The 57671-nt window shown below is 65.3% G+C and carries 48 protein-coding genes and 11 tRNA genes (2 of these 59 only partly in view); 21 read left to right on the top strand and 38 right to left on the bottom strand.

Features of this window, described 5'->3' with window-relative positions:
• The 7 genes from CKW06_RS04765 to CKW06_RS23465 all read left to right on the top strand — a co-directional run.
• Positions 1–184: the 3' portion of a hypothetical protein gene (locus CKW06_RS04765; protein WP_024957632.1), read on the top strand. The gene continues 44 nt to the left of window position 1, outside the view; 184 of the gene's 228 nt are visible here — the last part of the coding sequence; its start codon lies off the left edge, out of view; the stop codon is at positions 182–184.
• Positions 177–2441, top strand: coding sequence for a hypothetical protein (locus CKW06_RS04760; protein ID WP_024957633.1), 2265 nt, complete (start codon positions 177–179; stop codon positions 2439–2441). The genes CKW06_RS04765 and CKW06_RS04760 overlap by 8 nt, the downstream gene beginning before the upstream one ends.
• Positions 2442–2446: 5 nt before the next feature.
• The gene (locus tag CKW06_RS04755; protein ID WP_024957634.1) at positions 2447–3193 is read left to right on the top strand and encodes a hypothetical protein; all 747 of its coding nucleotides are present in this window, start codon (positions 2447–2449) and stop codon (positions 3191–3193) included.
• 146 nt (positions 3194–3339) lie between these two features.
• Positions 3340–4101: a DNA adenine methylase gene (locus CKW06_RS04750; protein ID WP_024957635.1), complete on the top strand. Its 762-nt coding sequence runs from the start codon at positions 3340–3342 to the stop codon at positions 4099–4101.
• Positions 4102–4283: 182 nt separating this feature from the next.
• The gene (locus tag CKW06_RS23895) at positions 4284–6797 is read left to right on the top strand and encodes an autotransporter outer membrane beta-barrel domain-containing protein (protein WP_024957636.1); all 2514 of its coding nucleotides are present in this window, start codon (positions 4284–4286) and stop codon (positions 6795–6797) included.
• A 618-nt stretch (positions 6798–7415) separates the two neighbouring features.
• On the top strand, positions 7416–7838 hold the full coding sequence (locus CKW06_RS04740) for a hypothetical protein (protein ID WP_101363584.1): 423 nt from the start codon (positions 7416–7418) through the stop codon (positions 7836–7838).
• Between the two features lie 19 nt (positions 7839–7857).
• Positions 7858–8082 carry a hypothetical protein gene (locus CKW06_RS23465; protein ID WP_133125649.1) on the top strand — a complete coding sequence of 75 codons (225 nt, stop codon included), beginning with the start codon at positions 7858–7860 and terminating at the stop codon, positions 8080–8082.
• 71 nt (positions 8083–8153) lie between these two features.
• Here CKW06_RS23465 and CKW06_RS04735 read toward each other — a convergent pair whose 3' ends face one another.
• The 4 genes from CKW06_RS04735 to CKW06_RS04725 all read right to left on the bottom strand — a co-directional run bounded on the left by CKW06_RS04735 (position 8154) and on the right by CKW06_RS04725 (position 13121).
• Positions 8154–8648, bottom strand: a complete 495-nt coding sequence (locus CKW06_RS04735) for a hypothetical protein (protein WP_076738310.1) — start codon at positions 8646–8648, stop codon at positions 8154–8156.
• Positions 8649–8675: 27 nt separating this feature from the next.
• Complete coding sequence (locus CKW06_RS23460; protein WP_143566219.1) at positions 8676–9875, bottom strand: site-specific integrase; 1200 nt, start codon at positions 9873–9875, stop codon at positions 8676–8678.
• Between the two features lie 1623 nt (positions 9876–11498).
• Positions 11499–12950 carry a site-specific integrase gene (locus CKW06_RS04730; RefSeq protein ID WP_100451137.1) on the bottom strand — a complete coding sequence of 484 codons (1452 nt, stop codon included), beginning with the start codon at positions 12948–12950 and terminating at the stop codon, positions 11499–11501.
• 80 nt (positions 12951–13030) lie between these two features.
• Positions 13031–13121: transfer RNA gene (locus tag CKW06_RS04725), tRNA-Ser, on the bottom strand.
• 164 nt (positions 13122–13285) lie between these two features.
• Between CKW06_RS04725 and CKW06_RS04720 the strand changes: the two genes are divergently transcribed.
• Positions 13286–13990, top strand: coding sequence for a PP2C family protein-serine/threonine phosphatase (locus CKW06_RS04720; protein ID WP_005408277.1), 705 nt, complete (start codon positions 13286–13288; stop codon positions 13988–13990).
• Between the two features lie 111 nt (positions 13991–14101).
• Here the strand turns inward: CKW06_RS04720 and dnaQ are convergent, their stop codons facing one another.
• From dnaQ to CKW06_RS04705, 3 genes are read right to left on the bottom strand one after another with little or no spacing between them, the layout of a single operon-like run.
• The gene (gene dnaQ / locus CKW06_RS04715) at positions 14102–14833 is read right to left on the bottom strand and encodes a DNA polymerase III subunit epsilon (protein ID WP_005408276.1); all 732 of its coding nucleotides are present in this window, start codon (positions 14831–14833) and stop codon (positions 14102–14104) included.
• Positions 14834–14837: 4 nt separating this feature from the next.
• On the bottom strand, positions 14838–15290 hold the full coding sequence (rnhA, locus tag CKW06_RS04710; RefSeq protein WP_005408275.1) for a ribonuclease HI: 453 nt from the start codon (positions 15288–15290) through the stop codon (positions 14838–14840).
• Between the two features lie 13 nt (positions 15291–15303).
• Complete coding sequence (locus tag CKW06_RS04705) at positions 15304–15954, bottom strand: class I SAM-dependent methyltransferase (protein ID WP_024957639.1); 651 nt, start codon at positions 15952–15954, stop codon at positions 15304–15306.
• A gap of 11 nt (positions 15955–15965) precedes the next feature.
• Between CKW06_RS04705 and gloB the strand changes: the two genes are divergently transcribed.
• Complete coding sequence (gene gloB / locus CKW06_RS04700) at positions 15966–16730, top strand: hydroxyacylglutathione hydrolase (protein ID WP_005412427.1); 765 nt, start codon at positions 15966–15968, stop codon at positions 16728–16730.
• Entirely contained in the window at positions 16727–17926 is a 1200-nt protein-coding gene (locus CKW06_RS04695) for a lytic transglycosylase domain-containing protein (RefSeq protein WP_024957640.1), read from the top strand. The genes gloB and CKW06_RS04695 overlap by 4 nt, the downstream gene beginning before the upstream one ends.
• A gap of 211 nt (positions 17927–18137) precedes the next feature.
• On the opposite strand, the gene CKW06_RS04690 is transcribed toward CKW06_RS04695, so the two are convergent.
• The 17 genes from CKW06_RS04690 to CKW06_RS04610 all read right to left on the bottom strand — a co-directional run bounded on the left by CKW06_RS04690 (position 18138) and on the right by CKW06_RS04610 (position 29075).
• Positions 18138–20093 (bottom strand): peptidyl-prolyl cis-trans isomerase, encoded by a 1956-nt coding sequence (locus tag CKW06_RS04690; protein ID WP_024957641.1) that lies wholly within the window; start codon positions 20091–20093, stop codon positions 18138–18140.
• Between the two features lie 146 nt (positions 20094–20239).
• Positions 20240–20316: transfer RNA gene (locus CKW06_RS04685), tRNA-Asp, on the bottom strand.
• A gap of 106 nt (positions 20317–20422) precedes the next feature.
• Positions 20423–20499: transfer RNA gene (locus CKW06_RS04680), tRNA-Asp, on the bottom strand.
• Between the two features lie 85 nt (positions 20500–20584).
• Positions 20585–20661, bottom strand: a tRNA-Asp gene (locus CKW06_RS04675).
• Between the two features lie 26 nt (positions 20662–20687).
• Positions 20688–20762 (bottom strand) — tRNA-Val (locus CKW06_RS04670).
• Positions 20763–20773: 11 nt separating this feature from the next.
• Positions 20774–21046: an HU family DNA-binding protein gene (locus tag CKW06_RS04665; protein ID WP_005408270.1), complete on the bottom strand. Its 273-nt coding sequence runs from the start codon at positions 21044–21046 to the stop codon at positions 20774–20776.
• Positions 21047–21263: 217 nt separating this feature from the next.
• On the bottom strand, positions 21264–23711 hold the full coding sequence (gene lon, locus CKW06_RS04660) for an endopeptidase La (RefSeq protein WP_024957642.1): 2448 nt from the start codon (positions 23709–23711) through the stop codon (positions 21264–21266).
• A 143-nt stretch (positions 23712–23854) separates the two neighbouring features.
• Entirely contained in the window at positions 23855–25144 is a 1290-nt protein-coding gene (gene clpX, locus CKW06_RS04655; RefSeq protein ID WP_004154600.1) for an ATP-dependent Clp protease ATP-binding subunit ClpX, read from the bottom strand.
• A 126-nt stretch (positions 25145–25270) separates the two neighbouring features.
• A complete protein-coding gene (gene clpP, locus CKW06_RS04650; protein ID WP_024957643.1) occupies positions 25271–25897 on the bottom strand; it encodes an ATP-dependent Clp endopeptidase proteolytic subunit ClpP in 627 nt (208 codons plus the stop codon).
• Between the two features lie 77 nt (positions 25898–25974).
• A complete protein-coding gene (gene tig / locus CKW06_RS04645) occupies positions 25975–27270 on the bottom strand; it encodes a trigger factor (protein WP_024957644.1) in 1296 nt (431 codons plus the stop codon).
• Between the two features lie 191 nt (positions 27271–27461).
• A tRNA-Leu gene (locus CKW06_RS04640) sits at positions 27462–27546 on the bottom strand.
• Between the two features lie 139 nt (positions 27547–27685).
• On the bottom strand, positions 27686–27985 hold the full coding sequence (locus tag CKW06_RS04635) for a hypothetical protein (RefSeq protein WP_038645566.1): 300 nt from the start codon (positions 27983–27985) through the stop codon (positions 27686–27688).
• A gap of 220 nt (positions 27986–28205) precedes the next feature.
• A tRNA-Lys gene (locus tag CKW06_RS04630) sits at positions 28206–28281 on the bottom strand.
• 197 nt (positions 28282–28478) lie between these two features.
• A tRNA-Lys gene (locus CKW06_RS04625) sits at positions 28479–28554 on the bottom strand.
• A gap of 79 nt (positions 28555–28633) precedes the next feature.
• A tRNA-His gene (locus CKW06_RS04620) sits at positions 28634–28710 on the bottom strand.
• Positions 28711–28882: 172 nt separating this feature from the next.
• Positions 28883–28959 (bottom strand) — tRNA-Arg (locus CKW06_RS04615).
• 39 nt (positions 28960–28998) lie between these two features.
• Positions 28999–29075, bottom strand: a tRNA-Pro gene (locus CKW06_RS04610).
• A gap of 180 nt (positions 29076–29255) precedes the next feature.
• On the opposite strand from CKW06_RS04610, the gene CKW06_RS04605 reads away from it, so the two are divergent.
• Positions 29256–30014, top strand: coding sequence for a Bax inhibitor-1/YccA family protein (locus CKW06_RS04605; protein ID WP_024956061.1), 759 nt, complete (start codon positions 29256–29258; stop codon positions 30012–30014).
• Between the two features lie 60 nt (positions 30015–30074).
• Here the strand turns inward: CKW06_RS04605 and CKW06_RS04600 are convergent, their stop codons facing one another.
• The 6 genes from CKW06_RS04600 to grxC all read right to left on the bottom strand — a co-directional run bounded on the left by CKW06_RS04600 (position 30075) and on the right by grxC (position 34803).
• Entirely contained in the window at positions 30075–30824 is a 750-nt protein-coding gene (locus tag CKW06_RS04600) for a sulfite exporter TauE/SafE family protein (RefSeq protein ID WP_024956062.1), read from the bottom strand.
• A 25-nt stretch (positions 30825–30849) separates the two neighbouring features.
• A complete protein-coding gene (locus CKW06_RS04595; RefSeq protein WP_024956063.1) occupies positions 30850–31758 on the bottom strand; it encodes a LysR family transcriptional regulator in 909 nt (302 codons plus the stop codon).
• A 53-nt stretch (positions 31759–31811) separates the two neighbouring features.
• Positions 31812–32555 carry a cysteine hydrolase family protein gene (locus tag CKW06_RS04590; RefSeq protein ID WP_024956064.1) on the bottom strand — a complete coding sequence of 248 codons (744 nt, stop codon included), beginning with the start codon at positions 32553–32555 and terminating at the stop codon, positions 31812–31814.
• Between the two features lie 244 nt (positions 32556–32799).
• Positions 32800–33804: an isocitrate dehydrogenase gene (locus tag CKW06_RS04585; RefSeq protein WP_024956065.1), complete on the bottom strand. Its 1005-nt coding sequence runs from the start codon at positions 33802–33804 to the stop codon at positions 32800–32802.
• 319 nt (positions 33805–34123) lie between these two features.
• Complete coding sequence (locus CKW06_RS04580; protein ID WP_005412372.1) at positions 34124–34516, bottom strand: carboxymuconolactone decarboxylase family protein; 393 nt, start codon at positions 34514–34516, stop codon at positions 34124–34126.
• Positions 34513–34803 carry a glutaredoxin 3 gene (gene grxC, locus CKW06_RS04575; RefSeq protein ID WP_004154541.1) on the bottom strand — a complete coding sequence of 97 codons (291 nt, stop codon included), beginning with the start codon at positions 34801–34803 and terminating at the stop codon, positions 34513–34515. The genes CKW06_RS04580 and grxC overlap by 4 nt, the downstream gene beginning before the upstream one ends.
• 142 nt (positions 34804–34945) lie before the next feature.
• Here grxC and CKW06_RS04570 point away from each other — a divergent pair, with 142 nt between their 5' ends.
• The 5 genes from CKW06_RS04570 (at position 34946) to ppx (ending at position 42738) form a co-directional block, all read left to right on the top strand.
• Positions 34946–36592: a M48 family metalloprotease gene (locus CKW06_RS04570; RefSeq protein ID WP_032963068.1), complete on the top strand. Its 1647-nt coding sequence runs from the start codon at positions 34946–34948 to the stop codon at positions 36590–36592.
• A 116-nt stretch (positions 36593–36708) separates the two neighbouring features.
• Positions 36709–37398: a phosphate regulon transcriptional regulator PhoB gene (gene phoB / locus CKW06_RS04565; RefSeq protein ID WP_005408258.1), complete on the top strand. Its 690-nt coding sequence runs from the start codon at positions 36709–36711 to the stop codon at positions 37396–37398.
• Between the two features lie 106 nt (positions 37399–37504).
• Entirely contained in the window at positions 37505–38836 is a 1332-nt protein-coding gene (phoR, locus tag CKW06_RS04560) for a phosphate regulon sensor histidine kinase PhoR (RefSeq protein ID WP_005408257.1), read from the top strand.
• A gap of 4 nt (positions 38837–38840) precedes the next feature.
• Positions 38841–40928 (top strand): polyphosphate kinase 1, encoded by a 2088-nt coding sequence (gene ppk1, locus CKW06_RS04555; protein ID WP_005408256.1) that lies wholly within the window; start codon positions 38841–38843, stop codon positions 40926–40928.
• Positions 40929–41211: 283 nt separating this feature from the next.
• Positions 41212–42738 (top strand): exopolyphosphatase, encoded by a 1527-nt coding sequence (ppx, locus tag CKW06_RS04550; RefSeq protein WP_005408255.1) that lies wholly within the window; start codon positions 41212–41214, stop codon positions 42736–42738.
• A gap of 77 nt (positions 42739–42815) precedes the next feature.
• Here the strand turns inward: ppx and CKW06_RS23455 are convergent, their stop codons facing one another.
• The gene (locus CKW06_RS23455; protein ID WP_005408254.1) at positions 42816–42989 is read right to left on the bottom strand and encodes a hypothetical protein; all 174 of its coding nucleotides are present in this window, start codon (positions 42987–42989) and stop codon (positions 42816–42818) included.
• A 143-nt stretch (positions 42990–43132) separates the two neighbouring features.
• Between CKW06_RS23455 and CKW06_RS04545 the strand changes: the two genes are divergently transcribed.
• From CKW06_RS04545 to lpxH, 4 genes are all read left to right on the top strand, one after another.
• Positions 43133–46057, top strand: a complete 2925-nt coding sequence (locus tag CKW06_RS04545; RefSeq protein ID WP_005408253.1) for a TonB-dependent receptor plug domain-containing protein — start codon at positions 43133–43135, stop codon at positions 46055–46057.
• A 142-nt stretch (positions 46058–46199) separates the two neighbouring features.
• Positions 46200–47345 (top strand): glycosyltransferase family 4 protein, encoded by a 1146-nt coding sequence (locus tag CKW06_RS04540; RefSeq protein WP_024956067.1) that lies wholly within the window; start codon positions 46200–46202, stop codon positions 47343–47345.
• A complete protein-coding gene (locus CKW06_RS04535; RefSeq protein WP_005408251.1) occupies positions 47326–47865 on the top strand; it encodes a phosphatase PAP2 family protein in 540 nt (179 codons plus the stop codon). The genes CKW06_RS04540 and CKW06_RS04535 overlap by 20 nt, the downstream gene beginning before the upstream one ends.
• 93 nt (positions 47866–47958) lie before the next feature.
• Complete coding sequence (gene lpxH / locus CKW06_RS04530) at positions 47959–48705, top strand: UDP-2,3-diacylglucosamine diphosphatase (protein ID WP_012479257.1); 747 nt, start codon at positions 47959–47961, stop codon at positions 48703–48705.
• A gap of 87 nt (positions 48706–48792) precedes the next feature.
• On the opposite strand, the gene CKW06_RS04525 is transcribed toward lpxH, so the two are convergent.
• Positions 48793–50046 (bottom strand): zinc-dependent metalloprotease, encoded by a 1254-nt coding sequence (locus CKW06_RS04525; protein WP_024956068.1) that lies wholly within the window; start codon positions 50044–50046, stop codon positions 48793–48795.
• A gap of 225 nt (positions 50047–50271) precedes the next feature.
• Here CKW06_RS04525 and CKW06_RS04520 point away from each other — a divergent pair, with 225 nt between their 5' ends.
• Positions 50272–51729: a DUF2235 domain-containing protein gene (locus CKW06_RS04520; RefSeq protein WP_024956069.1), complete on the top strand. Its 1458-nt coding sequence runs from the start codon at positions 50272–50274 to the stop codon at positions 51727–51729.
• 68 nt (positions 51730–51797) lie between these two features.
• Here the strand turns inward: CKW06_RS04520 and CKW06_RS04515 are convergent, their stop codons facing one another.
• From CKW06_RS04515 to CKW06_RS04490, 6 genes are all read right to left on the bottom strand, one after another.
• On the bottom strand, positions 51798–52622 hold the full coding sequence (locus CKW06_RS04515; RefSeq protein WP_005408247.1) for a ferritin-like domain-containing protein: 825 nt from the start codon (positions 52620–52622) through the stop codon (positions 51798–51800).
• Positions 52623–52631: 9 nt separating this feature from the next.
• Positions 52632–54098 (bottom strand): amidophosphoribosyltransferase, encoded by a 1467-nt coding sequence (gene purF / locus CKW06_RS04510; RefSeq protein WP_005408246.1) that lies wholly within the window; start codon positions 54096–54098, stop codon positions 52632–52634.
• 30 nt (positions 54099–54128) lie between these two features.
• The gene (locus CKW06_RS04505) at positions 54129–54908 is read right to left on the bottom strand and encodes a CvpA family protein (RefSeq protein ID WP_012479253.1); all 780 of its coding nucleotides are present in this window, start codon (positions 54906–54908) and stop codon (positions 54129–54131) included.
• 46 nt (positions 54909–54954) lie between these two features.
• Positions 54955–55998, bottom strand: a complete 1044-nt coding sequence (locus CKW06_RS04500) for an SPOR domain-containing protein (protein ID WP_005408244.1) — start codon at positions 55996–55998, stop codon at positions 54955–54957.
• An 81-nt stretch (positions 55999–56079) separates the two neighbouring features.
• On the bottom strand, positions 56080–57351 hold the full coding sequence (gene folC, locus CKW06_RS04495; RefSeq protein ID WP_024956070.1) for a bifunctional tetrahydrofolate synthase/dihydrofolate synthase: 1272 nt from the start codon (positions 57349–57351) through the stop codon (positions 56080–56082).
• 40 nt (positions 57352–57391) lie between these two features.
• On the bottom strand, positions 57392–57671 hold the 3' end of the coding sequence (locus CKW06_RS04490) for a histidine phosphatase family protein (protein WP_005408242.1). 365 nt of this gene lie beyond the right edge of the window; only the last 280 of its 645 coding nucleotides appear in the window; its start codon lies beyond the right edge, outside the window; it ends in the stop codon at positions 57392–57394.

The raw sequence follows: 57671 nt of genomic DNA, 5'->3' as shown, positions 1-57671 counted from the left end.
AAAGCTTGGCGAGGGTAACGGCGTGCTGTGCGCTGCAGGCATCCGTACCTGGATGGACCGGCATGGACTGGATCTCCGCCAATTCCTGGACGAAGGCCTGCCGGCCGAGCAGTTCGAGGCCCTGGACGATGCCTTCGCCCAGCGGCTGGCTCTGATAGCACGCGAGGAGGCCAGCCGTGGGTAGTGGCAAGAAGCAGACCGTCGGCTACCGCTACTACATGGGCATCTACTTTGGCGAGTGCCTCGGGCCGGTCGACGCCTTGCGGGAGATCCGCGTCGGCGATCGGATGGTGTGGGACGGTAACGTGCAGACCGCCTGGACCAAAGTGTTCGGCATCAACGTGCCGCTCACGGTGCCGGCCACGGGGCCGATTACCTCCTCGCGAACCATCACGATTCTTGCCCCCGAAGTGTTTGGCGGCGACAAGGGTGAAGGCGGGATCGTCGGCAAACTGGAGGTGCGCATGGGCGAACCTACACAGATGCCCAGCGCCTACCTGCAGTCGCTGGTGCCTGGGCCGTGGCCGGCGGCTCGGGGGCTGTTCACAAGTGTGTTCAATGGCCAGGTGTCGGCCATGAACCCCTACATCAAGAACTGGACCAAGAAGGTTTCGCGCTGGCGCGCTGGCTGGAAGAAGGGCCTATGGCAGGGCGGCCTGGTGCAGATCGATGAAGGTATGAACCCGGCCCACATCATCTACCAGGTCCGCACTGAGGGTATGGGGCACCCAATCGAGGTGATTGACGAAGCCAGCTTCCTTGCCGCCGCGCAGGTGCTCAAGGATGAAGGTCTGGGCTTGTGCCTGAAGTGGTCCAGGTCGGTGCCCGCCGGTGAGTTCATGGACATGGTGTGCGACCACATCGGCGGCATGCGCATTGAAGATCCGGTGACAGGTCTGACCAAGCTGGTGCTGGTGCGGCCGGACTATGACCCGGCCACTCTGCCAGAGATCGGTCCTGGCCAGATCATCGAGATGATGGAGTGGCAGCAGCCGATGCTGGAGAACAGCGTCAACGAGATCACAGTGGTCTATCGCGATATCGCCACCAACAAGGATGCTGCGGTCACCTATCAGAATCTCGCCAGCGTGCAGGCCCAGGGCCGTGTGGTCAGCAGCCGCAAGAGCTATCCAGGCCTGTGGAATGCCACGCTCGCCGGCCGCGTCGCGGCGCGCGAGGTGGCGGCGGTGAGCAGCCTGCCCTGCAGGGTGAAGATCCGGGTGCGGCGCGATGCTGGCCCCTTCGAACGTGGTCAGGTGCGTGCGCTGTCGTGGCCACGGCGTGGCGTGGCCCGCATGCCAGTGCGCATTCTGGACGTCGACGAAGGCACGCAGACCGAAACGGCCGTGGTGCTGACCGTTGGCCAGGACGTTGCCGGCATGGCGGCTGCCAGTTACATCCAGCCCTCTGATAGCGCCTGGGTCGAGCCGGATACCAAACCCAAACCGGTCACGGTGCAACGCCTGCAGGAGGCGAGCTATCGTGACCTGGCCACCACGCTCGGTGCGCCGGATCTTGCTGCCTTGTCGCCAGACGTCGGCTACCTGACCTCGATCGGCGTGCGGCCGTCCTCGGTGGCGTTCGGCTACACCCTGCAGACCCGCCTGGGCAACGCTGCATTCGCCGAAGCCGGTACGGCCGACTTCGCCCCCACCGGCCTGCTCACGACCGCAATGCCTGCCAAGAGCGAGCCGACTGCGATCTCGCTGGCCGCTGGAGTCAGCCTGGACGCCGTTGAGGTCGGCAGCGAAGCGTTGATCGATGACGAGCTGGTCCGGGTGGTGTCGATAGATCCGGTGGCCGCGACGCTGACCGTGGCCCGTGGGTGCGTCGACACCGTGCCAGTGCAGCATGCGGTGGGCTCGCGGGTGTTGTTCACCGATGAATACGTCGGTTTCGATGGTCGCGAGTACCTGGCCAACGAGGCGCCCGAGGCCAAGCTGATCACCCGCACCAGCCAGGGTGAACTGAACCCGGACCTGGCCACGGCGATCGCATTGACGATGCGCCGGCGCCACGTCCGCCCGTACCCGCCGGGCCGTTTGCGCATCAATGGCGACGCGTACCCGGCCGAGGCCTGGGGCACTGGCGGTACCGTGGTGGCCACCTGGGCACACCGCGATCGCCTCCTGCAGGCCGACCAGCTGGTCGACTCCGAACAGTCCAGCATCGGCCCAGAGCCAGGCACTACATACACCGCCCGCTGGTACCTGCAGAACACCCTGGTGCGTGAGCAGGCTGGCATCACGACCACGACCGACAGCTATCTGCCGCCGGTCGGCAGCGGCGGCAAGACGCTGCGCGTGGAAATCGAGGCGGTCCGAGCCGGTTTCACCAGCTGGCAGCGCCTGCAACACACCTTCCTATACCGCGCACAGCTTGTGACCGAGGCGGGCGACCGCATCGTCACGGAAGCCGGCGACCCGATCATCCTGGAGTAACCCCAATGCCTGACGTCAAACTCTCCCAGCTCGCCGCCGCCAGTGCGGCCTCGGTCGCGGCCGGGGCCGCCCTATGGACGATGGCGGGCCACATCCTTGGCCTCAACATGGAGTACGTCGGTCCGAAGTCGTTCCGAGTTTCCAGCGGCAGCGCCTGGATTCCCTCGCTGCAGCAGGCTATCGAGGTTCCGACTGCGCTGACCCTCAGCGGCCTGACGCTTGCGGCCAACACGTGGTACCACGTCTATCTGTTCCTCAATGGCACGACGCCGGCGATCGAGGCTGTTACTGACGCCCCGGCTGCTCCTTACAGCGGGACCGCCCGCGCCAAGACCGGCGCCTCCTCACGCCGCTACCTTGGCAGCTTCAAAACCGACGCGTCCTCCAACATCATCCAGTTCCAGGTCGGTACGAACGACTCTTTTGAGTATCGAATTCCCGCGAACACGCAGCCCCTGCGCTGCCTGAGCAACGGCACCGCCACCACCCGAACCACGGTGTCTCTGGCAGCCGCAGTGCCTCCCACGGCCACTGCTGCCAGCCTGATCCTCACCAATACGATGTCGAGCGGCTTCGGTCTCCTCTCCGTGCCAGGCGTAGCAGCCGAGCTTTTCGGCGTGCCGACCGCAGGCGGTGTAGGTCAGTTCTTCGACCTTGTGCTGTCGCCCAGCCAGACAATGGACTACCGAATCAGTAGCGCTGATTCCAATGGGCTCTACATCGACGTCCGTGCTTTCCGTATCGCTCGTTAGTTGACTAGAACAGGGCGCCAGGCTGGCAGCTGGAACTGTCAACCTGGCGCCGCAACACACGCGTACAGCCCGCGTGCTATTGGCCGAGGCCCTGCTCCCCGCGCGGGGGAGACAAGCCTCGCCCAGACCCATCGCAGAGGCTGAGAATGAAGACGACCACGCTGTTCCCCTGGCCGGGCGGGAAGACCCGCCTGCTGCCCCACCTGCTGCCCCTGGTGGCCGATGCCCCCCACCGAACCTACGTCGAGGCCTTTGCCGGCGGAGCTGCTCTCCTGTTCGCGAGAGAGCCGGCCAAGGCAGAAGTGCTGAATGACTGCCACGGCGAGCTGGTACGCCTGTACCGAGTGGTGGCCAACCACCTTGAAGAGTTCGTCCGGCAGTTCAAATGGGCCCTGACGAGCCGGGAAATGTTCCGTTGGTGCCAGCTCCAGCATCCGGACACCCTCACCGATATCCAGCGAGCTGCACGCTTCTACTACCTTCAGCGACTGGCTTGGGGGGGCAAGGCGACCGGCCAGACCCCAGGTTTCGGACGGGGCGGCAAGGGCCTCAATCTATTGCGTATTGAGGAGGATCTGAGCGCCGCACACCTCCGGCTTCACAAGGTCACCGTCGAGCACCTGGCCTGGCAGCAGTGCATGGCCAAGTACGATGCCACCGATACCCTGTTCTTCCTCGACCCGCCGTACTGGGAGACTGAGGGGTATGGCACTCCCTTTGGGATGGAGCAGTATCAGGAGCTGGTCCGGCAGATGGTTGGGCTGCGGGGCGCGGCCATCCTGACGATCAACGACCACCCGACCATGCGGGAGGTGTTCAGCCAGTTCGGGTGCCGAGTGGTGCCGATTCGCTACACGATCGGCCGGCAGGCAGTGCAGCGGCGGGAGTTGATCTACACGACCTGGTAGTCCGGCCGGGCCACGGGGCGGTTTCCGCCCCGTGCAATTTCATTCCGCAGGGCGCAACATTGACGCCCCACCGTTTATCTCACCTGTGGCGGGCGATTTATCGCGCGCCGTTACACGAATCCGGCCCGAACGGCCCTACCCCGTACCCGGGGCAGGACAAGTACATCAAGTACTACCGGGACATGTTCGGCCCGACCGACTTCGCGGTCATCGAAGCGCGCATCGTCCAGGCGCACTATGAACTGACCCAGCAGTCGGGCTTCCTGCGCTACTTCGACCCGAACGTGGCGGCCGTGGCCACGCGCTTCTGCCCGACCCGCGACCAGAGCGCGGCAGGCAACTGCACCGCGTATCCCGGTGTCACCTTCTACAGTGATCGCGTCGTTACCGAAGCCGGTTACGTCCAGCCTGGCGACGTGCTTTCCATCGACAAGGACGTGAGCGGAGACCTCAATCCGAACCTGGCCGTGCGCGGGCGCTACACCAATGCGCTGGCCAACCTGCGCTACTTCCAGCAATCGACCCCGGACATCCGGCTGGACGACGCCTTCGGTGTGATCCGCATCGGCAAGGGCGGTGTCTGGTCACTGGATACCGCCTCCGCCGCCCAGTATGTGGTGGCCGATGGCGGCACCCTGCGCCTGCAGCAGAATGGCTGGATCCACCACGCCGAAGCCATCGGCGCCCGCAATGGCGGGCGCATCGAGCTGCAGCAGGGCGCACTGCGCAGCCTGACCGTGGTCGAACGCGGCGGCGTGCTGACCGGACACGGTTCATTGAATGCCACGATCGACATCAACGAGGGCGGAACGCTCGCGCCCTCCGGCATCGTCATGCGCCCCTACTCGCTGGAAGCACTCGCGCCGGGTGGCGACGACGTGTTCACCAGCGAACGCTTCCGGATCGGCAAGGGGCGCTACATCAACCTCAACGATGGCGCGAACCTGGCCTTCCAGGTCGACAGCCAGCGCACCGCACCGGCACTGACGCTGGAAGAAGCCCGCTACTTCCTGGTCGAAGAGGACCGGCGGTCCGGTGACTACAACCTGTACGGCAACATCAACCGCGCCGTGCTGAGCATTGCCCCCAGCGCCAGGCTGACGCTGGACATCAAGCAGGCGTTCTTCCCGGCAGGCCAGCAGAACCATCTGGTCGGAACCCAGGTGGATGCCAGCGCCCTGCAGCTGCCCGTCGCCCCCTGCGGCCCGTCGAACGGTGAGTACGCCGGCTTGTGGTGCCGCACCGCTACGCCCGATACCCTGACCCGCGCAGCACCGGTGTCGGACTTCATCGAAGGGCGCTTCCAGTACGTCGAGCGCAGTGGCGAGGCCGGCAGCGCGGTGGACCTCACCGCTCCCGGCGCCGTATTCCGCCCTCGCCACAATTCACTGCTCAGCTTCACCGTCAACCAGACCGGCAGTGGCCTGTGGCTGACCGCCAATCCCTCCTTCGACGACACACGCTTGTTCGGCAATGCCCCGTCCGGCGACGGCCTGGGCATCGCACTGCAACAGGCGGCTGCACAGCGCACTTCCTCGATGAGCGGACTGCTGGGTGCCCTGCAGTTCGCTGACCGCGATGACATCGCGCGCCAGGCGGGAGCATTGCGCGGCGACGCGCATGCCAGCCTGCGCCTGGCCGATACCGCACTGGTCGGCAGCATCGGCAACGTCGTGCAGCAGCACCAGGCAGCATCGCGCAGCGGTGGCGATGCGGACGGCCTGGCAGCACAGGCCGCGCAGACCGCCTCGGCGCAATCGGCAACGACCGGCAGTCGCCTGTTCAACCAGCTGGCGATGCACCTGGTCGCACCGGCAGATGCAGGCAGTGATGCGGGCGACGCCGGACACAACCGCAGCTTCTGGGCGCGCGGGTTCGGCAGCCATGGCCGTATCGAGGGTGGTGCGGGCGTCGCCGGCCTGAACCACACCATCGGCGGCATCGCGCTTGGTGCCGATACCCGTCTGGCAGACGACCGCGTGACACTGGGCGTGAGCCTTGCCGCGGCCGACATGTCGACCCGGTCCAGCGAAGGTGCAGGATTCAGCGGCGATGTCCGCGCGCTGGATATCGGCGGCTACGTGGACGCGCTCTATTCGCGTGGCTACCTGTCCGCCGCCGTCCGCTACACCGATCTTCGCCACGACACCCGTCGCAGCATCGAGGGGATCGAGGGCCTGCAGGCACCGCTGCGCGCGAAGTACAGCAACGACGCGATTTCCGCGCGCGTGGAGCATGCGTTCTCGTTCACCACCGGCAACGGCGTGGTGATACAGCCGCTGCTGCCGGTGATCGACTACATGCGCACCTCGGCCACGCACTTCAACGAAGGCCAGGACGCAGCCGCACTCATCGGCCGCAGTGGCAGCCTGGAAAGCATCCGCGTAGGCGCCGGCCTGCAGTTGTTCAAGACCTTCGACGGCAACAACGGCGAGCGCATCACCCCGCGGGCCCGCGTGGTCTGGCAGAAGGAGCTGGGCGATACCCAGGCCCGCTACAGCAACGGCTTCGCCGCCGCCCCGGACCTGCTGTTCAGTGCCAGCAGCCAGCCCGTCGGTGAGCAGGTCCTGGCCTGGAACCTGGGCGTGACCAGCCGTGCCAGCAAGCGCCTGTCGGTGATGGTTGATTACGTGGGCGAGCGGCGCGACGGCCAGACCCAGAACGGCATACAGCTGGGGCTGGGCTACACGTTCTGAGCACACGCCATTCGCACAGGGCATCGGTCCCCACCCTGTGCGAATGGCCTTGCCTTCCACGCCGTGCGTGGATGCACCCAGCGGCCAACGAGCGGCGCAACGTGTGGGGCGACGCGCGAAACGCGCGTCGCGTCCCGCGCCAGATAAAAGAAGAGGGCTGCCTTTCGGCAGCCCTCTTCTATTCCCGCAGAGACAAGGAAGTCATCAATGCCGCATCCACCCCCGGAACCATCTGGAGAAGCAAGCTGGAGAAGCAAGCCCCTCTGTTGAGGGGCTGCCCCGACAGGGGCGGGGAGAGGCAGGCAAAGGGAGGGGCCCACGCGTTGCCACGCAACGTGTGGGGCGGCGCGCGAAACGCGCGTCGCGTCCCGCGCCAGATAAAAGAAAAGGGCTGCCTTTCGGCAGCCCTTTTCTTTTATCTGGCGGAGAGGGGGGGAGTCTAAGCCACATCACTCCCAAAACCCTTGCAGCGCAAGACTTAGCGCCCGAGGCACCCACGCAAGGTGTCCAAGGAAGTGCCCACGATATCACCGCCATCCAGACGCCACAACGCAAGATCCGCGCATTCAGCCTGTACAATTGCATCGCGCCAAGGTAGGCGCGCCCACAGGGGGATCAATGAAGAAAATTACAGGGCTCGCCTGCGTTCTTCTGGCAGGATGTGCGACAAGTGCCGCGCCGAATTTCTTTAACGGCAACTATTACATGGCTGGGGACGCGACCTGCAAGCAGGTCCGGGCCCTCTCGCCCACCCGAGTCATGTGCATCGACAAGAAGGGCAATGACACAGGCTACCGCGACGCATTGACTGCTGAACAATTGCAGATGTACCACATGCAAATGCAGTACCAGCAGGCTCAAGCGCAACTGTATAGCCAAGAACTCCAACGCTCCAATCAAGCCCTTCAGAACAGCACCCAGCAGTTGCTACAGCAGAGTCAGCAGTACACTGCGCCTCAAGTGACCCCCATAACTCCACCCGGCGGATATCAAACGCGCTGCCTTGTAAATGGGATTTACGTTAGTTGCAGGTCCAACTAAGACGAATTCGGAGAGCGTAATGGGCGACTTTGAGCGCACCTTCGGGGCGGGGGCAAATCTCGATTCTATTATCGATGGATTTAATCGAGATCACTTCCGTGAGCAGCGATCCTCGCGCAGCAGTTCAACGCCTAGAAAAAAAACGTTCAAGACGTTTCGGGAAGCCAGTGACTGGGCGAAAAATAATCCGGGACGTTCTTTTGGGCGCGTCCCTGGTACGGATGAATTTGAGCCCAAGGGATGATCAAATTTAGTTTGAGTCCGCCCCTGTTAGGCCGACGGCTGGCGTACTAGCCAGCCGTCAAACGGTTCGCCTTATGCTTGCTCTTCCTGTTCCTCTACCCAATCTAAGACCGCGCGCATCTCTCTCTGGTCGTAGTAGGAAGGCGCAGAACGTGGCTCAAACACTCCGTTAGCAATCGCGGCATCAAAATGATGGCGCGCGGCTTCATAGTTCGGTACATGCAAGCGCTTGATCAGTTCCAGAACCTCGCTCTCTTCCGAGAAGCGCTTATCTGCTAGGAACGACAGTAGCGTAATCAGACCATCGGGACCCACGAAACTGGAAAGCGGCAGGTCAGCAACGGTGTATCTCTTGGCGGCAAACCACTGGTCCTCATCGTGGTAGCACGCGCTTTTCCGATCCGCATTTGGGGATGCGTGTCGGTGGTGGACAAGGCGAAGATGGTGGGCACTTCGCTGAATGTCATCGGGTCCGTTTCGTCCGTTGAGCCACTCTACCCAGCCATCATCAACGCTGAGGATCGGATTGCCACACTGATCGCAAGTCCACGGTGCATCGACTTCCATATTTGCCCCCTGTTGGTCGTTGAGCCTCTATTTGTAGCGTGGCCGAAGACCGGCGGCAAGTGGCGTTTGTGGTGCCCGCGCAGATGCAGGCACCTGGACGGGCGAAGCCCCCACCAAAGCCGCTTCTGCCTTTAATTTCTTCGCCTTTTTATGCTTTCTTGCTTTGGTACGTGCGGCCTTGGTTACCGCCACGTTTCTTATCGGTCCGGACACACTCGCGCGAGGCCGCTGACCACCCCGGCCGCGCCGCTTTGTACCGTAGGACATGAGGGACGCGGTTGATCGGTGGCCCATAATTTTCGCAGCCGTCTCCGGCGTAGCCTTGCCTTCTGAAATATCTGCTTTCAGATCGCTGCCGACGGCATGGCGGAAGGTGTAACAACTCATGCCTTGCACCTGAAGCGCTCGGTTGAGACTTCTATAGTCGGCGTCTGTCGTCGCAAGCGTGTAGTGCCCGCCACGCTCGGCGCACAACAGAGTAAGTCCTTGAACAGCCTTGCCGCCCCCCGACAGAGGGAAGGCCAAGCGGCGCTTTTCGTGGCCCCGTAGTGCGTCCACCTTCGCTCCAATTATTTCTATGCCGATGCCGCTGGGCTCTCCATGCTTGTCCCTCAACAATTTCACACTAACCCCGGCCATCAACTCTGCCGGGCGGCATCCCGTCAGCGCCAACAGCGCCAGACGCTCGCTGTGCCGCTCTAGGAGCCTCGTTCCACGGTGCCTGCTGTCCAGCAGCGCACAAGCAGCGGTGTCGGCTGTCGGCGCACCGCTGAGGCGCTTGGACTTGTCCACCGGCTTGCGGCCCTCCGTTTCTATTTTGAGGGCCTTCGCCGCCCAGGCTTCTCGACCGGCCGCCAAGAATTGGGCATCAAGTGCAACCGCCAATTTCCATGCTTCTGCGGTGCATTGTTGGGCATGAGCCAAGTCGCCGGATTTGCGCGCCTGTTCGGACAGTGCGCGCCATGCCCGCACATCCTCGGCCATTGCCCAGCGGCACGCCGTGCGCAACTTGTTCCAATGCTGCGCACTGTTCGCCTTCTCCCATGCCGTCACTCCCTCGCGTACCAATCTCGTGTATACGCGCCGGTACTCGTCTGACGTTTCCGCCGTTAGCGCGCGCTCCGGACACTCGGCCAGAACTTTCCGCGTGTACTTGTCGGCCTCCAATGTCCACGGCTTACCGGTGGCAATGGCCTGCCTGCGGTGCCACTGTTCATCGCGTTCCAATTTTTCTTTGTGCTTACTCGTCCACCCGTCACACAGGGGTGACGGGCGAACATCGTGCGCACGTTCGCCCGTTTCATAATCTGAAACGAGCGCGGGGGCTGTGCCCCCGTGTGGCCTTATGGGGTTACGCTCTCGCTTCACCCCGTCCACACTCCCCCCATTCTCGGACGGTATAACCGTCCGAAAATGGTTTGAAGCATGTAGGGCTGAGGGTGATTTCTGTTTCATATTTTAATTGAAACAGAAAAACGAAAGCGCGCAATGGGTGCAGGCCACCAAACTCCTGCGCGCTGGTGAAGCATCAAACGGCTCGCTAGCGCTGACTAAGCGCGAGCGTCGCCAGAGGTGCGGACGCTTGGTGCCGTGTGCAAAGGAAAGCGCAGCGATGGGGCGTGTGGGCGTTGCGACCGGAAGCGTGTCGGCGCGCGGGGTCAGATAGAAAAAGCCGCAGGGGCCGATAGATGTTGGATGTGTGTTAGTGACTGTCCTGAACGTATGCACATGTCGCACCTTCGGTGTTGTAACGCCGTGTGTCAGTTTTTCTGAAAAATCACCCCAAGACCATTGCCCCGCAAGGATTTCGGCGTGTACACGCGCGTGTGACGATCTGAGACGAAAAAATGGCTGATAGCCAAGCGCCGCAACGGTTTCATCGTGTGCCCTTCAAACACGGGAAATCACCCATTGAAAAAGGGGCCGTTTCCGGCCCCTTCTTCATACGCATCAATCATCAAGAAATTGAGTTTAATACTTTATCGGCCATTGACTCTTCTATTTCAAGCCCCACGTGTGGGGCAAATTGAGCCGACAAGGTCAAACTAGCATCACTGCGAAATATGTCAATAGCGATTGATTGACAATTAAACAATAAACCCCGCTTGACAATCAAGCGAGGTTTATTATGTTGAATACATGGCCACACGGTTGACAGACCATGTGGCGAGTAAGGCAAAAAGAGACTTTGCGCTACCCAAGCAGTTGCTCCTACCCCTTCAAGGTAGCAACGAACGCAAAAAAATCAAGCCCCTTTCTCGCCCACTTCTCTGCTCAACCGATAGGCCATCGGATATTGAAGAAACGGGGCAAGTAACCACGCCGCAAATATTCGGGACTGTCGCGCAAGGCGGGGATTATTGAACACGGCGCACTGCATAACTAGGTACGAAGGGCTGGACGATTTCCCCCCGACGCACTGGCCCTGACCAGGTTCAAGGCGGAGTTTATTCCGCGTACAGGGCTGGCAACACCGATAAACCGTGTGTTGCTTGTGGGCTACGGCAGGGTGGGTTTGAAATCACATTCCGGGTGTTCACAGACAAGTTCGTTGCCCTTGGGGGAGTTTTCCCTGTGGGAAAACGAATAACATCTGTGAACACCCTCAAGCCAAAGCTAAAAGCAACATTGTGGATAAATCCACCCCTAAGTCTAACGACCTAATACTTTAGAAAAGCTAGGTTTTTCTAGTGGTAAAGCTTTACTGCGCCATGGAAAGCCAATAAATAAAATACAAGCCCGGAGGGGCGTAATGAAATGAAGCCGGTGCGCGCGCACTCAAATGGGATTGTCGGGCTGGTATGGAATTATAAAAACAGGCGAGGACAGAGCCCCGCACGCATCCGCGCTTTAGGCAGGAGCAAACAGAGGCGTCAGCGCCGCCACTTTTACCACACCCAAATTTGCCCAGTCCAGTGCTGGAAAACACTGCGCAGCCAAGACGGTCGGGGACACCTTCTTCCCATAGACCGCCGAATGATCGTCATCAAGGTCACGGCCTCCTTCGTGTCCGACGTAGGCGACACGAAACTCCTTGCCCACCAAGCCATCTTGCATCCGCTGAATGACTGTCTTGCGGAAACTGTGCAGTCCAATACGCCCATCGCCACGAGCGGAGATTTTCAGCGTATCGCTCAGCAGATGACTGAACGCCTTTTGAGGGCCATTGGCCGGGCCGTTCTTGGCGTCGAACGTCAGATTGGGAAACAACTTGCTCTCACCATCATCTTGCAACCTTTCGACCAACTTCCACAGCCCCAGCGCGAGCAAGTCCGGGTGTATTGGGATCGTCCTTTCACTGGCCTCCGTTTTGAGACTCTTATCCGCGCCTTCGGTCGTAATATGGATGCACTTGACCCCATCCACAACCTTGAAGTCGGCCAATTCCAATTGCGCGATTTCATTGGAACGAGCGCCCGTGTACAGCGCGATCATGGCAACCCAACGGGATGACTGTCGGCGCATAGCCTTCAGTGCTGGGAAAGCGAAAATCATTTTTAGTTGGGCGACTTCAAAAGGCTGCCAACCGGTCTTTTTGGACTGGAGTCGCTTTGCTTTCTTGCTGACCTTGATATGGCCTCGGGCAATGTTGTCACCCTTGGGGTAGTAGCCTGCCGCCATGGCCCAGTCAAAGAACAGCGACAGCCAACGCGTCTTTGTTTCAATATAACTATCCGTCAACGGCTTGCCGGTCCGCGCTGCGGGAGTTTGCTTCAGACTGATGACCCATTCCGCGCAATCAGTCTTGGACAGATCGCCCATTGCCACCCGCGCCGGTGAGCGCTTACGCGTGGAGTTCTTCCACGCTACAAAAGCTTTCACGGCCTCCAACTTCTGACCTGGAGTCTTACGGGCCCCACTGGTCAAGGTCTTGGACCATTTTTCGACAGCCATCTCCAATGCGATGCGAGTGGACGCGGACAGCGGCGCACCGCCAACAGAGGCCACCCCTTGCGCGTTCAGCAACCGGACGGTTTCCAAAGCCGCAGCGTTGTCCTGCGCCGAACCGTCCGTTTTGACTGTGTAGCCGTGAGGACCGGCTACTACTTCAAAGTCAGCCTGCCCCTTCTGCGCGCTGCGGAGCAGTTCATCCACGCTCTTTGCCATATCCCCTCCTTGAAGGGCCACAGCATAGCGGGAGGCGAGCACAAGGGCTTGCAGATGCGCCACACGGGCATCACGCGTACCGAGCGAGCGCTTGACCACCTTGAGGCCCAATGGGCCTTGGAAGCGCTTAGGAACCTTCCAGCGGAAGTGATAGACCCCAGTGGGGGATAGAACAAGGTAGTTCGGCAATCGCATGAGAGTGTCCAAGCGAGTGCCCAAGAGCCTAAAAATGAAAACGCCCGCAAGTCATTGACTGGCGGGCGCTTCATCTAATCTGGCGGAGAGGGGGGGATTCGAACCCCCGAGGCGCTATAAACGCCTGCCTGATTTCGAGTCAGGTACATTCAACCACTCTGCCACCTCTCCGGGTGGTCCCCGGCGGACCGGGGACGCGCATCATACGAGGAAGTGAGGCCGACGACAAGCCATTCCGGCCAACGAACTGAAAATTTCCTGGGCACATGCCTTGCCGGATGCCTGCGGCCACCCGATGATGCCTGTCTCCCCGGCAATACCCCGCCCTGCCTACCATGATCGAATTCGGACACCTCACCCACCCCGGCATGCGCCGCGAGCTCAACGAGGACACCTACTACGGTGACAGCGAGCTGGCCCTGTGGCTGGTGGCCGACGGCATGGGCGGGCATGCCTGCGGCGAAGTGGCCAGTGCACTGGCACGCGAAACCATCGTGCGCGAGATCCGCCGCGGCGCACCGCTGGCACAGGCCATCCGCACTGCCGACGAAGAGATCATCCGCGCCTCGCGCCGGCGCAACGACACGTTGCCGATGGGCACCACCGTGGTCGCCGCGCGTGTGCAGGGCAACCGCTATGAAGTGGCCTGGGTCGGCGACAGCCGCGCCTACCTGTGGCGCGACGGCCAGCTGGCGCAGCTCAGCCAGGACCACAGCGTGGTGCAGGAACTGGTCGCACAGGGCAACCTGACCGCCGAGCAGGCCCGCGCGCATCCGCACCGCAACGTGGTCACCCAGGCACTGGGCGTGACCGATCCAGCCCACCTGAACGTGGCCACCACCAGTGGTGAGCTGCGTCCGGGCATGCAGCTGCTGCTGTGCAGTGACGGTCTCACCGAGGAAGTGGATGACCGCGGCATCGCCCGCACCCTGGCATTCGAAGATGCCAGCGCGCAGGAATGCGTGGATACGCTGGTCGCCGCCGCACTCGACGGCGGTGGCCGTGACAACATCAGCGTGATCCTGGTGCGCTGCCATTAACCGGTAGAGCCACGCCATGCGTGGAGGCGGTAGTGCCGGCCGCTGGCCGGCTTACCCGGGGAACCTCGTATCACGACGATGCCGGCCAGCGGCCGGCACTACCTCGATGTATTACGCGCTGGCGGGCTCTTCCACCTTCGGGCCATCCCACAGTGCGTGGCCGGCCTTCTTGCGCAGCCGTTCCAGCCGCGCAGCGTGCGCTTCCAGTTCCGACGGCGTAGCCACCACGCGCGGACGCGGCAGCAGCTTGCTGGTATCGAAAGCCTGCAACGCCGCGCCGGCACCGCCGCCGTCGTCATCGCCCAGGCCGAAGCCGATCTCTTCCTGACCCGAGGTCAGTGCGATATAGACATCGCCCAGGATCTGCGCATCGAGCAGGCCGCCATGCAGCGCACGGTGCGAGTTGTCCACGCCCAGCCGCTTGCACAGCGCATCCAGCGAGTTGCGCTGGCCCGGGAAGCGCTCACGCGCCATCGCCAGGGTATCGATGACCGTGCAGCGGTCGGCGATCTTTCCGTACTGCGGCCCCAGCAGCGACAACTCGTTGTCGAGGAAGCCAAGGTCGAACGCCGCGTTGTGGATGATCAGCTCGGCGCCATCGATGAACGCCAGGAACTCATCGGCGATCTGCGCGAATTCAGGCTTGTCATCGAGGAACTCCAGGGTCAGGCCGGTGACTTCCTGCGCGCCCTGTTCGAACTCGCAGTCCGGCTTGATGTACTGGTGGTAGTTGTTGCCGGTCGGGCGGCGCTTGAACAGCTCCACGCAGCCGATTTCGACGATGCGGTTGCCCTTCTTCCACTCCAGGCCGGTGGTTTCGGTATCGAGGATGATCTGACGCATGGGCTCAGTTTACCGGGCTGGCGTCGCGGATCTGGATCGCCGCGTTGCGGGCCAGGGTATCCACCCGCTCATTGTCCGGGTCGCCGGAGTGGCCCTTCACCCAACGCCAGTCGATCTGGTGCCGCAGCGTGGCCGCGTGCAGGCGCTCCCACAGCTCGCGGTTCTTCACCGGATCACCGCCAGCGGTCTTCCAGTTCTTGCGGATCCAGCCGGGCATCCACTGGGTCAGGCCCTGCCGCACGTACTGCGAGTCGGTGTAGAGCACGATGTTGCACGGCTCGGTCAGCGTCTCCAGCCCGGAAATGGCCGCCATCAGCTCCATCCGGTTGTTGGTGGTATGCGCTTCACCGCCACTGAGCTCGCGCTCGTGGCCCTTGTAGCGCAGCAACGCAGCCCAGCCGCCGGGGCCGGGATTGCCGAGGCAGGATCCGTCGGTATGGATTTCGATGGTTTTCAATACAGCTCCAGAATCAGGTAGCAACGGTGCCGTGCCAGCGCACCGGCAGCGGTTTCGGCCCGGGCAGGGCCAGCGTGCGTTTCTCCGCATGGAACAGGCAGGCCGCGCGCAATGGCGCCCAGCCCCCCGGGCGACGGCTGCCGGCACCGCGCCAGAGCGGGCCGAGGTAGCGCATATCGTCGCACTCCAGGCCATGGCGGCCGAGCAGCAGGCGGATCCGCTGCGGCGTACGCACCACCAGCCCATGCTGCCGCCAGTGCGTGCGGTAGGGGCTGAACGGATTGAGGCTGCTCAGCCACAGATGGCCGCCCGGCATCAATACGCGCTCGCACTCGTCGAGCAGCAGGTCGGCATCGCCGGTGGTGACATGCTGCAGCACGATCGCATTGACGCTCTCGTTGGCCAGGGGCAAGGGCAGCCCGCAGCGGGTATCGCCGTCATAGCCCGGCCCCGCCCCCTGCCGGTACAGGCGCAGGCCGCGCCCACCCAGCTGCGCATCCTCCAGCCAGGCCGCACTCGGCGCGATCCACAGCCAGGGCTGCGCGGGCAGCGCCGACACCTGCGGAAGCAGCAACTGCCGTTCCAGAACGCGCAGTGCCGCCGCCGGCTCACTGTCGAACCACGGGGTCTGGCTCGCTTGACGGGTGCTCTGCAGCGCGGGCATGGTCCAATTCTATGCGACTGACTGCCCTGCCCGCATTTGCGGATAACTACATCTGGACGCTGATCGCCGACGATGGCACTGCCGTGGTCGTCGACCCCGGCGATGCCGCGCCAGTGCTCGCACTGGCCGATCAGGGCCTGCGCGTGGACACGATCCTGCTCACCCACCACCACGACGACCACATCGGTGGCGTGCCCGCACTGCAGGCTCGTTTTCCCGGTGTACGGGTCATCGCGCCGGTCGAAGAGCGCATCCCCACGGCCACCGAACGCGTCGGCGAAGGTGAACGCGTTCAGGCACTGGGCCGGACGTTCCACGTACTATCCGTGCCCGGGCATACCCGCAGCCACATCGCGTTTCACACTGCTGAACATCTTTTCAGCGGAGATTCGTTGTTCAGCCTGGGCTGTGGACGTCTGTTCGAAGGTACGCCGTCCCAGCTGCTGGCATCGATGCGCAAGCTGGGTACCTTGCCCGCGCAACTGCTGCTTTGTTGCGCCCACGAGTACACCGTGTCAAATGCCGTCTTCGCGCGGCATGTCGACCCCGCCAACGCTGCCCTGTGGCAGCGCCAAGAGGAGGCTTTGGCCATGCGCCGCGATGACCGTTCCACCCTGCCGGTAACCCTGGCCAACGAATTCGACTGCAATCCCTTCCTGCGTGTGCACGCGGCGCCGATCCGTGCGTCGGTCTCGGCACACCTGGGCCGTGACGTCGTTGACGACGTCGACGTGATGGCCGGTCTCCGGCACTGGAAAGACGGCTTCCGCGCATGATGCGCCGAAGTCTGCCGCTGGCCCTGGGCCTTGCCCTGGGGCTGGCCGGAACCGCGGGCGCACAGTCGCTGGGCGCCGGCATCAGCCAGAACCTGACCGCTGCCGCGGCCCTGCCGCTGGATCCGTCCGCGCTGCCAGCGGCCTCGGTGCGTAACGGCCAGGAGATCTTCACCAGCTTCCGCGACGGCCTGGCCGAACCCAGCTGCGACGCCGAGGCCACCAGCCCACGCTGGCAGAAGCAGTTCGCCCACGCCCCCTCGCGCCTGGCCAACCAGGATGACGATGCGCTGGTGCTGTTCGGCTACGTGGTCGAAGAGCTGCGCAAGGCCGACCTGCCCACCGAGTTCGCGCTGATTCCCTTCGTGGAAAGCGGCTACCGGCCCAATGCCCGCAATGGCAGCGGCCCGACCGGCCTGTGGCAGTTCATCGCCACCACCGCGCGCAACCATCGCGTGCCGATGACCAACGGCTATGACGGCCGCCTGTCGGCGGTCGATTCGACCCAGGCCGCAGTGCGCTACCTGAAGACCCTGCACGGCATGTTCGGCGGCGACTGGCGCCTGGCCACCATGGCCTACAACGCCGGCGAGTACCGCGTGCTGCAGTCCATGCGCAAGGCTGGCATGAACGCGCAGAACGCCAAGCCTTCAGCGCTGCCCGGCCTGTCGCCGGTCACCCATGCCTACGTCGAGAAGCTGCATGCCCTGGCCTGCGTGCTGGAAGACGTGGAAGACCAGCCTGGCGTGATGGCCTCGCTGGACCGCACCGTGCCGGTGCTGAAGGACCACACCCTGCCTGCGGGCACCAGCGTGCAGCAGTGGGCCGCACAGCGCGCTCTGGACCCTGCCAGGATCGCCCGCCTCAACCCGGCCCTGGCCTCCGGTGGCCGTCCCTCGGGTACCACCCGGGTGCTGGCGCCGGTCTCGGCCGCAAATGCGACGGTAGCGGAGGCAGCGGCCGCGCTGGTCGCCACCACCGCACCGGTGGCGGCCGCTGTACCGACGCCGCAGGTCACCAGAACCGTCGCCGCGATCGCCGACCGTCCGCGCAGCCGCCGCCACACCGTGCGTGATGGCGAGTCGGCCTGGACCATCGCCCGCCGCTACGGCATGCCGGTCAAGGCCCTGCTGTCGCTGAACGGCCTGAGCGGCAGCAGCGTGCTGAAGCCTGGCGCGGTGCTGCGCGTCGAGGATTGACGCACAGGCCAAGCGCCTCCCGTATAGAGCCGAGCCCATGCTCGGCTTTTTCATGCCTGCGCCCAGCGGATGCAGTCGAGCACGGCTCGACCTTACAAAAGGCGGTCGAGCAAGCTCGACCACTACCAGAGGCCAAGCGCGCCACAAACGACGCGAAGACAAAAAAGGCCCGGCATTGCCGGGCCTTCTTCGATCCTGCACGCCGCGAGGCTTACAGGTTCGCTTCGGTGGTCTGGATCACGAACTTCTTGCGCATCGCCTCGACATAGGCCTTGGCCGCAGCCATGCCATCGATCTGGCTCAGCTGGTCCTTCAGCTGCTTCTGCTGCTCGGCGGTCACTTCCTTCACGTCGCCCGGGTTCACCTTGTTCACCGCGAACAGCAACGCATGGCCGTTGACATCGACCTTGCCGTAGCTCGGCTTGCCATCGGCCGGCACCGGCGCGCTGAAGATCGCGCGGTTGATTTCCGGGGTCGGCACCGGCTGGCTGCGCGGCAGGCCGGGCATCGGGCTCAGCTGCAGCTTCTCGCTGGCCGCCAGCGACTGCAGGGTGGCGCCCGCCTTCAGCTTGGCCAGCACGGCATCGGCCGCCTTGTCGCTGGCCTGGCGCTGACGGTCGGCACGGATCGCGGCGATCACCTGCTCGCGCGCCTTGTCCAGCGGCATGGCCTGTTCCGGGGTGTGTGCGGCCACGCGGATGACCACACTGTGGTTGGTCGCGCCGCCCAGCGCGATCGGGTCGCTGGCGGTCCCGTCCTGCACCAGCACGTCGGAGAAGGCGGCACGCAGCACGCCCGGGTCAGCGGCGATGCCACTGGCGGTGGCACGGGTGATCGGGCCCAGCGTCTGCAGCGGCAGGTTCACTTCCTTGGCCGCGGCAGCCAGATCGCTCGGGCTCTTGTTGATGGCGTCGACCAGACGGCCGGCCAGTTCGTTGAAGCCGCGCTCGCCGTCGGCCTTCAGCTGCTCGGCAGCCAGCGTGTCACGCACTTCCTCGAAGGACTTGCCCTGGCCGCCACGGACCGCAGCAACCTTGATGATGTGATAGCCGAACTCGGTCTTGACCGGACCAATCACGTCACCGGCCTTGGCAGCGAACAGCGCATCTTCGAACGGCTTGACCATCGCGCCGCGTTCGACCCAACCCAGGTCACCACCCTGGCCCTTCGAACCCGGGTCTTCCGAGTTGGCCTTGGCCAGTGCAGCGAAGTCGGCGCCGGCGGCCTTGGCTTCGGCGGCAATCTTGTTCGCCTTGGCTTCGGCACCGTCGCCGGTAATCAGGATATGCGAGGCCTGGCGCTGCTCCGGCGTGGTGAACTTCGCCTTCTCGTCTTCATAGCGCTTGCGCAGGGTGGCTTCGTCGGCGGCGGTCGGTGCCGGCAGGTTCGCACCATTGATCTCGACGTACTCGAGCGAAACGCTCTCGGCCTGGCGGAAGTCCTTGCCATGGCTGTCGTACCACTGCTTGATCTGCGAGTCGGTCACCGGCGCGGTATCGGCCGGCACTTCCGGCAGCGCGGCCAGTTCGACATCGCGGGTCTCGCCCAGCAGCTTCAGCAGGCGCTCGGTCTCGGACTGGGTAACGAAGCCCGAGTTCTGCAGGCCCGACGGAATCACCGACTGCTGCAGGCTCTCACGCACCAGTTCCTGGAACTGGGTCGGCGTGCGCGGCGGATTGCCACCGGCAAGCGCCAGGCGGTAGTTGTTCTCGTTGAACTTGCCGTTCGAATCGAGGAAGGCCGGGATGGTGGCGATGTACTCGCGCACCGCGCCATCGCCGATCACGACACCGGCCTGCTCGCCGACCAGGCGCACGACCTGTTCGTCGATCAGCTGATCGAGCACGGCCAGCTTGTTTTCGGTGCTTTCAAACGCGCGCGGGTCGAAATTCTCGCCCTGCTGCTGGCGCTCACGCATGCGCTCCTGCTCGAAGCGGGTGCGGAAATCCTGCGCGCTGATCTCATGATGCTGCCACAGCATGCGCACCGGCCACCACGACGGTGCCGAACGCCACCAGGTCGGCGGCGCGGAAACCTTGGCCACGTTCTGTGCGCCAACGCCACCGAGGTAGCTGTTGTCGATCACGAACAGGAACGGAATCATCAGCAGCCCCAGGATCACGGTGACGATCCAGCCTGAGGTCTTGTCGCGGAGTTTCTGCAGCATGGTGAGGAATCACAAGGCCTGATTGGCGAGCCCGGCAGTGTAACCCGCTTCGTCGCAGGGACCAAAAGCAACACCGGCGTGGCCTGCGCACCGCTTCCGACGGCACAAAGAAAAAGCCCCCGGCTTGCGCCGAGGGCTTTTAGAGTTGGCGGAGCGGACGGGACTCGAACCCGCGACCTCCGGCGTGACAGGCCAGCATTCTAACCAGCTGAACTACCGCTCCGCGCTGAAACTTTGCATGCGCCCAGTATATCCGAAGACTCCCTGGAAACCCAGCCCGGTGAACACTTTTTTCAAAGTTTTTTCACAGGGACTTAAGAATTCTGCAATGGCGGAGCGGACGGGACTCGAACCCGCGACCTCCGGCGTGACAGGCCAGCATTCTAACCAGCTGAACTACCGCTCCGTTCTTGCAAAACCTTTCGCCTTCTTCCCGAACCTTCCGGGGAGAAGACAAGGCCCCCGGCTTCAGGCCGGGGGCCTCGATGTAGTGGCGGAGCGGACGGGACTCGAACCCGCGACCTCCGGCGTGACAGGCCAGCATTCTAACCAGCTGAACTACCGCTCCACACTCAAACTTTTACCGCGGTGCTGTGGTGGGTGCTGAGGGTTTCGAACCCCCGACCCTCTCCGTGTAAAGGAGACGCTCTACCGCTGAGCTAAGCACCCCAGCGAGCCGCTTAGTTTACAGCATCCTTCAGGGCCTTGCCAGCCTTGAACGACGGATTCTTCGAAGCAGCGATCTTGATGGTGTCGCCGGTCTTCGGGTTGCGGCCGGTGCGTGCAGCACGGTCGCGGACCTGGAAGGTACCGAAGCCAACCAGGGTGACCGCATCGCCGTCCTTCAGCGCCTTGGTGATGGCAGCAACGACGGCATCGACAGCGCGGCTGGACTCGGCCTTGGTCAGGTCGGCAGCTTCAGCAACGGCATCGATCAATTCGGTCTTGTTCATTCTCTACAACTCCTTTGGCGGTGGGTTCCGCTTATTCGACAGGGAAGCAACCGCATGCCTTCTGCATGCGGCCACCATGTGGAAACGGTTCGCCGATTCAGTCATCGCTGACAGCGATCACTCATTCGCGAGTGCTGCTTTTATACCAGTGGCCCTACCCCCACGCAAGCTGGAAAGCCAGCAATGACGCGGGTTTCGGGCCATTGGACAGCGCGCGTCAATGCTTGACGCGCGCGCTTCCACTCGGTTTGGCCTTGCTGCGCACCGTGACACGCTGCGCACTCTTGCGCGCCTTCTTCGGTGCCAACGGACGCTCCAGCGCCAGGTCCAGGACCTCTTCGATGTACTTCACCGGGACGATCTTCAGATCGCGGGTGACGTTGGCCGGAATGTCGGCCAGGTCCTTGCGGTTCTCTTCCGGGATGATGACCGTGCGGATGCCGCCACGCAGTGCCGCCAGCAGCTTTTCCTTCAGGCCACCGATGGCGGTGACGCGACCACGCAGGGTGATCTCGCCGGTCATCGCCACATCGGCACGCACCGGCACCTTGGTCAGCATCGACACCAGCGAGGTGACCATTGCCGCACCGGCGCTCGGGCCGTCCTTCGGGGTGGCGCCATCGGGCACGTGCAGGTGCACGTCGTGCTTCTGCAGGAAGTCGCTGTCGATACCAAAGCCGACCGCACGCGAACGCACCACCGACAGCGCCGCTGAAGCCGATTCCTTCATCACGTTGCCGAGCTGGCCGGTCAGGATCAGCTGGCCCTTGCCCGGCACCAGCGTCGATTCGATCTGCAGCAGATCGCCGCCCACCTCGGTCCAGGCCAGGCCGGTGACCAGGCCGATCTCGTTTTCTTCCTCGGCACGGCCGAAGTCGAAGCGACGCACGCCCAGGTACTTGTCCAGGTTCTTGCTGGACACGCTCACCAGCGCCTTCTTCTTCGCGCCCTTCTTCGCCTTCACCGGCTGCGGGCCGGCCAGCGCGATCTCCTTCACCACCTTGCGGCAGATCTTGGCGATCTCGCGTTCCAGGTTGCGCACGCCCGATTCGCGCGTGTAGTAGCGCACGATGTCCTGGATGGCATCGCTGCCGATCTCCAGCTCTTCCGGCTGCAGGCCGTTGGCCTTGACCTGCTTGGGCACCAGGTAGCGGGTGGCGATGTTGAGCTTCTCATCCTCGGTGTAGCCGGGGATGCGGATCACTTCCATGCGGTCCAGCAGCGGGCCGGGAATGTTGAGCGAGTTCGAGGTGGCCACGAACATCACTTCGGACAGGTCCAGGTCCACTTCCAGGTAATGGTCGTTGAACGCGTTGTTCTGCTCCGGATCGAGCACTTCCAGCAGCGCCGAAGACGGATCGCCACGGAAGTCCATCGACATCTTGTCGATCTCGTCGAGCACGAACAGCGGGTTCTTGCTGCCGACCTTGTTGAGGTTCTGCACGATGCGGCCCGGCATCGAACCGACGTAGGTACGGCGGTGGCCACGGATCTCGGCCTCGTCGCGCACGCCGCCCAGCGACATGCGCACGAACTTGCGGTTGGTGGCCTTGGCGATGGACTGGCCCAGCGAAGTCTTGCCCACGCCCGGCGGCCCGACCAGGCACAGGATCGGGCCCTTCATCTGCTTCACGCGCGACTGTACCGCCAGGTATTCAAGGATGCGTTCCTTGACCTTCTCCAGACCGTAGTGATCGGCGTCGAGGGTGTCCTGCGCAGCCTTCAGGTCCTTGCGCACCTTGCTGCGCTTCTTCCACGGCACGCCCAGCAGCCACTCCAGGTAGTTGCGCACCACCGCGGCTTCGGCCGACATCGGCGACATCTGCTTGAGCTTGTTCAGTTCGTTGCGCGCCTTGGCTTCAACGGCCTTCGGCATGCCGGCTTCGGCGATCTTGCGGGCCAGTTCTTCCAGCTCGCCCGGTGCGTCGTCCAGGTCACCCAGTTCCTTCTGGATGGCCTTCATCTGTTCGTTGAGGTAGTACTCGCGCTGGCTCTTCTCCATCTGCGACTTCACGCGGCCGCGGATGCGCTTCTCCATCTGCTGCACGTCGATCTCGCCGTCGACCAGGCCGACCAGCATTTCCAGGCGGTCGCCCACGGCCAGCGTTTCCAGCAGGCGCTGCTTGTCGGCCAGGCGCACGCTGATGTGCGCGGCGATGGTGTCGGCCAGGCGCGCCGGCTCATCAATGCCCGACAACGTCTGCAACAGCTCCGGCGGCAGCTTGCGGTTGGTCTTGACGTACTGCTCGAACAGCGACATCAGCGAGCGGGCGATGGCCTCGACCTCGCGCGCTTCGCGCTCGTCAGTGGCGTCGATCTCCACCGCCTGGCCGTGCAGCGAGCCGTTGCGCTCGTCGACGTGGGTGACCTGCACGCGCGACAGTCCTTCGACCAGCACCTTGATGGTGCCGTCGGGCAGCTTCAGCAGCTGCAGCACCTGCGCCAGCGTACCGACCTGGTAGAGGTCGGCCGCATGCGGGTCGTCGGTTTCGGCCGACTTCTGCGCCAGCAGCAGGATGCGCTTGTCCGCCTCCATTGCCTGTTCGAGCGCGTGCATGGACTTGTCACGGCCGACGAACAGCGGGATGACCATGTGCGGGAACACCACTACGTCGCGCAGCGGCAGGACCGGCAGGTCGAGGGTTTCACTTGGGGAACGGGCCATGGGGGCTCCAGGGAAGGGGGAAAACCGCCTCCGGGAGGGCATCTTCCGGAGACAAAAAAAGCCGATGGCCCCGTTATGGGGCCATCGGCTTTCAGATGCAAGGCATTCCTTGAAAATCCTTTCCAATCAACAACCTGGAAGGATCACTCGGCGCCTGCGGCCTTCTGTTCAGGGGCCGCTGGGGTCTGGTAGATCAGGTACGGCTCTGACTTGTGCTCGATCACCGACTCGTCCACCACCACCTTGCTGACGTTTTCCTGCGACGGCAGGTCGTACATGGTGTCCAGCAGGACCGATTCGACGATGGTACGCAGGCCGCGGGCACCGGTCTTGCGCTTGAGCGCCTTGCGGGCAATGGCCGACAACGCGTCCGGGCGGAACTCCAGCTCGACGTTCTCCATCTCGAACAGCTTCTTGAACTGCTTGGTGATGGCGTTCTTCGGCTCGGTCAGGATCTTGATCAGGGCCGGCTCGTCCAGCTCCTCCAGGGTCGCCACCACCGGCAGGCGGCCGACGAACTCGGGAATCAAGCCGAACTTGATCAGGTCTTCCGGCTCGACTTCGGCCAGCACCTTGCCCACTTCCTGCTTGCGCTCGCTGCTCTTCACCTTGGCGCCGAAGCCGATGCTGCCGACGTCGGTGGAACGGGCCTGGATCACCTTGTCCAGCCCGGCAAAAGCGCCGCCGCAGATGAACAGGATGTTCTTGGTGTCCACCTGCAGGAATTCCTGCTGCGGGTGCTTGCGGCCGCCCTGCGGCGGAACGCTGGCCACGGTGCCTTCGATCAGCTTCAGCAGGGCCTGCTGCACGCCTTCGCCGGACACATCGCGGGTGATCGACGGGTTCTCGCTCTTGCGCGAGATCTTGTCGATTTCATCGATGTAGACGATGCCCTGCTGCGCCTTCTCGACGTCGTAGTCGCACTTCTGCAGCAGCTTCTGGATGATGTTCTCCACGTCCTCGCCCACGTAACCGGCTTCGGTCAGCGTGGTGGCGTCGGCCATGGTGAACGGCACGTTGAGCAGGCGGGCCAGGGTCTCGGCCAGCAGGGTCTTGCCCGAACCGGTCGGGCCGACCAGCAGGATGTTCGACTTCGCCAGTTCGACGTCATCGTTCTTCTGCCGGCTCTCGATGCGCTTGTAGTGGTTGTACACGGCCACGGCCAGGGTGCGCTTGGCGCGGTTCTGGCCGATCACGTACTGGTCGAGCACCTCGAGGATCTCGCGCGGCTTCGGCAGCGAACTGCGCGCCGACTGCGCCTTTTCCTCAAGCTCCTCGCGGATGATGTCGTTGCACAGCTCCACGCATTCATCACAGATGAACACGCTCGGACCCGCAATCAGCTTGCGCACTTCATGCTGGCTCTTGCCGCAGAAAGAGCAGTAGAGGATCTTGCCGGTGTCCGTGGAACGACCTTGGCGGTCTTCGCTCATGCTTCGCTTACCCAGTTACCCCACCCGCTGAACGGGGGTTCGATTCGAGAATAGCACAGGGCCGAGGGGACACCAGTCCCGCCCGACCCTGCAGGAACGAGGCCTCCATGGCCCCGTGAAGGCCGGTCAACCGGCCTGGATCGACTCATCCGGACGACGCTCCAGGACCTGGTCGACCAGACCGTAGGCCTGCGCCTCGAAGGCGCTCTTGAAGTTGTCGCGCTCGGTGTCGCGGGCGATCGTCTCCAGCGACTGGCCGGTGTGCTTGGCCAGCACCTCGTTCAGGCGCGAACGCAGGGTCAGGATCTCACGCGCGTGGATGTCGATGTCGGTGGCCTGGCCCTGGTAGCCACCCAGCGGCTGGTGGATCATCACGCGCGAGTTCGGCAGCGCATAGCGCTTGTCGGCTTCGCCCGCGGCCAGCAGCAGGGCACCCATCGAGGCAGCCTGGCCGATGCAGGTGGTGCTCACATTCGGCTTGATGTACTGCATGGTGTCGTAGATCGCCATGCCGGCGGTGACCACGCCACCCGGCGAGTTGATGTAGATGTTGATGTCCTTTTCCGGGTTTTCCGATTCCAGGAACAGCAACTGCGCCACCACCACGTTGGCCATGTGATCGTCGATCGGGCCCACGAGGAAGATCAGGCGCTCCTTCAACAGGCGCGAATAGATGTCGTAGGCACGCTCGCCGCGGCTGGTCTGCTCGACCACCATCGGAACCAGGTTCAGGGCTTTGGTTCGGTTGTCCATTACGTGAGGTACCTATCTTGGGGGGGCAACAACCCCGCGCCGGCAAAGGCGCGGGGCATCCGGTGATCCGCCCGGGCTTACTGGCGGATCGCGTCCTGGAACGACAGCTTCTCTTCGGTGTGCTGGGCACGCTCGGCGATCCAGTCGATCACCTGCTCTTCCATCACACGGTTCTGCAGGCCAGACATCAGCTGGGGGTCGTTGCGGTACATCTCAATGACCTGCTCCGGCTCTTCGTAGGTCGAAGCGATCAGACGCATCGTTTCGTTCAGGCGCTTGGCTTCCAGGCGCAGGTCGTTGATGCGGGCCACTTCACCGACCAGCAGGCCGACCAGCACGCGCTTGGCGGCCGCTTCCTTGAAGCCTTCGTGGGCATCGGCCGGGATCTCGCCGACGTTCTGGCCGTTGCGGCGGATCTGCTCGACCTGCTGGGCCAGCATGGCACGGGCTTCGTTCTCGACCAGGCGCGGCGGCATTTCCACCGAGGAATAGGCGGCGATCAGCTGCTCGCCCACTTCGCGGCGCAGGCGGTTCATCAGCGCGCCCTTCAGCTCGCGCTCCAGGTTGGCGCGGATGTCGCTGCGGAACTGCTCCACGTCGCCGCCCTTCACGCCAAAGCTCTTGATGAAGGCTTCGTCGACCGCCGGCACGACCGGCTCGGACACTTCGGCGACCTTGACGGTGACCTGCACGGTCTTGCCGGCCAGCACCGGCACGCGCCAGTCAGCCGGGAACTCGACGTCCAGGGTCTTCTCTTCGCCCTTGGCCAGGCCGACCAGGCCCTTTTCAATGGTCTCGAACATCATGCCCTGGCCGAGCACGATCGAACCCTTCTCGGTGCCTTCGGCCGACAGGCGCTCTTCACCGGCCTGCGACCAGGTTTCCACCGCGACCAGGTCACCGTCCTGCGCGCCACGGCTGACCGGGGCCCAGGTACGACGCTGGTTCTGCAGGTTCTCGATCATCTGGTCGATGTCGGCGTCGGTGATCTCGGCGGTGTGGCGCACGACAGTCAGCTTGCTGACGTCGATGTCGCCGAAGTCCGGCACCACTTCCACGGTGGCCACGAAGGAGAATTCACCCTCGTCGCCCTTGTCGATGCGCGGGCTGCCGACGATGCGCAGATCGTGCTCGCGCACGGCCGCGTCGAAGGTTTCGCGCAGCAGGCCGTCCAGCGCCTCGCCACGGACCTGCGCGCCGAAGCGCTGCTCGATCACCTTGGCCGGCACCTTGCCCGGACGGAAACCCTTGATGCGGGTGGTACGGGCGATTTCGCCCAGGCGGCCGACGATGTGGCTCTGCAGACGGTCTTCCGGCAGCGAGAAGCTCAGGCGGCGTTCCAGGTTGCCGGTGGATTCGATCGAAGCTTGCATGTTGACTCCTGCCACCGGTGGCCCACGCCCCCGGCTCGATGATTGGGATGAAACGGTTGTAAGGACACGACGTCTGGGACGCGCCTGCTTGCCGCAGCCCTTTAGTTTCGCCCAATTCGGCCTGCACTGCCAGCGCGTGCCGGTCAAGGGGGGGCAGCGGGGCCCGATCAGGGCGGGGGACAGGCCGGCACTGGTGCGAAAGGGGGGACTCGAACCCCCACGCCTTGCGGCACTGGAACCTAAATCCAGGGCGTCTACCAATTCCGCCACTTTCGCGTGGCCGGCACAGGCGTTCATTGTCGCAGGCGCCGGCTGGAATCGGAAGGCCTGCACAAAACTGAACATGACAGGCGGGCACATCGTCCGCGCCAAAGGCCGTCCCGAAAGTCAGGCGACCGTTCGGGACGGCAGCGACTCAGTGTTTCGCCGCGGCAGGAGGCGCAGATGCGTCAGCGCCCTGCCCAGCCGCATCCACCTTGCGGCTGTCCACGCCACCATCATCGGTGCGACGCAGGTCCACAGCCTCGCTGGCGGCCCCACCCTCCGCCAGCGATGCCGGCTGCGCGACTCCCGCGATCGGGCGCGCCCGAACGGCCCCGGTGCCCGCATCGCGCTCGACCGTCTTCGCCGGGTCACTGCCAGGTGCGCAGGCCACCAGCGCCAGCAACGCGAAAGGAACCCACGCCATCCGGGACAGTCGGTTGATATCGGTCATCAGCTTCTTCCTTCGTACATGCGCCCTCGGCGCGGAAGATCCATTGGGTGCGATGAAAGAGGCAATGCGGTGAGAAGCAGCGCACAGCATTGAGAACACTGATGACGCACATGCCCCTGGTTTCAGCACCGCTTCAGTAGATCCGCGCCATGCGTGGATGAAGCGCAACCCGGCAAACAGGCAAGAAAAAAGCCACTTGGCGAACCAAGTGGCTTTCGTCTGGTGGGCTGTCAAGGATTCGAACCTTGGACCTATTGATTAAGAGTCAACTGCTCTACCAACTGAGCTAACAGCCCGAAATCGGGGCGCGAATTATGACCCGATCCGCTCGGTGGGTGCAAGCACTTTTTTCAACATCGTTAAAACCAGCGCCGCAGTCCCGCTGCCGCTGCAGAACCCCGCCAGGCGGAGCGCTTCAGCGCGTGATCCATGGAAATGACGGGGTCACACTTATAAGAAAAAAGCCACCTGGCGTACCAGGTGGCTTCTGTCTTGGTGGGCCGTCAAGGATTCGAACCTTGGACCTATTGATTAAGAGTCAACTGCTCTACCAACTGAGCTAACGGCCCGTGAAACTCAGACGCACATTGTAACGTGCATTCTGTTTATTGCAATACCGCTCCGGCTGCGCCGATACGGTTGAAACAGTGGGGTGGCTGAGGGGATTCGAACCCCCGACCACCGGAATCACAATCCGGTACTCTAACCAACTGAGCTACAGCCACCACTGAAACTTTCGCTCCATCGCCGATACCACTGACGCCGGAACCTTGAACATTGCCTGGGGACTGTCACCGAAGTTGCGGTCCGCCGAAGCGAGTCCGATATTCTGGTGGAGTCCTTGCGCTTTTGCAAGCACTTCTTCACATCCGCCGATGCGATCCCGGTGCTCGCCAATGGCGCGCCCGACAGGAATCGAACCTGTAACCGCCGGCTTAGAAGGCCGGTGCTCTATCCAGTTGAGCTACGGGCGCCCGAACCGGAACGGTGTCCAATCCGACGTGATGTGGGATTGGTCGGGGTAGAGGGATTCGAACCCCCGACATCCTGCTCCCAAAGCAGGCGCGCTACCAGACTGCGCTATACCCCGGTCTTGCAATCCCCTCGGGCCACGCCCGGGGAGTTGGTCATTGTCGCCAAGCGCATTGGGAACTGTCAACGCAGGATGCGCAGATCCAGTGCCTGCCACAACGCCGAAAGCAGTCATCGGCTATGCTCACGCCCATCGGCCGGATGGCCGTCCTGACCCTCATTCGCACGGAGAACGCGTATGCGCAGCGGCAACCCGGCTCTTTCCGAGTCCACCTTCCTCGACCTCGCCAGTGGCTCGGTGGTGACCAGCCCCGACCAGGCAATGACCCTCAACGGCACCGTCAACAAGACCGGCTTCCTGCTGCTGTTGACCGTGCTGACGGCCGCTTTCGCCTGGAACCAGACCATCGACGACTACGGTCAGGTTTTGCCCGGTGCCAGGCTGTATGCCATGGGCGGCGCCATCGGCGGCCTGGTGCTGGCGCTGATCACCGTCTTCAAGAAGGAATGGTCGCCGGTCACCGCGCCGATGTACGCGCTGGTGGAGGGCCTGTTCCTCGGCGCCATCTCGGCCGTGTTCAACGCCAAGTTCCCGGGCATCGTCTTCCAGGCCGTGCTGCTGACCTTCGGCACTCTGTTCGCGCTGCTGTTCGCGTACCGCAGCGGCCTGATCAAGGCCACCGAGAACTTCAAGATGGGCGTGGTCGCGGCCACCGGCGGCATCGCCCTGCTCTACCTGGCGTCGTTCGTGCTGGGCTTCTTCAACATCGACGTGCCGGTGATCCATGACTCCAGCTGGCTGGGCATCGCCTTCAGCCTGTTCGTGGTGGTCGTGGCCGCGCTGAATCTGGTGCTGGACTTCGACTTCATCGAGACCGGTGTTGCCCAGCGTGCACCGAAGTACATGGAGTGGTATGGCGCATTCGGCCTGATGGTGACCCTGGTCTGGCTGTACATTGAATTCCTGCGCCTGCTGTCGAAGATCCAGCAGCGCTGAGCCGGAACATGCAATAGACGACAAAGGGCGCCCTTCGTGGCGCCCTTTTTCGTTCCTCCCTCAGCGCGCCAGCAGCACCGGCAGCGACGACGCCAGCAACGCGATGCCTGATGCGGTCAGCAGGCCCAGCACGACCTGCCGGAAGCGCGCCTCGCTGATGCCGATGTAGACCCGCGCACCCAGCAGGGTCGGCACCAGCATGGCCGGTGCCACGATGGCGAAGTACGGCAACATCTGTCGGCTCACCAGGCCACTGCCGACATAGGTGGCCATGGTCACCGCCAGCATTGCCAAGTTGAAGTTCTGGATGACCGCGCGCTGTTCGTCCTTGCCGAAGCCCCGCAGGGTGCTCCACAACGTCGGCACCGGCCCGGCAAAGCCGCCGATGCCACTGAGCACGCCACCGGCCATGCCGGCAATCGCATCACCGATACGGCCGCCGACGCGGACCGGAGGCAACGAGCGCGCCATCAGCATCACCGGGCACCACAGCGCCAGGAAGCCGCCCAGCAGCGCCTTGAACCAGTCCATGTCCAGCTGTGGCAGCACCATCACGCCCAGCGGAATGCCGGCCAGCCCGCCCAGCACGAACGGCAGCAGCAGGCGCAGGTTGAATCCGCGGCGCACGGTGAACACCGCGACCAGCTGCCCGACCAGCGCACCAAACACCGACAGCGTCGCCGCCAAACGTGGTTCCAGCCCCCACGCCCAGAACGACACGGCCACCATGCCGAAGGCGAAGCCGGACAGGCCCTGCACGAATCCGGCGACGATCGCGCCCAGCGCGACCAGCAGATACACCGACTCCATCACCACCTCGGTTGCTGTCGCGCGACTACCCTGCCGCGCCCACCTGTGCAGCGTAGTGCGCCGCAAGGTGCTCGACCAGCGCGCGCACCTTCGGCGCCAATGCCCGCGCATGCGGATACAGCGCGAAGTAGCGCCGCTGTCCGGCGTGCCAGGCAGGCAGCACACGGATCAGGCGGCCGGCACGCAGGTCCTCCTGCACGGTCAGCGCAGTAAACAGGCTGATGCCCATGCCAGCCAGCGCGGCGGCGTACAACGCTGGCGTCGCATCCACCCGCAGGCGTTGCCCGGCCTCGACGCTCGCACTGGCACCGCGCGGCCCCTGCAACTGCCAGGGCGGCATTGACGGCGTGGGACTGAAGCCCAGCAGCGTGTGCTGCGCAAGATCCGATGCCTGACGCGGCAGGCCATGACGCGCCAGGTAGGCCGGCGCCGCGACCAGGATGCGCGGGCAACTGGCCAGTTCGCGCGCAACCAGCTGGCTGTCCGGCAACGAGGCCGCGATACGCAGCGCCAGGTCGAAGCCACCACCGACGACATCGACCAGTTGATCATCGGCCGACAGGTCAAGCGCGACCTGCGGATAGCGCTGCAGGAACGACGGTAGCCAATGCGGCAGCTCCTGGCTGGCCACCACCTGCGGCACGCTGATCCGCACGATGCCACTGGGCTGCGCCTGACCGGCACGCACGCGATCATCCGCTTCCTGCAGGCGATCCAGCAGCGCTGCCGCCTCGCGGTAGTAGTCGCGACCGGCTTCGGTCAGTGACAGCCGGCGGCTGTTGCGATCGAGCAGTCGCACCTGCAGATGCTCTTCCAGCTGCCGCAGTTGCCGTGACATTGCCGAGTGGGTGGTCCCCACGCGTTCGGCAGCAGCAGTGAAGCTGCCTACGTCGACGATGGCGCGCAGCGCACGCAGGGCGGCGAAGTGATCCATCGGCAAGTGGCTCCACGTGGCGGGGCCCACGGCATGCGGGCCCCGCCAGCTTATCAAGCGCCGTTGCCGGTCTTGCGCACCGGCAACGCCAGGATCGCGTCGGTACTCATGACATTACCGAAGGCGTCTTCGATCTGCGCCAGCGAGGCGTCATGCAGCGCGCGATGATCGATGCGCTGGCCACCGGCCAGGTCCAGGTCGCGGCTGGCGCTGGCATCGGACGATACGATTACCCGGTAGCCGCGTGGCGCCGCCGCCGCGTCGCGCGCAGCACCGGCCACACAGGCATGGGTCTGCAGGCCGGTGACGATCAGGGTGTCGATGCCGGCATCCCTCAGCACCGTGTCGAGCACCGCGGCCGAGTTGCCAGCGAACACGCTGACGTTGTCCTTCTGCACCACGGTCTCACCCTTGCGCGGCAGCAGGTCGCGATGGAAGTCGGCATTGACGCTGCCCTGTGCGAACAGCGGCGCGCCGGCCGGCAACACGTGCTGCACGTGGATCACGCGGATGCCATGGGTATCGGCGAACTGCACCACGCGCTGGGCCTGCCGCAGCGCGGCCACGCCATCGGGAATGACCATGCGACCACCGGCAAAGCCCGGCGCGGCCTTGGCATCGAAGTACTCGTTCTGGAAGTCGATCACCAGCACGGCGGTCTTCGCCGCATCCAGCGAGGTCGCGACCGGCGCGCCCGCCATATGGCGGATGGTGGGATGGGCCGGCTCGGCGGCAGCGACCGGAGTGGTGGCGGCCATGCCGATCAGGCTGGCCAGGCCGAAGGCGGTGAGATTCATGGAGCGACTCCTGTGCAGTGGAAAGTGGGCACAGGATGCGGAGCGGATGGCGCACGAACCAGCCGTGCAACAGCACATGATCTGTGCGAGCTACGCACAGACAACCCCCTGTAGAGCCACCCCATGGGTGGCTGAGGACCAAAGCCACGCCATCCACGCATGGCGTGGATCTACCAGTCAGCCCACAACGCAACGGGGCGCCCGAAGGCGCCCCGCTGTGGATCCAACCGAGGTCGACCGCCGCTTACAGGCGGCTGGCGATGGCCTGGGCGAAGCTCATGGTGGTGCCGGTACCGCCCAGGTCGCCGGTCAGCGAATCCTTGGCTTCCATGGTAGCCACGATGGCCTTGCGCAGGCGCTCGGCGTTTTCCGGCTGGCCGATATGGTCCAGCATCTGCGCGGCTGCCAGCAGCAGCGCGCACGGATTGGCCTTGCCCTGGCCGGCGATGTCCGGCGCGGTGCCGTGCACGGCTTCGAAGATCGCCGCCTCCTTGCCGATGTTGGCACCCGGGGCCAGGCCCAGGCCGCCGACCAGGCCGGCGCACAGGTCGGAGATGATGTCGCCGAACAGGTTGGTCGTAACGATCACGTCGAACTGTTCCGGACGCATCACCAGCTGCATGCAGCAGTTGTCGACGATCATTTCCTGGAACTCGATCTCCGGGTACTGCGCGGCCACTTCACGGGCGACGTTCAGGAACAGGCCCGAGGTCGACTTGATGATGTTGGCCTTGTGCACAGCGGTGACCTTCTTGCGGCCGGTACTCTTGGCCAGCTCGAAGGCGTAGCGCACGATGCGCTCGGAGCCCTTGCGGGTGATGCGGGTGCCGGAGAAGGCGGTCTCGCCGTCGGCCGACACTTCCTGGCCTTCGGCCAGGTAGGCACCCTCGGTGTTCTCACGAACGGTGATCAGGTCGACGTTGTCGAAGCGCGACTTGGTGTTCGGGAAGGTGTGGGCCGGACGCACGTTGGCGTACAGGTCGAAATGGCGGCGCAGGCTGACGTTGATCGAGGTGAAGCCACCACCGACCGGGGTGGTCAGCGGGCTCTTCAGCGCGACCTTGTTGCGCGCGATCGATTCCAGGGTCACCGCCGGCATCAGGTCGCCGTGCTTTTCCAGGGCCACCAGGCCGGCGTCGGCGTCTTCGTACTCCAGGCCAGTCTTGAGCTGGTCGAGCACGAACAGGGTGGCGTCCATGATTTCCGGGCCAATGCCGTCGCCGCGGATGACCGTAATTTTCTGCGTCATTGATCGATGTTCCGAACAGGGGGAAAAACGCCGTCCGGACGTGCCCGGAAACGCCGGCGCAAAGGAAGTTTCACCGGCAATTATGCCTTAGCCGGGGGCGGCTACCCAAGTAGACCATGGTCCTGACCCCGGCAAAGGCATAATTGCCCGCGCATTTTTCCTCTACCCCCGCCTGTCGGCGCGCCCCTTCAACAAGAAGGGCTCCTGGGCTGTTGGATCGCGGGACAGGCCCCCTCGCGGGCCCGGTAGTGCCGGCCGCTGGCCGGCAACCCCGGCCATGCCGGATTCAGGCGATGCCGGCCTGCGGCCGGCACTGCCCTCAGTGCTCGTGCGCTGCCGGAGCGCTGGCGCCGCCTTCAAGCTGGTCGAGGAAGTCGACCGCGCGGCGCAGGTGCGGGATCACGATGGAACCGCCCACCACCAGGCCGACCGAGAAGGTCTCGAAGAACTCTTCACGGGTTACCCCGGCGTCCTTGCACTGGGCCACGTGGTAGCTGATGCAGTCGTCGCAGCGCAGCACCATCGAGGCCACCAGGCCCAGCAGTTCCTTGGTCTTCACGTCCAGCGCGCCGGCCTGGTAGGTCTGCGTGTCCAGTGCGAAGAAGCGCCGCACCACCTGGTTCGGTTCGCCCAGGATGCGTTCGTTCATGCGCTTGCGGAAGTCGGTGAATTCGGCGATGCGGTCCTTGCTGCCGTCGTCGGCCGCGCTCATGCCTGGCCCTGCCCGGCCAGCAGCGGCTCGAGCTTGCCTTCACGGTGCAGGGCCATCATGTCGTCGTAGCCGCCCACGTGGACGTCGCCGACGAAGATCTGCGGCACGCTGGTGCGGCGGGTCAGTGCCATCATCTTCTCGCGCTCGGCCGGGTCCAGGTCGATGCGGACCTCGGTCCACTGCTGGCCCTTGCTCTTCAGGAAGTTCTTGGCGGCCACGCAGTACGGGCAGACGGCGGTGGAATAGATGGTGATGGCGGGGGCGCCGCCGGCGGTCTGGGCTGTCACGGGAAACTCCACGATGGATCGACGGTCTACATATGGTACCGGTGCGCTGGAAATTCCACGCCACCGCCGCAACACTGTGGGTTAACGAATGGTTGCCCCCTGCCCTGCCACGCTTGGCGCGCCCTGCCCGAGGACCTTCCGCTTGCGAGCCCTGCTGCTGACTACCGCCGTTACCCTGGCCCTGGCCATGCCGCTGGCCCAGGCCCAGGAGAAGCTGCCCGACATCGGCTCCTCGGCCGGCGAGCTGCTGACCCCGGCGCGCCAGGCCGAGTACGGCGCGATGATGCTGCGCGAGCTGCGCAACTACGGCTACCTGCTGGACGACCCGCTGGTGAACGACTGGCTGCAGACCATGGGCACCCGGCTTGGCTCCAACAGCGACCAGCCGCGCCAGCCCTACACGTTCTTCGTGATGAAGGACCGCCAGATCAACGCCTTCGCCACGCTGGGCGGCTATATCGGGGTCAATGCAGGCCTGGTGCTGACCGCCGAGCGCGAGGACGAGGTGGCTGCAGTCCTGTCGCACGAAATCGCCCACGTCACCCAGCAGCACGTGCTGCGCGGGGTCGAACGCGCCCAGCGCGACCAGATACCGATCCTGCTCGGCATGCTGGCGGCGGTGGTGGCCGCGCAGGCCAGCAACAGCACCTCCTCCGGCAACGCGACGATGGCCGCGATCAGCTCCGGCATGGGCCTGATGCAGCAGCGGCAGATCAACTACACCCGCTCCAACGAATCGGAGGCCGACCGCCTCGGCATCCGCACCCTGTCGCGCAGCGGCTACGACGTGGATGCCATGGCCGGCTTCTTCGAGCGCATGTCGGCGGCGATGCGCGGCAACGAGGGCGGCTACAGCGTGCCCGAGTTCCTGCGCACCCACCCGGTCAACATCACCCGCATCAGCGAGGCCAAGGCCCGCGCCGAGCAGATGAAGAAGGACACGGTGCTGCTGACCACCAGCACCCCCAGCGGCGAACGCAGGGAGCGGGTGAATCCGGCCGACCCGGGCCTGGCCGAGCCGCTGCTGCGCGGAAACAACCCCTTGCTGCCCAGCAGCGTGCTGCGCGTTCCGGTCGGCCAGCTGGCCCGTGGCGCCAGTGGCGACTTCGAGTGGGCACGCGAGCGCCTGCGCGTGCTGAGCGCCGATTCCACCGCCGAAGTGGAGCGCGAATACGCGGACATGGCCAAGCGGCAGAAGGACGGTCTCAACGACGCCCAGCGCTATGGCCAGGCCCTGGCGGTCATGCGCGGCGGCCGCAGCGGTGCCACGCAGGCCCGGCAGACCCTGGCCAGCCTGCTGCAGACCCGCCCGGACAACCTGTGGCTGGCACTGGGCCTGGGCGAGGCCGAATCGCGTGCCGGACTGGGCGCGCAGGCCAACACCCGTTTCGAGCAGCTGCTGCGCGAGCACCCCAACAGCCGGCCCGTGGCTCTGACCTACGCCGAGATCCTGAACGAACAGGGCACCCGCGAGGCGGGCCAGCGCGCTCAGGCCATGCTGCGGCCCCTGCTGTCGCAAAGTGGTAACGATCCGGTCTTCCAGCAGCGATACGCCCGCGCCAGCGAGCTGGCCGGTGACAGCGTGCGCGCCAGCGAGGCCTATGCCGAGGCCGCCTTCCTCAGCGGCCGCCCGGAGCAATCGCTGATGCAGCTGCAGGCCCTCAAGCGCAACCCGGCGCTGGACTACGTGGGCCGGGCGCGGGTGGATGCGCGCATCGAGGCGATCACCCCCACCGTGCTGGAGCTGCGCCGCCAGGGCGTGCAGGACCCGGACTTGGACCGCCGCTGAGTGTTGCATGACCAGTCGATGGCAATCCCGACCGGTTCCGGCCAGGTAGTCACAAACATGTCATCAAACCGTAGTCTACTGGCACCACTCCAGTAACCGAGCCCTACGGTGTCCTCGTGCAGAAACGCATCCTGATCGTCGATGACGAGCCCGCGATCCGTGAAATGGTCGCCTTCGCCCTGCGCAAGGGCGATTACGAACCGGTCCACGCCGGCGATGCCCGTGAGGCCCAGACCGCCATCGCCGACCGCGTCCCCGACCTGATCCTGCTGGACTGGATGCTGCCCGGCACCAGCGGCCTGGACCTGGCCCGCCGCTGGCGCAAGGAAACGCTGACCCGCGAAGTGCCGATCATCATGCTGACCGCCCGCGGTGAAGAGAACGACCGCGTAGGTGGCCTTGAAGCCGGCGTCGACGACTATGTGGTCAAGCCGTTCTCGGCGCGCGAACTGCTGGCCCGCATCCGTGCGGTCATGCGCCGCGCCCGCGAGGACGACGAGGACGGCAGCGTGGCCGTCGGCCCGATCCGCATCGACGGCGCCGCCCATCGCGTGTTCGCCAACGACCAGCCGGTGCCGATCGGCCCGACCGAGTACCGCCTGCTGCACTTCTTCATGACCCACCCCGAGCGCGTCTACACCCGCGCCCAGCTGCTGGACCATGTGTGGGGCGGCAGCGTGTACGTGGAGGAGCGCACCATCGACGTGCACATCCGCCGCCTGCGCAAGACGCTGGAACCGTTCAACGCCGAGAACATGGTGCAGACCGTGCGCGGCGCCGGCTACCGCTTCTCCACCGCGACCTGAGTCTCGTCGTGCCGACGCCGCGCACCCGCGGGTGCCGGCGCCGGCAACTCTGCTATAACCCTCGGTTCACCCCAGTGAACCGCCGCACTTCAACGACGAGATCGCAATGCCCCGCCACATCCGCTCTGCCTGGTTGAAGACCCTGGCCACCGTTGCCGCGGTACTGCTGTTCTCCGGACTGGTGGGGTGGTTCACGGGTCACCTGTGGCTGTGCATCGCACTGGGCGCGCTGGCCACCCTGGCCTGGCATTACTGGCGGCTGCGCAGCGTGCTGCGCCGGCTGACCGCGCGCCAGCGCTGGGATACCGCCGAGGAAGGCACCGGCGTCTGGAACGAGCTGGACCGCCTGCTGTACCGCAACCAGGTGGAAATGCGCGTTCGCAAGCGCCGCCTGCTCGACATGCTGCGCAGCTACCGCGCCGCGGCCGCCGCGCTGCCCGATGCCGTGGTGGTGCTGGACCGCAACAGCCAGCGCGTGCAGTGGTTCAACGAAGCGGCCACCGCCCTGCTTGGCCTGCATCATCCGGGCGACCTCGGCGAGGCGCTGGTCGAACGCCTGCAGCCGATGCCGCTGGCGCACTGGCTGGCCGGCGGCCGCAACGCCGAGCCGATCCTGGACGTGCCCTCACCGGTCGATCCTGCGATCCGCCTGAACCTGCGACTGATTCCGTATTCTTCGGACTACTGGTTGCTGATCGCCCGCGACGTCAGCAAGCTGCTGCGCCTGGAACAGGTGCGCCGCGACTTCGTCGCCAACGTTTCACACGAACTGCGCACGCCGCTCACCGTGGTCCACGGTTACCTGGACATGATGGACCCGGAGGATTTCCCGGGCACCGGTCCGATGCTGGAAGAAATGCGCAAGCAGAGCCAGCGCATGGCCCAGCTGGTGGAAGACCTGCTGACCCTGTCGCGGCTGGAATCGCAGGAGCACAGCGAGGAAGAGACCGTCGCCATGCAGCCGATGCTGGCCACACTACGCCGCGAGGCCGAAGCGCACAGCCAGGGCCGCCACCAGATCAGCATCGACGATCTGGCCGGCGTCGACCTGCAGGGTTCCACCAAGGAGCTGCATAGCGCCTTCTCCAACCTGGTCACCAATGCGGTGCGCTATACGCCGGCCGGTGGCCGCATCGCCGTGGAGTTCCGCCGCGAAGGCGAGGGCGCGGTGCTGGCGGTGCGCGATTCCGGTTACGGCATCCCGGCTTCCCACCTGCCACGCCTGACCGAACGTTTCTACCGCGTCTCCAGCAGCCGCTCCCGCGAAAGCGGCGGTACCGGCCTGGGCCTGTCCATCGTCAAGCACATCCTCGGCCTGCACCACGCGCGGCTGGAGATTGAAAGCGAGGTCGGCAAGGGCTCGGTGTTTTCCTGCCATTTCGATGCCGACCACGTGCGCCCGCGCGAGTCCGCCCCCCTGACTTCCATCGAAGAATGACGCCATGAGCAGCCTCGGATCCCTCCCCCTCCCCGTGAGCCCGGACAACGATCCGTTGCGCGACCCGGCGCTCTACATCAACCGCGAGCTGTCGCAGCTGGATTTCAACTTCCGCGTGCTGGCGCAGGCGATGGATCCGCAGGTGCCGCTGCTGGAGCGCCTGCGCTTCATGTGCATCTCCTGCACCAACCTGGACGAGTTCTTCGAGATCCGCGCCGCCGCCGTCCGCCACGCGCAGGAATTCGGCCTGCCACCGGCACCGGACGGGATGAGCCCGCAGGCCATCCTCAACGCCATCCACGACCGCGCGGCACAACTGGTCGACCAGCAGTACCGCTGCTGGAACGAGACGCTGCGCCCGGCGCTGATGGAGGCCGGCATCGGCGTGCTCGGCCGCCACTCCTGGACCGATCGGCAGAGGCGCTGGCTGCGCGCCTATTTCCGCAACGAGATCATGCCGGTGCTGTCGCCGCTGGGCCTGGACCCGGTGCACCCGTTCCCGAAGATCCTCAACAAGTCGCTGAACATCGTGGTGGTGCTGAAGGGCACCGACGCATTCGGCCGCGCCGGCCATCTGGCCATCGTGCGTGCGCCGCGCTCGCTGCCGCGCATCATCCAGCTGCCGGAGAAGCTCGGCGGGTCGCAGAATTTCGTGTTCCTGTCCTCGGTGCTGTCCACCTTCGTCGATGAGCTGTTCCCGGGCATGGAAGTCCAGGGGGCCTACCAGTTCCGCGTCACCCGCAACTCCGAGCTGGTGGTGGACGAGGAGGAGGTGGAGAACCTGGCGCTGGCACTGCGCGACGAACTGGTCGATCGCGGCTACCGGCCGGCGGTGCGGCTGGAAATCGCGCAGGACATGCCGCGCGAGATCGTGCGCACCCTGCTGCAGAACTTCGGCCTGACCGAGAACGCGGTGTACCGCATCGACGGCCCGGTCAACCTCAACCGCATCATCCAGTTGTACGACCTGATCGCACAGCCGGACCTGAAGTACCCGCCAATGACCCCGCGCACGCTGCGCGACAGCGACGGCATCTTCGAGACCGCGGCGCGCCAGGACCTGCTGCTGCACCACCCGTTCGATGCTTTCACCGCGGTGCTGGACCTGATCCGGCAGGCAGCGATCGACCCCAACGTGCTGGCGATCAAGCAGACCCTGTACCGCACCGGCAAGGATTCGCTGATTGTCGATGCGCTGATCCAGGCTGCGCGCAACGGCAAGGACGTGACCGTGGTCGTTGAACTGCGCGCACGCTTCGACGAAGAGGCCAACCTGGGCCTGGCCGATCGCCTGCAGGAAGCCGGCGTACAGGTGGTGTACGGCGTGGTCGGCTACAAGACCCACGCCAAGATGCTGCTGATCGTGCGCCGCGAGGGCCGCAAGCTGCGCCGCTACGTACACCTGGGCACCGGCAACTACCACAGCGGCACCGCCCGCGCGTACACCGACATCAGCCTGATCACCGCCGATGCGGACATCGGCAACGACGTGCACCTGCTGTTCCAGCAGCTGTCCGGGCTGGCCTCGAAGATGAAGCTCAAGCGCCTGCTGCAGTCGCCCTTCACCCTGCACACCGGCATCCTCGGCCGCATCGAGCGCGAAACGCGCATCGCCGCCGCCGGTCGCCCCGCGCGGATCATCGCCAAGATGAACGCGTTGAACGAACCGCAGGTGGTGCGCGCGCTGTACGCCGCCTCGCAGGCCGGCGTGCAGATCGACCTGATCATCCGCGGCGCCTGCACCCTGCGCCCGGGTGTGCCGGGCATCTCGGACAACATCCGCGTGCGCTCGATCGTCGGCCGCTTCCTGGAGCACAGCCGCGTCTACTGGTTCGGCAACGACGGCGCACCGGAGATGTACTGCGCCAGCGCCGACTGGCTGGAGCGCAACCTGCTGCGCCGGGTCGAGACCTGCTTCCCGATCCTCGACCCGGAGCTGGCCAAGCGGGTCTACCGCGAGGTGCTGCAGAACTACCTGGACGACAACCTCAACGCCTGGGAACTGGATGCCGACGGCATCTACCACAAGCGTGCCCCGGCCCACGACGAAGCCCCGCATTCCGCGCAGATGGCATTGATGCAGGGCCTCTGACCCGGTGTGTCGACCAAGGTCGACACCTACCAAGAGCAGTAGGCACCGATTTTGGGCGGGATAGGATCAGTGCCGACCAACGGTCGGCACCCACCATCAGATCGCAGAAATCTGTCAAAGGCGGGGTGGGTCCGCCAACCCACGGATACCCCGCTTTTGATGTTGACGTTGACGTTGACGTTGCCTCTGCGGGTGCAGGGCGCAGCCCTGCCGCACTCCCCTCTTCCAAAATGTGAAGGCCGCGCGGTGACGAGCACACCGCCCCTTCGGCTAACATTCGCCCATGCCGCATACCACTACGACTCCGCCCGCATTGCAGGATGGCGACCTGCTGGCCGCCATCGACCTTGGCTCCAACAGTTTCCACATGGTCATCGCGCGCTACACGCTCGGCCAGCTGCGGGTGATCGACCGGCTGCGCGAGACCGTGCGCATGGCCGATGGCCTGGATGGCAAAGGTGGGCTCTCTTCCGCCGCACGGCAGCGCGCGCTGGAATGCCTGGCCCGTTTCGGCCAGCGCATCCGCAATGTGCCGCCGCACCGGGTACGCGCGCTGGCCACCAACACCGTACGCCAGCTGCGCTCGCCGCAGTCGTTCCTGGTCCCGGCCGAAACCGCGCTGGGGCATGCCATCGAAGTGGTCAGTGGCCGCGAAGAAGCGCGCCTGATCTACCTCGGCGTGGCCCACGCGCAACCGCCCAAGCCCGGCCAGCGCCGGCTGGTCATCGACATCGGCGGCGGCTCCACCGAATTCATCATCGGCATGGGCATGCAGACCCTGGAGCGTGAAAGCCTGCAGGCCGGTTGCATCGCCAGCACCCGCCGCTTCTTCCCCGGCGGCAAGCTGAGCAAGAAGCGCTGGAAGGACGCGCTGGCCGAGATCGGCCGCGAGTTCCAGCCCTTCGCCAGCAAGTACCGCGCACTGGGCTGGCAGGAAGCGCTCGGATCTTCGGGCACGCACAAGGCAATCAGCGAGATCTGCGCGACGATGAAGCTGAGCAAGGGCGCGATCACCGCCGAGGCCCTGCCCCAGCTGCGCGACGAGCTGCTGAAGGCCAAGAAGATCGACGACATCCAGTTGCCGGGCCTGTCCAGCGACCGCCGCCCGATCATCGCCGGCGGCATCCTGGTGCTGGAGGCCGCCTTCCAGGCCCTGGGCCTGCAGAAGCTGCTGGTCAGCAAGGCGGCGATGCGCGAAGGCATCCTGTACGACATCGTCGGCCGTGCCGGTGAGAACGACCTGCGCGACGAATCGGTGGCCGCGCTCAGCCAGCGCTACGGCATCGACACGGTACAGGCCGACCGCGTGCAGGACACCGCGCTGTCGCTGCTGGAGCAGGTGCAGGAGCGCTGGAAACTCGATGCCGACGACGCACGCATGCTCGGCTGGGCCGCGCGCCTGCACGAGCTGGGCCTGATGATTGCCCACAGCGGCTACCACGTGCATGGCAGCTACGTGCTGGAACACTCGGACATCGCCGGCTTCTCGCGGCAGGAGCAGCAGATGCTGGCCGCACTGGTACGCAGCCATCGCCGCAGCGTGACCAAGACCGCGTTCGACGCCCTGCCCGAGCGCCTGCTGCTGACCGCACGCCGGTTGGCCGCCCTGCTGCGCCTGGCGGTACTGCTCAACCGCGCCCACGAGGACGATCCGCTGCCGGCATTGGAATTGACCGCGGACGACAACCGCCTGTCGCTGATCGTGCCGCAGGCCTTCATCGATGCGCGCCCGCTGCTCCGCGCCGACCTGATCGGCGAGACCGACGGCATCGCCGGGCTGGGTATCCAGTTCCGGCCGTTCGTGGCCTGATCCCTACGGCCAGGGCGGCACGTCATGACGCGTCGCCATAGGCCTCTTCCGCGTGTGTTCGACAAGCTGTTGAAGCTCTACGACCCCGGCCCTTCGGAGCCGTGGTCTTTTCTGTTTCCGCGCAGGTTGTCGCTGCCTGCAATTGCCATGACGCTTTCGGTCCAGAGTCGGGGCGAGGGTGCATCGTCCATCGCTCCGCCGTCGATCAGATCAATCGATTGATTCACTTCCGGTTTGTGCGGAAGCGTCATGCCGCTCCATGGCGATTTCGTCCTTTCCCCATACCTCTCCCTCTCCTCCTTCACTAGGTTCGAACAACCACCGCCTGCGGTGGCGTTGGCGCGGCCCGCTTGGCTGCGCACCGAAGACTTCGAAGACTGAGAGAGAGACACCCATGACCATCCGTATTCCCGCACTGGGGCTGGCGATCCGTCGTGCGCTTGCAATCACGGCGACCACAACCCTGGCCGTTCCGGCGCTCGCGCAGCAGGCACCGGAAGCCACCACGCTGGACCGCATCGAAATCACCGGCTCACGCATCCGCCAGGTCGACCTGGAAACCGCACAGCCGGTGCTGACCGTCAGCCGCGCCGACATCGAGCGACAGGGCTTCAACTCCGTTGCCGACATCCTGCAGAACCTGACCGCGACCGGCAGCCCGGCATTGAGCCGCGCCAGCCCGTTGAGTGCCGGCGAAGCCGCCGGCGGCAGCTACGTGAACATGCGTGGCCTCGGTGCCCAGCGCACCCTGGTGCTGGTCAACGGCAAGCGGCTGGGCATGACCACTTCGGGTTTTCAGGACATCTCCAGCATTCCTGCCGCTGCGGTGGAACGCATGGAAGTGCTCAAGGACGGTGCCTCGGCCATCTACGGGTCCGACGCGATGGCCGGCGTGGTGAACATCATCACCCGGCGCAACGTTCAGGGTGTAACCGCCAACGTCTATCACGGCCAATACAGTGAAGGCGACGGTGCCCGTACCCAGTACGACGTGGTTGCCGGCTGGTCCAATGACCGTGCTTCCATCAGCGTTGCTGCCGAGCATGTCGAAGAAAAGGGCGTCTGGGCCAGGGACCGCGGCTTCAGTGCCTATACCTATACCGACGGCCACGCGGATGACGGCTGGACCACGGTCGGCCAATGGGGTCGCATCACCGGCTTCAAGGGCCCCGGCTGCAGCAACAGCCGGGGCTGCAGCTATTCGCTCGACCGTGGCAGCCAGCCGGGCGGACCGGACAGTTTCCACCTCAGCGACAACACACCGTTCACCGGCGATGTCAGCAACAGCAACGAGCAGATGCATCTGCAGACGCCGATCAAGCGCGATTCGATCTTCGTCGATGCGCGCGTGGAGTTGAACGACCAGGTCCGTTTCAACACCCAGCTGGCCTACAACCGGCGCACCACCACGCGCCAGATTGCCGGCTATCCCTTCCAGTCCGGCCCAGCCGGCATCACCCCGATGTCGGCCGACAGCTGGTTCAATCCGTTCGGCAGCCATCACGGCTACGACACGCCCAGCGATGTGCACTGGAACCGTCGTACCTGGGAGATTCCTCGCGTCAGCACCAGCGATCTGACCACCTGGCAGGCCGTCGCGGCGCTCGAGGGCAACTTCGAATTCGGCGGTCGCGACTTCGACTGGGAAGCGGGTTACCAGTACAACCGCAGTGAGCTGACCCAACGTGCCACCGGCAACCTGCACAAGCAGCGCGTGGCCGATGCCACCGGTCCTTCGTTCTACAACCCGGCAACCGGCAAGGTCGAATGCGGAACGCCGGATGCGCCGATCGCAGGCTGCAAACCCTGGAACCCGCTGGTTCCGTATGGCCAGGACGATCCCTATGGCCTGACCGGCAACACGGAGCTCCAGGATTGGCTGTTCCCGGAAGAACTCACCCGCGGCCGCACCACCACCCGCAACCTGTTCGCCAACCTCAGCGGCAGCCTTGCCAGCCTGCCCGCCGGTGAGCTGGGCTTCGCCGTGGGGGCCGAGAGCCGCCGCGAGGACGGCCGCTTCATCCCCGATGCGCTTGCGCAGACCGGTGCCACCACCAACCTGGCGGCAGGCCCCACCGGTGGCGGCTACCGCGTCGACGAAGCCTACCTGGAACTGAGCGTGCCGGTGCTGCGCGACCTCGCCGGCGCCCGCGAACTGACCCTCAGCGCGGCGACGCGGTACTCGGACTACTCCACCTTCGGCGGAACCCTCAACAGCAAGTTCGGCTTCACTTGGAAGCCGATCGATCAGCTGCTGGTCCGCGGCACCTGGGCACAGGGCTTCCGTGCGCCGACCATCGCCAACCTGTACGGCGGCGGCTCGGAGACGTTCACCACCGGCTTCCGCGATCCCTGCGATACGGTCCATGGCGCAGCCGCAAGCAGTGCCGAGGTCCGCGCGCGCTGTGCTGCCGACATCGCCAACGCCGACACCTACCGCCAGCTCGGCCAGGGCAATGAACCCATCACCGGCAGCAGTGGGCAGACGCCCCTGCCCTTCACCAACGGCTCCAATCCCGACCTGCAGCCGGAAACTTCGACCAGCCGCACTCTGGGCCTGGTCTGGAGCCCGACGTTCGCCGAAGGGCTTCACATCGCACTGGACTGGTGGAAGATCCGCATCGACAACACCATCGTCTCCGACCATCCCAACGACATCCTTCGCGACTGCTACGAGCTGGGTATTGCCGAGCGCTGCAGCAGCTTCACCCGCGACCCGGAGCTGGGCATCGTCAACAAACTCAACTTCGGCAACCGCAACAGCGGCTTCCGCCAGGCAGAAGGCTACGACCTGGAGATCGGCCACAAGGTCGAAACCCGCTGGGGCAGGTTGAGCGCTGACTGGAAGTCCACCTATGTGGTCAACGCCGAAGAGAAGACCACCAACGAAGCCGGCGTACCGGCCATCCCCAGCAATGGCATTGCCACCAACGGCGGCATCGGCTTCCGCGTGCGCTCCAACGCGTCGCTGGGCTGGGAGCATGGCAACCTCGGCCTGACCTGGGGCCTGCGTTACTTCTCCGCCGTCAAGGAACGCTGCCTGGGTGCGGAGGATTATCCGAACGAGTGTTCCCACCCCGACCAGCGCGCGCCGTGGTTCAGCGGTACGCGCGACTACAACCGTCGTGGATCGGTCACCTTCCATGACGTGCAGGCGCGCTACAGCCTGCCGTGGGACGCCACCGTTTCAATCGGCGCCAACAACGTCTTTGGCCGCCAGGGCCCGGCCATGTACAGCCAGCCGAGTGCCAACTTCTCCTACTACGGTGGCTTCGACATCGGCCGTTTCATCTACATGAAATACCAGCAGCGCTTCTGATCCACGCACCACGCACGGTGCCCACCACGGCCCTTCGGGGCCGTGGTGGCGTACGCTTCCGGCCGCGTCATCTGCCGGTCGCAAAGCGGTCACATCGGCTACATCGCCAGGCCCGAGCATGCCGGAAACCCGGAGGCCCGCCATGCGCTATGCCATCGTCACCGAGACCTATCCGCCGGAAGTGAACGGCGTTGCCCTCACCGTGCAGGGGCTGGAGCAGGGACTGCGCAATTCCGGCCATGAGATCGACCTGATCCGGCCCCGCCAGGCCAACGAAGCGCTGGACTCCGCACCGGGCACCCTGTTGGTTCCCGGCGCCGCCCTGCCGCGCTACCCCGGCCTGCGCTTCGGCATGCCGGCACCGATCCGGCTCGGTCGCCATTGGCAGCAGCAACGCCCGGATGCCGTCTATGTCGCCACCGAAGGCCCACTGGGCTGGTCGGCGGTGCGCACCGCACGGCGCCTCGGCATCCCGGTGGCCAGTGGCTTCCACACCCGCTTCGACGAGTACCTGCCCGACTACGGCGTGGCCTGGCTGCAAGCCGCCGCGATGCGCTGGATGCGCCGCTTCCACAACCAGGCCGATGCAACCCTGGTACCCACCCGCGAACTGCAGCAGTTCCTCGGCGAACAGGGCTTCGAACGCGTGCGCCTGCTGGCGCGCGCGGTCGACAGCCAGCAGTTCGATCCGAACCGTCGTGACCCTGCCCTGCGCGAAGAGTGGGGCGTGGACGGCAACGGCCTGGTGGCGATCTACGTTGGCCGCATCGCCGCGGAGAAGAACCTCGGGCTGGCGGTGAAGGCCTTCCGTCGGTTGCAGCAGATCCGTCCGAAGGCCCGCTTCGTGTGGGTGGGCGATGGCCCGGCCCGCGAAAAGCTGGCGCATGAAAATCCCGACTTCATCTTCTGCGGCGTCCAGCGTGGCGATGCGCTTGCACGTCATTTCGCCAGCGGCGATCTGTTCCTGTTCCCCAGCCGCAGCGAGACCTTCGGCAACGTGACCCTTGAAAGCATGGCCAGCGGCGTGGCAACGGTGGCCTTCGACTACGGCGCGGCGCGCGAGTACCTGCGCAATGGCGAGAATGGCGCCGCAGTGGACAACGACGAGCAGTTCATCGAAGCGGCCGTGCAACTGGCCGCGGATGACGCGCGGCGCCACGTGCTGGGCAGCAACGCCGCACGCGCCATGAAGCGCCTGCATCCGCAGCAGGTGGTGGCGGAATTCGACGCCCTGCTGGCCGAGCTGGCCCAGTCGCGGAGGACCGGCCATGCGCACAACGCGGCTTGAACTGCTGGCCGACCGCGAAGCACGCCTGTGCCGGCGGGCCAACCACTACTGCCGCCGCCGCCGTGTGCGCCGCCTGTTCGCGGTCATCAGCCGGCTCGGTGATGGCGTGTTCTGGTATGTGCTGATGGGCGCCCTGGTGCTGCTTGATGGCTTCGACGGCCTGCGCGCATCGGTGCACATGGCCGCCACCGGCCTGGCCGCGCTGTTGCTGTACAAGGGCCTCAAGCGCTGGACCCGGCGCCCGCGCCCGTATGCCGCCGACCTGCGCATCCGTGCCTGGGTGGCACCGCTGGACGAGTTCAGCTTCCCCTCCGGGCATACCCTGCACGCGGTGTCGTTCACCATCGTGGCGCTGGCCTATTACCCGTGGCTGGCGCCACTGCTGGTGCCGTTCACCGCGGGCGTGGCGCTGTCGCGGGTGGTACTCGGCCTGCACTACCCGTCCGATGTGCTGGCCGCCACCGGCATCGCCATCGGGCTGGCCTCGGCCAGCCTGGCCTGGTTGCCGTTGCCGGTGTAGCCCCCGGGGTCAGATCCGTTTTCCTTCGGGAGGGATCTGATCCCCACGATGCCGGCGGCGCTACCGTCATCGTTGATGCCCTAGAATGCCCGCATGACCACGTTGTTCATTTCCGACCTGCACCTGGACCCCAGCCGTCCGGAGATCACCGACCTGTTCCTGCGCTTCCTGCGCGAGCAGGCGCCCGGCGCCGATGCGCTGTACATCCTCGGCGACCTGTTCGAAGCCTGGATCGGTGACGACACTCCCTCGCCCGCCGCCGACGCGGTGGCCGATGCACTGAAGGTGCTGTCCGACAGCGGCGTGCCGGTGTACTTCATCCGCGGCAACCGTGACTTCCTGCTTGGCGAGGACTACGCGCGCCGTGCCGGCCTGCGCATCCTGCCCGACCCGTGCATGATCGACCTCTACGGTCGCCCGGTGCTGCTGCAGCACGGTGACCTGCTGTGCACCGATGACATTCCCTACCAGCAGTTCCGTGCACAGACGCGTGACCCGGCGTTCCAGGCACAGTTCCTGTCACAGCCGCTGGCAGCGCGTATCGCGTTCGCGCAGAAGGCGCGCGAAGCCAGCCAGGCCCGCCAGTCGGAAATGAAGCAGGGTGATCGCGCGCAGTTCGAGACCGTCACCGACGTGGCGCCGTCCGAAGTCGATGCCACGTTTGCGCGCCATGGCGTGGACACGATGATCCATGGCCACACCCACCGCCCGGCGATCCATTCGCTGCAGGCCGGTGGCCGTGCCTGCACCCGCATCGTGCTGGGCGACTGGTACGAGCAGGGTTCGGTGCTGCGCGTGGATGCCGGCGGCTGGTCGCTGGATACGCTCGCGCGCGAATGATGGGTCCGAAGGTGCCAACCAAGGTTGGCATCTACCCGGGCAGGTGCACGTGCCCGGGTAGACGCCGCGCCTGGTCGGCGCCTGGCCTCAGCGGAAGGCCGCGATGGTGGCCTTGGTATTGACCAGCACGCGCTGGTTGTCGGCGGTACTGGCGTTGCCCATCGGGATGCCGTTGTAGCTGATGTTCGGGTTGGACCAGTAGTTCAGGCGCGGGCAACTACGGGTGCAGTTGTAGGCCATGATCGTGCGCCAGCCGGTGCCGGTGGACGGTTCATAGCGATAGCCATGGCCATAGGCGTACGGCGAGGTGCTCGAGTCGGTCGCGATATCATGCCGCGCGCTCTGCAGGTGGCCGATCTCGTGTGCGAAGGAGTAGTAGCCGGTCGCGCAATCCCAGTACACCGCCGCGAAGGCGGTCGATGCCGTCGAGCCGATGCCCGAGGCCAGGCCGCAGTAGGCACTGTTGTTGATGAGCAGCACGCCGACGTCGGCTGCGGTGGTGTTGCGGCTGGTGTGGATGCTGTCCATGTAGCCGTCGCTGGTGCCGCGGAAGCGCGCCAGATCGGTATCGAAGCTGCCGGACTCGGTGTAACTGGTGGTCTCGTAACCGGCCAGCTGCATGGTGATTCCAACGTTGCTGTTGACGTAACCCTGGTTGGACTCGGCCACCGCCAGCTGCACCAGCGACTGCATGTTGCCGCCATAGGCAGTGACCGCCGCATTGGTCGCCACCACCAGCACGCGGATGGTCGCCGGCGTTCCCGACGAGGCCTGCGCGATGCCGATGTGGTCGTTGTCGGCCATCGGGATCTTCGGCAGCTGGTTGTAGTCAGCCGGATGATCGGCTGGCATCCTCGATTCGTCGACTTCGACCAGCACGTGGCGGTTACCCAGTGGACGCAGGCGATAGAGCTTGCCGTCCTTGCGGATCGAACCGGTGATGGTGTCGCCCGAACGTACCAGGATCAACGAATTGCCCGGATCGTCCTGGCCGCTGGAGGTGGCGGCGGTCAACCGGTCGGACGGCGAACGGAACTGGCCGTACCAGATGCTGCCACCATCGGGCAGCGCCTCGACCTTGCTGCGCACCGCCTGCACCCGTTTGCCGAGCAGCTCGAATTCCAGCTGCGGCTGCGCCGTAGCCGCCGCGTCGACACGCACTTCCTGCACCGTCGCCGTGGACGGGGTGGCCAGCAGCTTGCCGAGTGCAGGCTCGCTGTTGGCCGATGCCCGGCTGATGACCGTCACCGGTTCGAACAACGGTGCCGCATGCGCGGCTGCCGCTACCGACAAACCCAACACCAGGCCACCTGCCGCTTTGCCAATCGATCTGGACAACATTGCGTCGCTCCTTGAATGATGTGAACAGCGTTGATGCAGCACGCCCGGGTTTGCCGGGTTTGGCCATATGGCCTGCGCGGGTCGTGTGAATTCAATAGAAGATGGGAATGAAAATCAGGAACTGTGATCGACCGCATCTGCGTTAAGTAAGGTCAAAAGCGTCACTACACTTCGCCAATACACCGCTTTCGCGCTACCGTGACGTGGCCACGACGGGGAATGCACATGGCACCAGCGAAGGACACGGACGAAGATGTCGGCTTGCTGCGGATCGGCCTGTTCTTCGACGGCACCCGCAACAACGCACACAACCTGGCGCGCGGCCGTCCGCAGGTTCCGCAGCCTCGACCGGCGCAGCTGCGCGCGGACGATGATTCGACCTACCAGAGCCGGCTGACCAGCAGCTACGACAACGGCCTGACCAACATCGCGCGCCTGCAGCAGCTGTATCCGGACAGCCGCCGTGATGCGATGGCCGCTCCCTCGCTGTCGATCTATGTCGAAGGCGTGGGTACCCGCGATGATGCCGACGACGATCTGATCGGGCTGGCCTTCGGCATCGGTGCCAGTGGCGTTCGCGCGAAAGTGCAGCGCGCGCTGCAGGTGCTGCTTCCGGCCGCACTGTCGGGACTATCCGCACGCTGGCAGCGACCGCTGCATGGCGTGCAGCTGGACCTGTTCGGTTATTCACGCGTTGCTGCTGCCGCACGTGACATCGCCAACCAACTGCAGGGTTGGGACGGCGTGCGCTGGCGCCAGCTGCTGCAGGCCGCCGGCCTGTCCTGCACTGCGAACTTCGCCCCGGCCACGCCGGTGCTGCGCTTCATCGGGCTGTTCGACACCGTTGTCGCAGTCAATGGCGGCCGCGCCGATGAGCGGCCGCAGCTGGCCCTGCACAGCGGCATCGCCGGTCGCGTTGTGCAGCTCACTGCACGCGATGAACATCGCCAGCACTATCCGTTGACCAGCGTGGCACCGCCGTTTGCCGAGATCGCCCTACCCGGCGTACACGCGAATATCGGCGGTGGCTACAACCAGCTGGAAGAAGGTCCCAAGCTGCTCAGCCGCCCGCGCCGGCAACAGTTGCGCCGCCCCGCGGTTGCCGACTACCAGGTCCCTCCACTGGCGTTGCTGCGGGCCACCACGGTCTACGGTGAAACGCAGGCCGATGCCGAACGCTGGCGCCAGCAACTGGGCGTGGACGAGAAAGAAATCTGGGTGGATGTCTGGCACCAGTGGCAGCAGCAGCGTCGCGCCGGCAGCCGCAGCGTGCTGTTGTCACCGGTGCTGTATGTGACCGCCGCGGTGGTGCTGCGTCGGCGCATCGACTGGCGTTACCAGCTGATCGCACTGCAGGTGATGCAGCAGCAGGCCATCGACGCCGGCGTGCAATGGACCGCCAATGCCGCCGAGGTTCCTGGCTGGGAGCTGCCGTCCGCCCTGCAGCCGATCGCACGGCGCCTGGTGGCCGGGCAGCCGCTGACGCAGACACAGGAGGCGCTGCTGCGCCGGCGTTACCTGATGCAGTCGGCGCACTGGAACTTCGATGCACTGGGCGACACCGCACTGACCTACGCCGCCGATGCCGGCGTCAGCGAACTACCCTACCGGCCGGGTCCCGGCCTGTTCTACATCAACCGACCGACGGTGGATGGCAAGCGCGCGGTGTTGCCGAACGTCTGAAAAAAGGGGACGGAGGGGATCAAGTCGTTTGTGCCACAAACGACTTGATCCCCTCCGTCCCCTTTTCTTCAACCGGCCTGTTCGACCAGGTTGGCGAGCTCATCCGCATCGAAACCGGCCAGCAGGCGCGCTTCCATGTTGAACGGTCCGTGCAGGTAGCCGCCGGCGTACTCCACCAGCAGTTCCTTGAAACGTGCACGCGGTTCGACGCCGGCACGGTCACAGTACCAGCGGTACCAGCGCGAACCGGCAGCCACATGTGCCACTTCCTCGCGCAGGATCACTTCCAGCACGTCGGCAGTCTCGCCATCGCCGACATTGCGCAGTTTCTCGATCATGCCGGGCGTCACGTCCAGGCCGCGCGCTTCCAGCACGCGCGGCACCAGCGCCATGCGTGCCAGGCCATCGTGCGCGGTCTTTTCGCACATTTCCCACAGGCCGTTGTGCGCGGGGAAGTCGGCGTAGTCGTGGCCATGCACCTGCAGGCGCTCCCGCAGCAGCATGAAGTGCCGCGATTCGTCGTCGGCACAGCTGACCCAGTCGGCATGGAACGCCGGCGGCAGGCCGCGGAAGCGGTACACCGCGTCCCAGGCCAGGTCGATCGCGTTGAGTTCGATATGCGCGATGGCGTGGATGAAGGCAGCCCGACCTTCCACACCGCCCAGTCCGCGCCGCGGCACTTCGCGCGGGTGCACCAGCACCAGCTGCGCCGGCCGGCCCGGCATGCGGATCGGCTCTGGCGGTAGCGCGTCGGCAGCCACCTTCAGGCGGCCGGCACGGAACGCAGCGGCGTAGGCCTGGGTCAGCGCAACCTTGCGCAGCGGGTCGGCTTCGGCCAGGCACTGCTGCGCTGCGCGCAGCAGGTCGCCAGCAACGTCGGGCACGTCAACCACGCCTGGTCCTCAGGCGCGGCGCTTGTGCTTGGCGTCGTCCGACCGCAGCTGCTGGATGCGCTCGAAGTAGCCCGGTTCAATGCCGGTCGGGTAGTGGCCGTTGAAGCAGGACGAATCGAAGTTGCGCAGCGCCGGATTGCCCTCGCTCACTGCCGCTTCCATGTCTTCCAGGTCCTGGTAGATCAGCCAGTCGCAGCCCAGGTGGGCTTCGATCTCTTCCACGGTGCGGTTGTGCGCGACCAGTTCCTCGGCCGCCGGCATGTCGATGCCGTAGATGTTCGGGTAGCGCACCGGCGGCGCGGCGCTGGCCAGGTAGACCTTGCGCGCGCCCGCGTCACGGGCCATCTGCACGATCTGCTGGCTGGTGGTGCCACGCACGATCGAATCGTCCACCAGCAGCACCACGCGGTTGCGGAACTCAAGGTGGATCGGGTTGAGCTTGCGACGCACCGACTTCACGCGTTCGCCCTGCCCCGGCATGATGAAGGTACGGCCGATGTAGCGGTTCTTGATGAAGCCTTCGCGGTACTTCACGCCGAGTACGTTGGAGATCTCAAGCGCAGCGTCGCGCGAGGTATCCGGGATCGGGATGATGGTGTCGATGTCGTGGTCCGGGCGCAGGCGCAGGATCTTCTCGCCCAGCTTGATGCCCATGCGCATGCGCGCCTTGTGCACCGACACGTTGTCGATCATCGAATCCGGGCGTGCGAAATACACGTATTCGAAGATGCACGGGGTGTGCTCGGCCGGCTCGGCGCAGATCTCCGAGAACAGCTCGCCACGCGCGGTGATCACCAGCGCTTCGCCCGGCTGCACATCGCGCACGCGCTGGAAGCCCAGCACGTCCAGCGCGGCCGACTCGGACGCCACGATGTACTCGTCGCCCTCGGCATGGCTGCGCTTGCCCAGCACCAGCGGACGGATGCCATGCGGGTCGCGGAAGGCGACCAGGCCCAGGCCCAGCACCACGCTGACCACTGCATAGCCACCCTTGCAGCGGCGGTGCACGCCAGCCACCGCGCGGATCGCGGCTTCCGGGCTCAGCTGGCGCTGCTGCTCCAGTTCATAGGCGAACACGTTCAGCAGCACTTCGCTGTCCGAATCGGTGTTGACGTTGCGGCGGTCCTGTTCGAACACCTGCTGGCGCAGCGCCTCGGTATTGATCAGGTTGCCGTTGTGGGCCAGCGCGATGCCATACGGCGAATTGACGTAGAACGGCTGCGCCTCGTCCATGCCTTCCGAACCGGCAGTCGGGTAACGCACGTGGGCGATGCCGACGCTGCCTTCCAGGGTGGACATGGTGCGGGCATCGAACACATCGCGGACCAGGCCGGTGGCCTTCTGCACGCGCAGGCGGCTGCCGTTGGCGGTGGCGATGCCCGCCGCGTCCTGGCCACGGTGCTGGAGGACGGTCAAGCCGTCATACAACTGCCCGGCGACGTTCTGGTTGCCGACGATTCCGACGATGCCACACATGGTGCGAGGTCTCCGCTGGGCTGTGCCCAGTTACAAGGAAGGTGGCCGTACCTGGCCGCGGTGGTCGCCGCGCCTGCGGTCGACATTGGCCGGATCGCCCGGCTCGATACTGTCCGGCAGTGCTGGGGCGTCCGGACGCACTTCGGCCGGATCGTAGGAATCGCCCTGTTCCGCTTTCGCAGGCCGCAGCCATCCGCTGCCTGCCACTACCTGGTTGAGGATGCCATTATCGCCTGCCGCGCCCGGCTTTCCCAACCCGGCGCCTGCGTTCTTGCCCAACTCCATCAATGCAGATGGGGACAGCGCGTCGGTCGGCAAGGCCTTGGGCAGCAGATCGGCCCCGGGAACCTCCCAGTGCGGCAGCTTGCTGTTCATCCACGCAACGGTGGGGTTCAGCAGCGGGCGCACCGCCGAGCGCTGCCAGGAGGGCTCGGCAGTCAACGGGGTGAAACTGCCCAGCAGCAGCAGGATCGCGGCGATCAGGCCGCCCCGCACGGCGCCCAGCACCCCGCCCAGCAGGCGGTCCAGGCTGGTCAGCATGCTGCGGTGGACCAGAGCCTTGATGACCATGCCGATCACCGCAACCACGATCATCACGCCGATGCCGACCCCCAGGTAGCCACCGACGAAGTGTTCGCCACCGGGGGCCGCCGGGGCGGCCCACCAATGGGCGGCGTCATTGCCAAAGGCGAAGGCCGCCCACGCGGCCAGCAGCCACGACAGGGTGCCGATGACGATTCCCACGAAGCCGCGCAGCATCCCCAGCAGGGTGGAGGCGGCGATCACGATCAGCAGCACCACGTCGATCATGGCGCCCCGCTCCTTCGGCGGCGCTGGCAACGAGGCTGCGCGTGGGTCATGGGTGCGGTCGGACCATGCCGGCCACGCCGACCTTGGCGGCAACCTGCGCCTTCAGCTGCTCGGCATCGCCACGGTTGGCCACCGGCCCGACGCGGACGCGATGCAGGGTGCCCTTTTCGGTGCGCACCTGCTCGACAAAAGCACTGAAGCCGGCGGCGCGGACCTTGTCGCGCAGGGCGTTGGCATCGTTGGCCTGGCCGAACGCGCCCAGCTGCACGGCAAAGCCGACGCCGCTGGCGGCCGGCGCTGCCGGCGTGGCCGGGGCCGTTGCCGGCTTGCTGGCGGTGGCCTCCGGCTTCGGCTCGGGCTTCGGGGTTTCGGGCTTCGGCGCCGGCTTCGGCGGCTCGGGCTTGGCCGCCGGAGTGGTCGTTGCAGTCGGCGTACTCGGCGGCAGGCTTTCACTGCGCACCGGGTTGCTGCTGGCCGACGGCGCGGTGGCGGCGGATGGGGTACTGGCGCTCGGCGTAGCCGGTGCCGGGGTGGCTGCCACCGGGGCGCTGCTGTCCGCTGCGGCATCCAGGGTGATCACTTCGGCCTTCACATCGGCACGGATCTTCACCGCCTGCAGGCGGGCGGCCTCGGCCTGTGCACGGTCGGCGTACGGCCCCACGCGCACGCGCCATGCCTGGCGGCCGTTGATGGTCGCCGTTTCGGCGAAGCCCGGCAGCTGCGAGCGCTTCAGGTAGGCGATCACCGCGTCGGCGTCGGCCTTGCTGCCGTAGGCACCGAAGGTAACCGCATAGTTGCCGGCGGCGACCGTCGGCGAGGTGTCCACTGTCGGCGGAGTGGCCGGCGTGGCGGCGTCCTGCAGCGGCTTGGCCTGCCCGGTCTGCAGGCCGGTGGCACCACCGGCCGGGGCGACCAGGGGCAGCTCACGGGTTTCGAACTGGCCATCGGCCGGTGCATCCGGCGCGGCGATCGGCACATTGGCCACGCCGCTGTCCGGTGCCGGCCCCTTGACCAGCATCGGCAGGAAAATCACGGCCAGTGCCACCAGCACGATGGCACCAATCAGACGCTGTTTCAGAGGCGTATCCACGTGAGGCAGGCAACTGTCCGGAGATTGGCATCGATTATACGGGTGCCGGACCGGACGGCGTCGGCGTTGGCTGAACGCGTATCAGGCATCGCCCTGCAGCCATTGCAGGGCGGCGGCAGCGGTATGGAAGGAGCCGAACACCAGCACGCGGTCACCGCGCTCGGCCTGGGCCAGCACCTGCGCCAGTGCCTGTTCGACGCTGTCAGCCAGCAGCGCCGTGGCGGCGGCGGTGCCGGCCAGGCGTGCCTGCAGCTGGACGGCGCTCTGCCCGCGCGGGCCTTCCAGCCCGGCCAGGGTCCACTCGCCCACTACGTCCTCCAGCGCCTGCACCACCCCCGCTGCGTCCTTGTCCTGCAGCGCGGCGTACACCGCCAGGGTGCGCCCGGCAGAGACCTCGGCCTTCAGCGCACGCGCCAGCTGGCCCGCCGCCTGCGGGTTGTGGCCGACGTCGACGCGGATCTGCACGCCATCGCGCTCGAATGCCTGCAGCCGGCCGGAAATGCGCGCCGCTGCGACACCGGCGGCCCACGCCGCACGCGGCACCGGCTTGTCCAGCGCGCGCAGCGCGGCGATGGCGGCACCCGCATTGGCCAGCTGGATCGGGCCGGCCAGCGCCGGGGTCGGCAGTTCCATGCGCAGGCCGACATCGCGCCAGCGCCAACGCTGCGCATCGATCGGCTCGTAGAAATAGTCGCTGCCACCACGGATCGCATTGGCGCCAACCAGGTAGGCACGGCGCAGCACGCTCGACGGCGGATCGGTCTCGCCCAGGATCACCGGCTTCCAGCCGCGGATGATGCCGGCCTTCTCGGTCCCGATCGCCTCGCGATCCTCGCCCAGCCACTCGGCATGGTCGATGTCCACGGTAGTGATCACCGCCACGTCGGCGTCCACGATGTTGACCGCATCGAGGCGGCCGCCCAGGCCCACTTCCAGTACCGCCAGGTCCAGCCCGGCGTCGGCGAACAGCTGCAGCGCGGCCAGCGTGCCGTACTCGAAATAGGTCAGCGTGATCTCGCCACGCACGGCTTCGATGGCATTGAACGCGGCGACCAGCGCGGCATCGTCCACGTCCTGGCCGTCGATGCGCACGCGCTCGTTGTAGCGCAGCAGGTGCGGCGAGGTGTAGGCACCGACCTTCCAGCCGGCGGCGCGTGCAATGGCTTCGATGAAAGCCACGGTTGAGCCCTTGCCGTTGGTGCCACCGACCACGATGGTGCGCTTGGCCGGCGCGCCCAGGCCCATCGCCGCGGCCACGGCGCGCACGCGCTCCAGGCCCATGTCGATGCTCGCCGGGTGCTGGCGTTCAATGTAGTCCAGCCAGTCGGCCAGGGTGGTCGGGGTGTTCGTCACGGCAGCGGTTCCAGCAGAAGCAGTTGATGCGGGGGATGGATCAGAGGGCGCGGTGCTTGGCTTCGCCGAAGAACGGCGTGTGGTGGGCGCAGTCGTTCAGGCGCACCACTTCCAGGCTGTCCAGGTCGGCGCCTTCGAGCAGGTTGAGCGTGGTCGGTGCCTGGCGGAAGGTCCACAGGCGGGAAAGCGGCAGGCCCAGCACCTTGCACAGGATCACGCGGTTGACCGCATCGTGCGCAACCACCAGCAGGGTGTCGTGCTCACCGAGGCCTTCGGTGGCACGCGCCAGCCCACGCCAGCTGCGCTCCAGCACCAGGCGC

Source organism: Stenotrophomonas maltophilia (assembly GCF_900186865.1).
In the GTDB taxonomy this organism is placed as follows: domain Bacteria; phylum Pseudomonadota; class Gammaproteobacteria; order Xanthomonadales; family Xanthomonadaceae; genus Stenotrophomonas; species Stenotrophomonas maltophilia.
Note: the sequence above shows the minus strand (reverse complement) of the source record. Positions and strands in the feature narration are given on the sequence as shown.

What these genes read in the sequence shown, in the direction of transcription:
- CKW06_RS04755 (WP_024957634.1), top strand. Translation starts at nt 2,447, where the DNA reads ATGCCTGACGTCAAACTCTCCCAGCTCGCCGCCGCCAGTGCGGCCTCG.
- CKW06_RS04750 (WP_024957635.1), top strand. Translation starts at nt 3,340, where the DNA reads ATGAAGACGACCACGCTGTTCCCCTGGCCGGGCGGGAAGACCCGCCTG.
- CKW06_RS23895 (WP_024957636.1), top strand. Translation starts at nt 4,284, where the DNA reads ATGTTCGGCCCGACCGACTTCGCGGTCATCGAAGCGCGCATCGTCCAG.
- CKW06_RS04740 (WP_101363584.1), top strand. Translation starts at nt 7,416, where the DNA reads ATGAAGAAAATTACAGGGCTCGCCTGCGTTCTTCTGGCAGGATGTGCG.
- CKW06_RS23465 (WP_133125649.1), top strand. Translation starts at nt 7,858, where the DNA reads ATGGGCGACTTTGAGCGCACCTTCGGGGCGGGGGCAAATCTCGATTCT.
- CKW06_RS04735 (WP_076738310.1), bottom strand. Translation starts at nt 8,648, where the DNA reads ATGGAAGTCGATGCACCGTGGACTTGCGATCAGTGTGGCAATCCGATC.
- CKW06_RS04730 (WP_100451137.1), bottom strand. Translation starts at nt 12,950, where the DNA reads ATGCGATTGCCGAACTACCTTGTTCTATCCCCCACTGGGGTCTATCAC.
- CKW06_RS04720 (WP_005408277.1), top strand. Translation starts at nt 13,286, where the DNA reads ATGATCGAATTCGGACACCTCACCCACCCCGGCATGCGCCGCGAGCTC.
- dnaQ (WP_005408276.1), bottom strand. Translation starts at nt 14,833, where the DNA reads ATGCGTCAGATCATCCTCGATACCGAAACCACCGGCCTGGAGTGGAAG.
- CKW06_RS04705 (WP_024957639.1), bottom strand. Translation starts at nt 15,954, where the DNA reads ATGCCCGCGCTGCAGAGCACCCGTCAAGCGAGCCAGACCCCGTGGTTC.
- gloB (WP_005412427.1), top strand. Translation starts at nt 15,966, where the DNA reads ATGCGACTGACTGCCCTGCCCGCATTTGCGGATAACTACATCTGGACG.
- CKW06_RS04695 (WP_024957640.1), top strand. Translation starts at nt 16,727, where the DNA reads ATGATGCGCCGAAGTCTGCCGCTGGCCCTGGGCCTTGCCCTGGGGCTG.
- CKW06_RS04690 (WP_024957641.1), bottom strand. Translation starts at nt 20,093, where the DNA reads ATGCTGCAGAAACTCCGCGACAAGACCTCAGGCTGGATCGTCACCGTG.
- CKW06_RS04665 (WP_005408270.1), bottom strand. Translation starts at nt 21,046, where the DNA reads ATGAACAAGACCGAATTGATCGATGCCGTTGCTGAAGCTGCCGACCTG.
- lon (WP_024957642.1), bottom strand. Translation starts at nt 23,711, where the DNA reads ATGGCCCGTTCCCCAAGTGAAACCCTCGACCTGCCGGTCCTGCCGCTG.
- clpX (WP_004154600.1), bottom strand. Translation starts at nt 25,144, where the DNA reads ATGAGCGAAGACCGCCAAGGTCGTTCCACGGACACCGGCAAGATCCTC.
- clpP (WP_024957643.1), bottom strand. Translation starts at nt 25,897, where the DNA reads ATGGACAACCGAACCAAAGCCCTGAACCTGGTTCCGATGGTGGTCGAG.
- tig (WP_024957644.1), bottom strand. Translation starts at nt 27,270, where the DNA reads ATGCAAGCTTCGATCGAATCCACCGGCAACCTGGAACGCCGCCTGAGC.
- CKW06_RS04635 (WP_038645566.1), bottom strand. Translation starts at nt 27,985, where the DNA reads ATGACCGATATCAACCGACTGTCCCGGATGGCGTGGGTTCCTTTCGCG.
- CKW06_RS04605 (WP_024956061.1), top strand. Translation starts at nt 29,256, where the DNA reads ATGCGCAGCGGCAACCCGGCTCTTTCCGAGTCCACCTTCCTCGACCTC.
- CKW06_RS04600 (WP_024956062.1), bottom strand. Translation starts at nt 30,824, where the DNA reads ATGGAGTCGGTGTATCTGCTGGTCGCGCTGGGCGCGATCGTCGCCGGA.
- CKW06_RS04595 (WP_024956063.1), bottom strand. Translation starts at nt 31,758, where the DNA reads ATGGATCACTTCGCCGCCCTGCGTGCGCTGCGCGCCATCGTCGACGTA.
- CKW06_RS04590 (WP_024956064.1), bottom strand. Translation starts at nt 32,555, where the DNA reads ATGAATCTCACCGCCTTCGGCCTGGCCAGCCTGATCGGCATGGCCGCC.
- CKW06_RS04585 (WP_024956065.1), bottom strand. Translation starts at nt 33,804, where the DNA reads ATGACGCAGAAAATTACGGTCATCCGCGGCGACGGCATTGGCCCGGAA.
- CKW06_RS04580 (WP_005412372.1), bottom strand. Translation starts at nt 34,516, where the DNA reads ATGAGCGCGGCCGACGACGGCAGCAAGGACCGCATCGCCGAATTCACC.
- phoR (WP_005408257.1), top strand. Translation starts at nt 37,505, where the DNA reads ATGCCCCGCCACATCCGCTCTGCCTGGTTGAAGACCCTGGCCACCGTT.
- ppk1 (WP_005408256.1), top strand. Translation starts at nt 38,841, where the DNA reads ATGAGCAGCCTCGGATCCCTCCCCCTCCCCGTGAGCCCGGACAACGAT.
- ppx (WP_005408255.1), top strand. Translation starts at nt 41,212, where the DNA reads ATGCCGCATACCACTACGACTCCGCCCGCATTGCAGGATGGCGACCTG.
- CKW06_RS23455 (WP_005408254.1), bottom strand. Translation starts at nt 42,989, where the DNA reads ATGACGCTTCCGCACAAACCGGAAGTGAATCAATCGATTGATCTGATC.
- CKW06_RS04545 (WP_005408253.1), top strand. Translation starts at nt 43,133, where the DNA reads ATGACCATCCGTATTCCCGCACTGGGGCTGGCGATCCGTCGTGCGCTT.
- CKW06_RS04540 (WP_024956067.1), top strand. Translation starts at nt 46,200, where the DNA reads ATGCGCTATGCCATCGTCACCGAGACCTATCCGCCGGAAGTGAACGGC.
- CKW06_RS04535 (WP_005408251.1), top strand. Translation starts at nt 47,326, where the DNA reads ATGCGCACAACGCGGCTTGAACTGCTGGCCGACCGCGAAGCACGCCTG.
- lpxH (WP_012479257.1), top strand. Translation starts at nt 47,959, where the DNA reads ATGACCACGTTGTTCATTTCCGACCTGCACCTGGACCCCAGCCGTCCG.
- CKW06_RS04525 (WP_024956068.1), bottom strand. Translation starts at nt 50,046, where the DNA reads ATGTTGTCCAGATCGATTGGCAAAGCGGCAGGTGGCCTGGTGTTGGGT.
- CKW06_RS04520 (WP_024956069.1), top strand. Translation starts at nt 50,272, where the DNA reads ATGGCACCAGCGAAGGACACGGACGAAGATGTCGGCTTGCTGCGGATC.
- purF (WP_005408246.1), bottom strand. Translation starts at nt 54,098, where the DNA reads ATGTGTGGCATCGTCGGAATCGTCGGCAACCAGAACGTCGCCGGGCAG.
- CKW06_RS04505 (WP_012479253.1), bottom strand. Translation starts at nt 54,908, where the DNA reads ATGATCGACGTGGTGCTGCTGATCGTGATCGCCGCCTCCACCCTGCTG.